Annotated in this window: 49 protein-coding genes and 2 tRNA genes (2 of these 51 only partly in view); 15 read left to right on the forward strand and 36 right to left on the reverse strand. The window is 63.6% G+C overall.

Going from position 1 to position 57,474, the window contains the following annotated elements; genetic code table 11:
* Window positions 1-707, forward strand: partial view of a PepSY-associated TM helix domain-containing protein gene (locus LK12_RS03215; protein WP_039279233.1) — the 3' portion only. Its footprint begins 628 nt before the window's first position; only the last 707 of its 1,335 coding nucleotides appear in the window; its start codon lies beyond the left edge, outside the window; the stop codon is at window positions 705-707.
* Window positions 708-712: 5 nt separating this feature from the next.
* Here the strand turns inward: LK12_RS03215 and LK12_RS03220 are convergent, their stop codons facing one another.
* The 3 genes from LK12_RS03220 to LK12_RS03230 form a co-directional block, all read right to left on the reverse strand.
* The gene (locus LK12_RS03220) at window positions 713-2,698 is read right to left on the reverse strand and encodes a tetratricopeptide repeat-containing sulfotransferase family protein (RefSeq protein WP_039279235.1); all 1,986 of its coding nucleotides are present in this window, start codon (window positions 2,696-2,698) and stop codon (window positions 713-715) included.
* A gap of 92 nt (window positions 2,699-2,790) precedes the next feature.
* A complete protein-coding gene (locus LK12_RS03225; protein WP_039279237.1) occupies window positions 2,791-5,415 on the reverse strand; it encodes a TonB-dependent receptor in 2,625 nt (874 codons plus the stop codon).
* Between the two features lie 467 nt (window positions 5,416-5,882).
* Entirely contained in the window at window positions 5,883-8,795 is a 2,913-nt protein-coding gene (locus LK12_RS03230; protein WP_197063445.1) for a CHAT domain-containing tetratricopeptide repeat protein, read from the reverse strand.
* A gap of 119 nt (window positions 8,796-8,914) precedes the next feature.
* On the opposite strand from LK12_RS03230, the gene LK12_RS03235 reads away from it, so the two are divergent.
* Window positions 8,915-11,476 carry a cation-translocating P-type ATPase gene (locus LK12_RS03235; protein WP_039279243.1) on the forward strand — a complete coding sequence of 854 codons (2,562 nt, stop codon included), beginning with the start codon at window positions 8,915-8,917 and terminating at the stop codon, window positions 11,474-11,476.
* A gap of 3 nt (window positions 11,477-11,479) precedes the next feature.
* Here LK12_RS03235 and LK12_RS03240 read toward each other — a convergent pair whose 3' ends face one another.
* From LK12_RS03240 to LK12_RS03290, 11 genes are all read right to left on the reverse strand, one after another.
* Complete coding sequence (locus LK12_RS03240) at window positions 11,480-12,550, reverse strand: sodium:calcium antiporter (protein WP_231568219.1); 1,071 nt, start codon at window positions 12,548-12,550, stop codon at window positions 11,480-11,482.
* A gap of 87 nt (window positions 12,551-12,637) precedes the next feature.
* Window positions 12,638-13,477, reverse strand: coding sequence for a TorF family putative porin (locus LK12_RS03245; protein ID WP_039279245.1), 840 nt, complete (start codon window positions 13,475-13,477; stop codon window positions 12,638-12,640).
* Between the two features lie 269 nt (window positions 13,478-13,746).
* Window positions 13,747-15,288, reverse strand: coding sequence for a SulP family inorganic anion transporter (locus LK12_RS03250; RefSeq protein WP_039279248.1), 1,542 nt, complete (start codon window positions 15,286-15,288; stop codon window positions 13,747-13,749).
* Window positions 15,285-15,974, reverse strand: coding sequence for a carbonic anhydrase (locus tag LK12_RS03255; protein ID WP_039280212.1), 690 nt, complete (start codon window positions 15,972-15,974; stop codon window positions 15,285-15,287). The genes LK12_RS03250 and LK12_RS03255 overlap by 4 nt, the downstream gene beginning before the upstream one ends.
* A 127-nt stretch (window positions 15,975-16,101) precedes the next feature.
* Window positions 16,102-17,427 (reverse strand): ATP-binding protein, encoded by a 1,326-nt coding sequence (locus tag LK12_RS03260; protein ID WP_039279250.1) that lies wholly within the window; start codon window positions 17,425-17,427, stop codon window positions 16,102-16,104.
* Complete coding sequence (locus LK12_RS03265; protein WP_039280214.1) at window positions 17,427-18,152, reverse strand: response regulator transcription factor; 726 nt, start codon at window positions 18,150-18,152, stop codon at window positions 17,427-17,429. Before LK12_RS03265 ends, LK12_RS03260 begins: the two co-directional genes overlap by 1 nt.
* A gap of 430 nt (window positions 18,153-18,582) precedes the next feature.
* Complete coding sequence (locus LK12_RS03270; RefSeq protein WP_039279252.1) at window positions 18,583-18,870, reverse strand: hypothetical protein; 288 nt, start codon at window positions 18,868-18,870, stop codon at window positions 18,583-18,585.
* A 396-nt stretch (window positions 18,871-19,266) separates the two neighbouring features.
* Window positions 19,267-20,028: a helix-turn-helix transcriptional regulator gene (locus tag LK12_RS03275; RefSeq protein ID WP_082010320.1), complete on the reverse strand. Its 762-nt coding sequence runs from the start codon at window positions 20,026-20,028 to the stop codon at window positions 19,267-19,269.
* A gap of 244 nt (window positions 20,029-20,272) precedes the next feature.
* Window positions 20,273-21,016 (reverse strand): hypothetical protein, encoded by a 744-nt coding sequence (locus tag LK12_RS03280; RefSeq protein ID WP_039279257.1) that lies wholly within the window; start codon window positions 21,014-21,016, stop codon window positions 20,273-20,275.
* Entirely contained in the window at window positions 21,013-21,756 is a 744-nt protein-coding gene (locus LK12_RS03285) for a hypothetical protein (protein ID WP_039279259.1), read from the reverse strand. Before LK12_RS03285 ends, LK12_RS03280 begins: the two co-directional genes overlap by 4 nt.
* On the reverse strand, window positions 21,753-22,076 hold the full coding sequence (locus LK12_RS03290; protein ID WP_052223117.1) for a hypothetical protein: 324 nt from the start codon (window positions 22,074-22,076) through the stop codon (window positions 21,753-21,755). Before LK12_RS03290 ends, LK12_RS03285 begins: the two co-directional genes overlap by 4 nt.
* On the opposite strand from LK12_RS03290, the gene LK12_RS25270 reads away from it, so the two are divergent.
* On the forward strand, window positions 22,075-22,197 hold the full coding sequence (locus LK12_RS25270; RefSeq protein WP_269430632.1) for a hypothetical protein: 123 nt from the start codon (window positions 22,075-22,077) through the stop codon (window positions 22,195-22,197). The two genes, LK12_RS03290 and LK12_RS25270, sit on opposite strands and share 2 nt — an antisense overlap.
* 54 nt (window positions 22,198-22,251) lie before the next feature.
* On the opposite strand, the gene LK12_RS03295 is transcribed toward LK12_RS25270, so the two are convergent.
* From LK12_RS03295 to LK12_RS03320, 6 genes are all read right to left on the reverse strand, one after another.
* Window positions 22,252-23,355 (reverse strand): hypothetical protein, encoded by a 1,104-nt coding sequence (locus tag LK12_RS03295; RefSeq protein WP_039279263.1) that lies wholly within the window; start codon window positions 23,353-23,355, stop codon window positions 22,252-22,254.
* Window positions 23,356-23,426: 71 nt separating this feature from the next.
* Window positions 23,427-24,821 (reverse strand): beta strand repeat-containing protein, encoded by a 1,395-nt coding sequence (locus LK12_RS03300; RefSeq protein WP_039279265.1) that lies wholly within the window; start codon window positions 24,819-24,821, stop codon window positions 23,427-23,429.
* Between the two features lie 461 nt (window positions 24,822-25,282).
* The gene (locus LK12_RS03305) at window positions 25,283-26,287 is read right to left on the reverse strand and encodes a CsgG/HfaB family protein (protein ID WP_231568220.1); all 1,005 of its coding nucleotides are present in this window, start codon (window positions 26,285-26,287) and stop codon (window positions 25,283-25,285) included.
* A gap of 17 nt (window positions 26,288-26,304) precedes the next feature.
* Window positions 26,305-26,718: a curli assembly protein CsgF gene (locus LK12_RS03310; protein WP_231568221.1), complete on the reverse strand. Its 414-nt coding sequence runs from the start codon at window positions 26,716-26,718 to the stop codon at window positions 26,305-26,307.
* A 496-nt stretch (window positions 26,719-27,214) separates the two neighbouring features.
* Window positions 27,215-27,301 (reverse strand) — tRNA-Leu (locus LK12_RS03315).
* A 156-nt stretch (window positions 27,302-27,457) separates the two neighbouring features.
* Window positions 27,458-28,345: an MJ0042-type zinc finger domain-containing protein gene (locus LK12_RS03320; protein WP_039280224.1), complete on the reverse strand. Its 888-nt coding sequence runs from the start codon at window positions 28,343-28,345 to the stop codon at window positions 27,458-27,460.
* Window positions 28,346-28,495: 150 nt separating this feature from the next.
* Between LK12_RS03320 and ftsE the strand changes: the two genes are divergently transcribed.
* The 4 genes from ftsE to LK12_RS03340 are packed head-to-tail and all read left to right on the forward strand — an operon-like array spanning window position 28,496 to window position 31,368.
* Complete coding sequence (gene ftsE, locus LK12_RS03325) at window positions 28,496-29,209, forward strand: cell division ATP-binding protein FtsE (protein ID WP_039279268.1); 714 nt, start codon at window positions 28,496-28,498, stop codon at window positions 29,207-29,209.
* Entirely contained in the window at window positions 29,209-30,111 is a 903-nt protein-coding gene (locus LK12_RS03330; protein ID WP_039279270.1) for a cell division protein FtsX, read from the forward strand. The genes ftsE and LK12_RS03330 overlap by 1 nt, the downstream gene beginning before the upstream one ends.
* Window positions 30,112-30,139: 28 nt before the next feature.
* On the forward strand, window positions 30,140-30,673 hold the full coding sequence (locus tag LK12_RS03335) for a YdcF family protein (RefSeq protein WP_039279273.1): 534 nt from the start codon (window positions 30,140-30,142) through the stop codon (window positions 30,671-30,673).
* Complete coding sequence (locus LK12_RS03340; protein ID WP_039279275.1) at window positions 30,673-31,368, forward strand: lysophospholipid acyltransferase family protein; 696 nt, start codon at window positions 30,673-30,675, stop codon at window positions 31,366-31,368. Before LK12_RS03335 ends, LK12_RS03340 begins: the two co-directional genes overlap by 1 nt.
* Window positions 31,369-31,388: 20 nt before the next feature.
* On the opposite strand, the gene LK12_RS03345 is transcribed toward LK12_RS03340, so the two are convergent.
* From LK12_RS03345 to hisC, 3 genes are all read right to left on the reverse strand, one after another.
* Window positions 31,389-32,165, reverse strand: coding sequence for a transglutaminase-like domain-containing protein (locus LK12_RS03345; RefSeq protein ID WP_039280227.1), 777 nt, complete (start codon window positions 32,163-32,165; stop codon window positions 31,389-31,391).
* Window positions 32,166-32,244: 79 nt separating this feature from the next.
* Window positions 32,245-33,174, reverse strand: coding sequence for a prephenate/arogenate dehydrogenase family protein (locus LK12_RS03350; RefSeq protein ID WP_039279278.1), 930 nt, complete (start codon window positions 33,172-33,174; stop codon window positions 32,245-32,247).
* Window positions 33,171-34,283, reverse strand: a complete 1,113-nt coding sequence (gene hisC, locus LK12_RS03355) for a histidinol-phosphate transaminase (RefSeq protein WP_039279280.1) — start codon at window positions 34,281-34,283, stop codon at window positions 33,171-33,173. The genes LK12_RS03350 and hisC overlap by 4 nt, the downstream gene beginning before the upstream one ends.
* Before the next feature lie 100 nt (window positions 34,284-34,383).
* On the opposite strand from hisC, the gene metX reads away from it, so the two are divergent.
* Both metX and metW read left to right on the forward strand, forming a co-directional pair.
* Complete coding sequence (gene metX / locus LK12_RS03360) at window positions 34,384-35,493, forward strand: homoserine O-acetyltransferase MetX (RefSeq protein WP_039279283.1); 1,110 nt, start codon at window positions 34,384-34,386, stop codon at window positions 35,491-35,493.
* Window positions 35,494-35,501: 8 nt separating this feature from the next.
* Complete coding sequence (gene metW, locus LK12_RS03365; RefSeq protein ID WP_039279285.1) at window positions 35,502-36,098, forward strand: methionine biosynthesis protein MetW; 597 nt, start codon at window positions 35,502-35,504, stop codon at window positions 36,096-36,098.
* A gap of 21 nt (window positions 36,099-36,119) precedes the next feature.
* Here metW and LK12_RS03370 read toward each other — a convergent pair whose 3' ends face one another.
* The 3 genes from LK12_RS03370 to LK12_RS03380 all read right to left on the reverse strand — a co-directional run bounded on the left by LK12_RS03370 (window position 36,120) and on the right by LK12_RS03380 (window position 38,662).
* Window positions 36,120-37,769 (reverse strand): FAD-dependent oxidoreductase, encoded by a 1,650-nt coding sequence (locus LK12_RS03370; RefSeq protein WP_039280229.1) that lies wholly within the window; start codon window positions 37,767-37,769, stop codon window positions 36,120-36,122.
* A 94-nt stretch (window positions 37,770-37,863) separates the two neighbouring features.
* Window positions 37,864-38,250 carry a VOC family protein gene (locus LK12_RS03375; protein ID WP_039279288.1) on the reverse strand — a complete coding sequence of 129 codons (387 nt, stop codon included), beginning with the start codon at window positions 38,248-38,250 and terminating at the stop codon, window positions 37,864-37,866.
* A 25-nt stretch (window positions 38,251-38,275) separates the two neighbouring features.
* A complete protein-coding gene (locus LK12_RS03380; RefSeq protein WP_039279289.1) occupies window positions 38,276-38,662 on the reverse strand; it encodes a VOC family protein in 387 nt (128 codons plus the stop codon).
* Between the two features lie 208 nt (window positions 38,663-38,870).
* On the opposite strand from LK12_RS03380, the gene LK12_RS03385 reads away from it, so the two are divergent.
* Entirely contained in the window at window positions 38,871-39,542 is a 672-nt protein-coding gene (locus tag LK12_RS03385; RefSeq protein ID WP_039279292.1) for a glutathione S-transferase family protein, read from the forward strand.
* A 26-nt stretch (window positions 39,543-39,568) separates the two neighbouring features.
* On the opposite strand, the gene LK12_RS03390 is transcribed toward LK12_RS03385, so the two are convergent.
* Window positions 39,569-40,537, reverse strand: a complete 969-nt coding sequence (locus tag LK12_RS03390) for a complex I NDUFA9 subunit family protein (RefSeq protein ID WP_197063446.1) — start codon at window positions 40,535-40,537, stop codon at window positions 39,569-39,571.
* Between the two features lie 250 nt (window positions 40,538-40,787).
* Here LK12_RS03390 and LK12_RS03395 point away from each other — a divergent pair.
* Both LK12_RS03395 and LK12_RS03400 read left to right on the forward strand, forming a co-directional pair.
* Window positions 40,788-40,874: transfer RNA gene (locus LK12_RS03395), tRNA-Leu, on the forward strand.
* Between the two features lie 165 nt (window positions 40,875-41,039).
* The gene (locus LK12_RS03400) at window positions 41,040-42,263 is read left to right on the forward strand and encodes a tyrosine-type recombinase/integrase (RefSeq protein WP_039279297.1); all 1,224 of its coding nucleotides are present in this window, start codon (window positions 41,040-41,042) and stop codon (window positions 42,261-42,263) included.
* Between the two features lie 136 nt (window positions 42,264-42,399).
* Here the strand turns inward: LK12_RS03400 and LK12_RS03405 are convergent, their stop codons facing one another.
* From LK12_RS03405 to LK12_RS03415, 3 genes are all read right to left on the reverse strand, one after another.
* On the reverse strand, window positions 42,400-42,594 hold the full coding sequence (locus tag LK12_RS03405) for a DUF6961 family protein (RefSeq protein WP_052223119.1): 195 nt from the start codon (window positions 42,592-42,594) through the stop codon (window positions 42,400-42,402).
* Window positions 42,585-43,136: a thermonuclease family protein gene (locus tag LK12_RS24860; RefSeq protein ID WP_197063447.1), complete on the reverse strand. Its 552-nt coding sequence runs from the start codon at window positions 43,134-43,136 to the stop codon at window positions 42,585-42,587. Before LK12_RS24860 ends, LK12_RS03405 begins: the two co-directional genes overlap by 10 nt.
* 64 nt (window positions 43,137-43,200) lie before the next feature.
* The gene (locus tag LK12_RS03415; protein WP_039279299.1) at window positions 43,201-43,785 is read right to left on the reverse strand and encodes a lytic transglycosylase domain-containing protein; all 585 of its coding nucleotides are present in this window, start codon (window positions 43,783-43,785) and stop codon (window positions 43,201-43,203) included.
* 138 nt (window positions 43,786-43,923) lie between these two features.
* Between LK12_RS03415 and LK12_RS03420 the strand changes: the two genes are divergently transcribed.
* The 3 genes from LK12_RS03420 (at window position 43,924) to LK12_RS03430 (ending at window position 51,239) form a co-directional block, all read left to right on the forward strand.
* Window positions 43,924-44,838: a DUF7146 domain-containing protein gene (locus tag LK12_RS03420; RefSeq protein WP_156135369.1), complete on the forward strand. Its 915-nt coding sequence runs from the start codon at window positions 43,924-43,926 to the stop codon at window positions 44,836-44,838.
* A gap of 75 nt (window positions 44,839-44,913) precedes the next feature.
* Window positions 44,914-49,161: a strawberry notch family protein gene (locus LK12_RS24865; protein WP_039279301.1), complete on the forward strand. Its 4,248-nt coding sequence runs from the start codon at window positions 44,914-44,916 to the stop codon at window positions 49,159-49,161.
* Between the two features lie 104 nt (window positions 49,162-49,265).
* On the forward strand, window positions 49,266-51,239 hold the full coding sequence (locus tag LK12_RS03430; RefSeq protein WP_039279304.1) for a ParB/RepB/Spo0J family partition protein: 1,974 nt from the start codon (window positions 49,266-49,268) through the stop codon (window positions 51,237-51,239).
* 244 nt (window positions 51,240-51,483) lie between these two features.
* Here the strand turns inward: LK12_RS03430 and LK12_RS03435 are convergent, their stop codons facing one another.
* From LK12_RS03435 to LK12_RS03460, 6 genes are all read right to left on the reverse strand, one after another.
* Entirely contained in the window at window positions 51,484-53,247 is a 1,764-nt protein-coding gene (locus LK12_RS03435) for a UvrD-helicase domain-containing protein (protein ID WP_039279306.1), read from the reverse strand.
* Window positions 53,244-55,052 carry an ATP-dependent nuclease gene (locus LK12_RS03440; protein WP_331454119.1) on the reverse strand — a complete coding sequence of 603 codons (1,809 nt, stop codon included), beginning with the start codon at window positions 55,050-55,052 and terminating at the stop codon, window positions 53,244-53,246. The genes LK12_RS03435 and LK12_RS03440 overlap by 4 nt, the downstream gene beginning before the upstream one ends.
* A 117-nt stretch (window positions 55,053-55,169) precedes the next feature.
* The gene (locus tag LK12_RS03445; RefSeq protein ID WP_039279311.1) at window positions 55,170-55,982 is read right to left on the reverse strand and encodes a hypothetical protein; all 813 of its coding nucleotides are present in this window, start codon (window positions 55,980-55,982) and stop codon (window positions 55,170-55,172) included.
* Window positions 55,972-57,066, reverse strand: coding sequence for a hypothetical protein (locus LK12_RS03450; RefSeq protein WP_039279314.1), 1,095 nt, complete (start codon window positions 57,064-57,066; stop codon window positions 55,972-55,974). Before LK12_RS03450 ends, LK12_RS03445 begins: the two co-directional genes overlap by 11 nt.
* Before the next feature lie 12 nt (window positions 57,067-57,078).
* On the reverse strand, window positions 57,079-57,426 hold the full coding sequence (locus LK12_RS03455) for a hypothetical protein (protein ID WP_039279316.1): 348 nt from the start codon (window positions 57,424-57,426) through the stop codon (window positions 57,079-57,081).
* Window positions 57,416-57,474 carry the end of a hypothetical protein gene (locus tag LK12_RS03460; protein WP_052223120.1) on the reverse strand. The gene runs 514 nt beyond the window's last position, so the window shows 59 of its 573 coding nt (coding positions 515-573); its start codon lies off the right edge, out of view; the stop codon is at window positions 57,416-57,418. Before LK12_RS03460 ends, LK12_RS03455 begins: the two co-directional genes overlap by 11 nt.

Here is a 57,474-nt window from a genome sequence, read left to right on the forward strand (position 1 = left end):
CCTACGGAATCGCGAGCTTTTATCACGACGGCGACCTCGAGGCCGTCTACGCCCCCCTCTTCGGCGAGGAAGGGCCAAAAGACGAATCGCCCGCGCCCGCTCCCAACGTAGCGCGCGCTTTGGCGTACATGCAGACGCACTATCCGTCGGTCACGCCGATCTATGCCTTCGTGCACGAGCCGTTGACGCGCGGGCAGACGATCCAGATCTGGGCCAAGCACCCTCGGCGGCTGATCTTCGCCGAGTACTACCACTTCGATGCCGACGGCGCCTTTCGGCATACGACGGGACTGGCCGACGGCAAGCTCGGCCAGCAGCTGGCGGCATCCGCCTATGACCTGCACTTCGGCAACTACGGAGGCCTGCCGGTCAAGCTCGCCTATGTGCTCTTCGGTACGGCGCTGACCGCGATCTGTGCGACCGGGATCTATATATGGCTGGGCAAACGGCGCCGGAGGGGCCTTAACGAACCGCGCCTGCGCAAGACCTGGGACGCGGTGGTGTGGGGATCGCCCCTGCTGGTCGCGCTGACGCTGGCAGTTCGCCTCGCCTTCGGCAATGCCGCCCCGTTCGTGGCGCTGTTCTGGAGCGGTTTTGCCGTGATCCTGGCCGCTGCCCTGCTGCCCTTGCCACCCGAACGGTTCCGGCGTTGGCTGTTCGGCCTTCTGGCCATGGCCTGCGGCGGCGTGGTCATCCTGTCGATCTGACGGCGTCAGGCCGCCAGATCACCCAGCGCCTCGCGCAGCGGCTGAAGCCAGGCCTCGTAGGGCTTCCACGCATCGACCCCGGCGCGCGAGATCGGCCGGCGCACCTGTTCCGAACTGGCCGTTCGTACCGCCCGATCGGTCTTGTGGAAGTCCAGGCAGGCGGGATCGAACGGCACGCCGATGTGATCGAGCATGCGCCGGACCTGCCCTTCCAGATCGTCCAGCACATCCTCGTGCTGAACCCGCAGCACCTTGCCCGGCAGCACGGAATCCCAATGCTCCATCAGCTTCACGTAGTCGGCATAGTAGCGGCCGACCTGTTCCAGACCGTAGGTAAACTCCTGCCCTTCGGCGAAGAGCTGCTTGAAGCCCGAGAAGCAGCAGTCCAACGGCGCGCGGCGGGCATCGATGATCTTGGCGTTGGGCAGGATCAGGTGGATCAGGCCGATATGCCGGAAATTGTTGGGCATCTTGTCGATGAACAGCGGCGCCCCCTGACGGTGGACGCTGGTGCTCTCGATATAGCTCTTGCCCATTCCGGCAAGCTGTTCGCCGGTCAGCTCGTGCAGGATCTGCGGATAGCGCGACTCCCCGGCCCGGCGCCCGCGCAACCGGTGCGCCAGCGCAAGAATGTCGGGCAGTTCCAGCGTGCCGTCGATCATCGGATGCGAGGCAAGGATCTGCTCGAGCAGCGTCGAACCGGCGCGCGGCAGGCCGACGATGAAGATCGGATCGGGCGCGGGACAACCATTCCCCGCGTTCTTAGCGAAGAGATCGGCCGTGCAGTGCTGAGCCTGCGCTGCCAGTTCCGCGCTCATGCGGTCGGCGTCGTAGCGGGTCTGCCGGCGCTTGAGTGCATTGCCCTCATCATAATAGCGGAAGGCCTGCGCGTAGTCGCCGGCATCCTCGCAGGCCTTGGCCATCGCGAAAGTCAGGTGGACGCGATCCATGAAGGCCAGATCGCTGCGACCTAGCTGCGTGCGCATGGCTTCGAGGTCGGCGGGATCGAAGCGCCAGGTCTTGAGATTGGCGAGCGCATACCAGGCATCGCCGTGATCGGGCTTGGCGGCAATCGCGGCGCGATAGGCGGCGACGGCCTCGTCTCCGCCCCGCGCGGTCTTGAGCGCGTGCCCCTTGCTGGTGAGCGTGGCCGGATCGCCCGGCACCTTGTCCAGCACCTGGTCGAACAGCGCAAAGGCGCGCTCGTAATCCCCGGTCTGCATGGCTTCGATGGCAAGGTGTGAAGCGAAGAGCAGATTGTCCGGATCGCGCACATATAGCGCTTCGGCCTGTTCCAGCGCGCGGGCGAACTTCTGCCGCTTGCGCAGCGTCTGGATGTAGTCGAGCCGCAGCTGCACATTGTCGGGCGCAAAGGTAACGGCGCTTTCGAGCAGGAACTCGGCATCGTCGAGCACGCCCAGTCGGCTGCCGATCTCGGCCAGCAGGCGCATGCCCTCCACATCGCGCGGGTGCTGGCGCAGATAATGGCGGCAGATTTCCTCGGCCCGCAGCAGCCGGCCTTCGTGCAGATGGTTGGAAACCGCGAGCAACTCGCGCGGCAGGGCCGAGACCCGCTCCGCTTGCGCCCGGGCCGTAGCCGCTTCGGCCGGACGGCCAGTCTGGGCATAGAGATCGACCTGCGCGCGCCAGCTCGCTTCGAGAACCGGGTTGTAGCGAACCGCGCGGGCATAGGCCGCCAGGGCGCGCTCGACCTGCCCCTGGGCCCGCGCCAGATGGCCGCGTTCCTGCCAGCAACGCCCGTACTCAGGCATTACCGCGCTCAGCCGATCGAGCAGTGCCGACGCTTCCTTGAACTTTTCCAGATAGCGGCAGGCGACCGCAGCCAGATAGAGCGCCTCGGCGTTCTCCGGCTCCTGCGTCAGGATCGTCTCTGCCCCGGCGTGGGCATCTTCGAACCTGCCCGCGCGCAGGGCATCCTGCGCCGCGGCTAATGCCTCGCCCCCGGGGCGCGTCTGATCTGGATCGGCCATCGTTCTTCCTTGCCGCAAACGGGAAGCGGCAGGCAAGGCCCCCTTGGCCCTGCCTGCCGCCCGACTTTCGTCAGCGTGACGAATGTACTGGCTTAGTAGTGCCAGCCCACACGCATACCGACCGTGAGGGGCCGGTTGGTGGTGATGCGCGGACGGTCGAAGTTGAACGAGCCCGCGATCTCGGCGCGCGTGTCGGTCAGGTTCTCACCATAGACTTCGAAGCTCCACTGGTCCTTCTTCACACCGGCCGACAGACTGAAGGTGGTGTAGCTGTCCAGCTTCAGACGGTTGATGTCGATGATATCGGTGTACTTCGAACCGGAGTGCACGACCTGCGGCATCACATGGGCCACCATGCCGGTGTCGCCCAGATCCCATTCGTACCGCACGCGCAGATTGCCCTGGAAGCTCGGCGCGTAGGCGAGGTCAAAGCCCTCACGCACGTCGTTGGTCGGGACGAGCACCTTGGTGACCTTGGTGTTCAGGAACGAGAACGCGCCGGCGAGGGTCAGCCCCGGTACCGCATAGGGTGCGAAGGTGAAGTCGCCCTCGACACCGTAGATACGTGCATCGGCCGCGTTGTCCGAGAAGAACAGGTTGGTGATGCTGGGATCGAAGATGGTCGTCTGCAGCCTCGAGATGTCGACGTAGTAGGCGCTGCCGTTGAAGCGTACCTGACGGTCGAATCCCTGCATTTTCCAGCCGAATTCGTAGTTCTTCACTTCGTCGGTATCGAGCGCGTAGGGCACGACGTAGTCACCCGGGCCATTCGCGCCGCCAGGGCGGTTCAACAGGCCGGGACGGAAGCCTTCGGAATACGTGGCGTAGAACATCACGTCGTCCATGGGCTTGTAGGTCAGAGTGCCCTTGAAGATCGTACCGTTCGTCTTGGCCGAACCCGGAACACCCGGCGCACGGTCGGGACCGTATTTCAGATCAAGGTTGGTACCGCCGCAGCCGGGGATGTTGACCTGATCTGCCGGGTCCACACCCGCATTCGCACCGAAGATGGGCGAATTGAGCTTGCAGAAGGCAGACGTTGCAGCACCTTCGAGATCGACCTTGACGTCGTAGTACCGCGCACCGCCGGTGATGGTCAGCACGTCAGGAATGATGTCGAAGGAAGCTTCGCCGAAAATGCCCCACTGCTTGTCGGTACGCTTCACGTCGTTGCGGAAGCCCACGCCTTCGGGAAGCGGGCCGGGATCGCTGAAGTAGCCCGGATAGGCATTGCCGACAGTGCCGGTAACCTCGGTATTGGTGAAGGGATAGACCGGCGCAAACCCGGTCGTGACGCCATCCGAACCACGTACCATTTCCGATGCGTAATAGTAGTCGTTGCGCTCCTTCAGCACGAGATTCTGATAGAAACCGCCCGCGGTGGCGCGAATGCGGTTTTCCTCGGGCGTGCTGAAACGCAGTTCCTGCGTGAACACGCTCGTCTCGCTGTGCGACTTCACGGCAAGGTTGGGCGCATAGCACGTCGGGTCCGCCGGTGCGGAGGCGACATAACCGGGGTACGAAACCGCCGTATCGCACATGTAGTACGGGATGTACTGGCCGACGAAGAGATAGTCGGAATAGCCGACGTTCTGATCGGTTTCACGGTCGGTGTAAGCACCGGTGTAGACGATGTCGAGCGCGGCAAGGCGGCCTTCGACCGTCCAGGAGGTGTTCGAGAAATCGTCTTCGAGACGATCATCCGAGAAGCGCTGGATGTCCAGATTGTCGAGGCCCAGCTCCGGATCGGCGAAGAACACGCCGTCCGATTCCACGCTCTGGCGCATGTGCGCCACGGTCAGCTTCCAGTCGTTGTTGAACTCGTAGAGGCCGCTGACACGGAAGCCGGAGTACAGCGTGTCGTTGAAGTTGTCTTCGACCAGCCGGGCGTTGTCCGCCTCGATGAACGTCACGTTCGAAAGGTCGGCGTTCTGCTGGAAGCCGGCGCGCCGCGCGCTGACCGGCACGCCGTTGTAACGCACCGTGCCTTCGGGACGGAAACGGGCGCTGTCGGCCATCGAGCGGGTGCCGTAGACATTGTCGATGTAGCCGCCCTGATCGTCGAGGAAGACGACGCCACGCAGCGCGAACCGGTCGGTGACCGGCACGTTGAGCATGACTTCGCCCTTGTAGCTGCTCTCTCCGCCCTTGGTGAAGGACACGCCGGCCTTGGCCGAAGCGTCGAAGCCGGCAAGATCGGGCTTGTTGGTGATCAGGCGCACCACGCCGGCCTGCGAGCTGGCGCCGAACAGCGTGCCCTGCGGACCGGCCAGAACCTCGATGCGCTCGAGGTCGGCGGCATAGACGTCGAGGTTGCGGCCCGGCTGCGAAAGCGGCTGCTCGTCGAGATACATGGCGACGTTGGGCGCGAGGCCGGCGACACCGGCCGTCGTCAGGTTCGGCGTCGTCGAGGCGAGGCCGCGAATGTAGATCGTGCTCTGCCCCGGGCCCGATCCGCCGGCCGTCAGGCTCGGCAGCTGCTCGAGGTAGTCGTCGAAGGTATCGACGCCCAGGTTATCCAGTTCCTCGCCGCCGAGCGCGTTGACCGACAACGGGACGTCCTGGAGGTTCTCTGTACGCTTCGTCGCGGTAACGACGATTTCGGTGATGCCACCCTGACGCTGGGCCGGCGCGGCTTCCTGAGCGTGGGCGGTGCCCGACGCGGCGATAGCGATTGCCAGCGCGCCGATGGACGCGCCGCTGCAATGCTTCAACATAATGGTTCCCCTGTGCTGACTACGGGCTTGGTATGACGCAGGCACCACAAGGGCGCCCCGGCGTTGCCGAAACGTCATAGATGCAGGATTTGGAAACGAGTCCAACTCTGCCCCGGCGGGGCCGTTATACAAACAACACCGGCATTTCCAGACCGTCCGTGACGATCATGTGTCATGAGATTTGAGTTGTTGCATAATGACAACACCGGATTTGTACGCAAAACCAGTGAGCCGACCGCTGAGATAGATTCAAATGAAAAATTTACTTACTTATACCTTACTTATTATCTGTACTTAGGAGAACATTCGAATAAGGTATAAAAGGAAGTAAATATTACATGGTTTTCTTCTCGTCTCAGCAGGGAAGAAAGTCGAATTTCCAAAGCGGCAAGTCGTCAAGCAATCAGCTTCGGCTCATCGGCCTCGGAAACACGCCGCAAGCTGGTAGGACTCGCACCTTTTTCCGGCTATCGGCTCACCAGGATGAACGGGGCCCAGACGGCGGGATGATCGCTTCCCGGCACGCGCGCGTCGTCCATCAGGCCGAGCATCGCCGCGCGCAGGGCCTCTGCAGGGGGTTTTCCCCGTGCACTGCCGCGCACCGTCGCAACCGACAGCCGGGCCGCGGCATCGTCGCGCACCTGCCAGTGGGAAAGCAGCAACGATTTCGCCCCCGCATAGAGAAAGGCGTGGGCCAGCCCGGTATAAGCAGGCGCCGCCTGCGTGATGCCGGTTGCGGTGTTGCAGGCAGAGAGCACCACGAAGCGAGCGGAAATGTCGAGGTCCGCAATCTCCGAAGCCGTGAGCAACCCGTCGTCGTCGCGCGATGCCTTCTCCGGCGGGGTGAGCACGAGCGCCGGTTCGGCAAGACCGTAGAGTTCGCCGGCGATCAAACCATGGGTTGCAAACGCGAGCACCGAGTAACCGGCCAGATCCATCTGCCTGACCAGACCCTCGCGCGCATCGTCGCCAGTCAGCAACCTGGCCCGTGCCCCCGGAAACGCGGCGTGCATCCGCGCAAGCTCCTCGGCCGCGCCGGGAAGGGGAGGCAGATCGCGCAACGCATCAAGATCGACCTTGCCATTGCGAGACGGCCCTTCCGCAGCGCCCCTTTCGGCGGGGGCGCGCGCCAGGTGCGGCGCGCCGATACCCGCGAAGGTGGGGTACCTGTCGATGGCTGCGGAAGGCTTTCCCACAGCCGCCAGCGAAGCGGGCACCTCAACGCTCATCTCACGGATAAGCCAATGTACACGGCGCAAGTCCTGGGTGGCGCCAGAATCCGGCTTGCGCGTGACCAGTATCGAGAAGGGCACTTGTGCCAGCGCATCGGCGGCATCGACATAGAGGTGTTTCACATGCGCTTCCAGATCGCGGAACCGCTTCGGGAACAGGGCCTCGTACAAAGCATGGGACGCCGCCAGATCGAATGGAGGAAGATGATCCTGATCGGATAGCAGGGCATCGTCGATCGAATGGCGGATGGCAGCGACATGGGCACGCATTGCCGCCCGCCCACTCGGGCTGGTGGCCGACTGTGCCTCGTCCGGCGTGATCAGCATAAGCGTCGTGCGCAAGCGCGATGGCAGCGCGAGGAACACGGCATCGCCCCTGCCGAGTTGCGCCTGTACCTCTGCCAGCGCGAGCGGCCGCTGGGCGTTGAGCTGCTCGAAACCGGGCGCCACGCGCTGCAACTGATCGCGAGTGCGCCGTATTGCCGCACTGGCATCGGACATCGCGCGGCGCACTTCGGCAGCCGCATCCGATTTGCCCGCGGCCAGCAGCGACGTCAGTTGTACGTTGAGCGCCCTCAGATCTCGCTGACGGTCCTGCAATGCGCGCACGAGGTCTGCCGCTTCGCTGCCCTGCCCCGCCGCATTGCGCAACGCGACCTGCCCGCTTGCACGCGCGACGCTGTTGTAGGAGGCGAGCTGGAAGTAGCGAAAGGCGTCCGCCGTGCGCCCCGCATCCACGGCGGCCTGCGCGGCCCTGGCAAAGACATCGTAGAAGCTGTTGTCCATCGCCCCGAGGTCGGGCGCTTCGGCCGCTGCGTACATCTGCGGGACCAGTGCCTCTGCCGCGCGCGCGACGCGGGCAAAGCCCGCCTCCACCTGACCTGCGCGAATTTCCGCACCACCCAGGTAGACATCCGCGTGCATCAGGAGACGCGGGTCCGGTTCTGCCTGCTCTGCAAGGACCCGCCGGGCTTCGCGGTAAAGCGGCAAGGCGTCTCGATCGTGGCCGAGCCTTTCGCTGGCCATCGCCGAGACCATGGCCATCTGCGCCAGCACCTGGTGGTCCGCGGGCAGGCGCTCGCGGGCCATGGCAAGCCCGTCCCGCGCAATCGCCAAAGCCTCTTCATCCTCGCCCGCTTCCGCCGCGTAGTTCGCAGCGGCGAAATAATCGCGTACCTGTTCGGGCAGAGTGCTGCCATCATTCTGGCCCAGCGAGGCCAGCGTCAGCGCCTTGGCCTCCTCGAAATGGCCGAGTTTCGCCTGAGCCTTGGCAAGCGCCGAGCGCGCCTCGGCTGTCAGACGGCTGGTCCGACCCATCGACTGCGCGAGTTCGTCGATGGCTTGCCGGGTCACTGGCACGGCTTCCGATGCCCGGCCGCCGTTGACCAACGCCTTTCCCAGCACTCCTCGCACGAACCCCGTATAGGGATGGCCGGGGTGATAGCGGTTGACGAGATCGACTGCCTGCTGCGCAAAGTCGATTGCCTTCTCCGGCCGGCCTGCAGCCGAGACAATGCCCGCCGCCGAGGCCAGTGTTATGAACAGATCGGGATCTTCGGGCGCCGTGGTGGCAAGCCGCATGGCGGCACCGCGTTCGATATTGTCCGCCGCCCTTTCCAGCCGCCCGCGTTCGTACAGCGCGTTGCCGAGATTGAAATAATTGGCCGCCAGCCGGTTGTCGTCGGCTCCATAGAGCCTGGCGCGAATGGCCAGCGCCCGTTGCTGCATCGCCACGTCCCGGTCGGCATGTCCCTGGGCACTGAGAAAGACGCCGAGGTTGGTCAGGGTCTCGGACATCATGTCCGTCTCCCCCAGACCTGCCCGCTCCAGCACGGCCACGGCGCGCTCCATTTCCACCTGACCGAGTTCGGGATGGCCGCGATAGTACATGGCGTCGGCAATCCGGCTGTAGGCCCTGGCGCGGACCACAGGATCGGAAGTGCCGTGCCGGTCTTCGAGCGACAGCACCGTGCGCCACGCCGCTTCCGCTTCGAGGGGGTGGCCGCTCGCGTCGACGGCTTCGGCCCGGTCCATCGCGGCCTGCAGGGCCGGGTTTTCGCCCTGGCCCGCCAGGGCAGGACAACCCGCAAGGGCAAGCAGCGGCACCGTTGCCCCGAAAACCGCCCGCCTGATCACCCTGCCCCGCACTGAAGGTCCCCTCTTCCCGCGCAGCCGAATCATAGACAATGCCGTTGCCCGGGCAACCGAATGCCCGGCAAGTGCCATCTTGATCCCGTCGCAAATAGCCAACACACTGCGCGCCTGCGATGACCGATAGCAACGCCCGTCCGACCTGCCAGGGACTTTCCCACGACGAAGCGGAGGCGCGCCTCGCGGCGGACGGGCCGAATGAACTTTCGGGAGCCAAGAAGCGCTCGATCATAGCGGTCGCAGCAGGAGTCCTGCGCGAACCCATGCTTCTGTTCCTGCTCGCAGCCGGCGCGATCTATCTGGTGCTGGGCGAACTGCACGATGCCCTGATCCTGATGGTGTTCGCCGGGCTCACCATCGTGATCGCCGTGGTGCAGGAGGCCCGGACCGAAAAGGCCATCGATGCCTTGCGCGATCTCTCGATGCCCCAGGCGACGGTCATCCGCGACGGTCGCCGGCAATCGATCCGTTCGCGCGACGTGGTGCGCGGCGATTTGCTGGTCCTGAGCGAGGGAGGACGGGTGGCGGCAGACGGATGGATCGTCGAGGCCGATACGCTCCAGGCCGACGAAGCGATCCTGACCGGCGAATCCGTGGCAGTGAGCAAGGCCGCACTGACCGGCGAGGAACCATCCGAAGTGCCCGTTCCCGGCGGGGACGGCATTCCCTATGCCTACTCCGGCACGCTCGTCGTGCGCGGTGCGGGGCTGATGCGCGTCCACGCCACCGGGCCGCGAACCCGCATCGGCGCCATCGGTCAGTCGCTGACGACGCTGGGCGACGAAACCCCGCGCCTCACGCTGCAGACCCGCAAGCTGGTGCGCTGGTTCGCTGCGGGCGGCATCGGCGTCAGTGTCCTGGCCATTCTGCTCTATGGATTCCTCCGGGGCGGCTGGGTCGACGCCCTGCTATCAGGCATCGCACTGGCCATGTCGCTGCTGCCGGAGGAACTGCCGGTAGTGCTCACGCTGTTCATGACGATGGGCGCCTTGCGCATGTCGCGCTCGCGCGTGCTGGCGCGAAAGGGAACCGCGATCGAGACGCTCGGCGCGGCGACCGTGCTGTGCACCGACAAGACCGGTACGCTCACGCAGAACCGCATGGAAGTGGAGGAACTGCGTCTGCCGGATGGCGCGGCCTTTCGCCCGGACGAAGATGGCGTCACCTTTCCGGAGCCGTTTCGCGGCCTCGCGCGGGCCGGCATTCTGGCCTGCCCCGAAGAACCTTTCGACCCGATGGAAAAGGCCTTTCATCAACTCGACAGCGCCTTTCCCGAAGTCGACCTGAAGGACCGGCAGGACAGCGGCTGGACGCTGCATCACCATTATCCGCTGGCGCCCGAACTGCTGGCCATGTCGCACGTCTGGACGAGCGAGGAGCAGGACGGCAAGTTCATTGCGGCCAAGGGCGCGCCCGAAGCGATTGCCGAGCTGTGCGGGCTGGCGGGTGAAGATCTGCGCGCCGTCGAAGCTTCGGTGGCGGATATGGCCGGGCGCGGCCTGCGCGTGCTCGGTGTCGCCGAAGCCTGCTGGGAAGAAGGCGCCCTGCCCGACAGCCAGCGCCAGTTCGATTTCTCGTTCGCCGGACTGGTGGGCCTTGCCGATCCGCTGCGCGAAAGCGTGCCCGATGCCGTGCGCACCCTGCAAAGCGCCGGCATCCGGGTGGTAATGATAACCGGCGACTATCCCGCGACCGCCGGGGCCATTGCCGACAAGGCCGGCATCACCAAGGGCGGGATCCTGGCCGGCGAAGACATCGCCGCACTCGACGACGAGGAACTGGCCGAAAGGATCGGCTCCATCGCCGTCTTCGCCCGCGTCATGCCCGAGCAGAAGCTGCGCATCGTTCGCGCCCTCAAGGCGGCGGGCGAAGTGGTCGCCATGACCGGCGACGGCGTCAACGACGCACCCTCCCTCAAGGCCGCCCATATCGGCGTCGCCATGGGCCAGCGCGGCACCGACGTGGCGCGAGAGGCCTCGTCGCTGGTCCTGCTCGACGACGATTTCAAGTCGATCCCCGTCGCGGTGCGGCTGGGCCGGAGGATCTACGACAACATTCGCAAGGCGACGGAATTCATCTTCGCCGTCCATCTGCCCATCGGCGGGCTCGCCCTCACGCCGCTGCTGACCGGATGGCCGATCATCCTCGGCCCCGTCCACATCGCCCTGCTGGAAATGATCATCGATCCCGTCTGCTCGCTGTCGTTCGAGGCCGAGCCCGAAGAAGTCGACATCATGCAGCGCAGGCCCCGCGATCCGGACAGCCCGCTGGTCACGCGCGCGCTGCTCAGGTGGTCGGTGATGCAAGGCTGCCTGGCCCTGGTTTTCCTCGTCACGCTGGCCGCATGGGCGAACTTCTCGGGCATGGCGCATGAACAGTTCCGGGCGACGTGTTTTGCCGGGCTGATCTGCGCGGTCCTGACGCTCGTCTTCATCAACCGTTCCTTCCGCACCGCAGGCGGTGACCACCGCGCGGGCCACAACGTGACGTTCGTGGTGATCCTGGGCGTCACGGGGCTGATCTATGCATCCCTGTTCCTTATCCAGCCGGTGGCCGACCTGTTCCACTTCGCGGTACTGGATCCCCGCAGCGTGGCCGCCGTCGCCGTCATGGTCGCGGTGCTAGCCACCGTGCTGGTACTGGCGAAGCGGCGCTTTGGTAGGCGTATCGTGCGGTGAGGCTCAGTGCCCGTGCAGGTAGATGGTGTAGGAACTGAGCAGATAGACGGCCAGAAGCGCCAGCCCGATCCAGCTTATCACGCCGAAAAAGCGGTTTCCGGGGCGGTAGAGCAGCGCCACGATCAGGATGCCGGCCATGATCGAACCGGCAAAGGCCGTCACGGCGTGGGCTGGCGACGCGGCAGCGAAAATCGATCCCTGACCGTAGGCGATGTCGTCGATGCCGATCACCAGAATGGCGAACAGGTTGCTGCCGAGCAGGTTGCCGATCGCCATGTCCGCCGAGCCCAGCCGCAACGCCATTACCGTGACCACGAGTTCGGGAATCGAAGTGGCGGCGGCGACCAAGAGCGTGCCGACGAAGGATGTTTTCCATCCCATCGCATCCGCCAACGCCAGGCCCGCGAACGGCAGCCATGCACCTGCGGCGGCAACCACCAGCGCGGCCAGCACATATTGCTGCACGGCCCGCCCCAGCGTCTCGCCCTCGACGGCCTCGTACGTCTCTTGCGCAAGGGCCTTCGGGCGCTGCTCGTAGTGGAACGCGGCCCGCATCGCGATCACATAGAGCAGCAGGAGAAGCGGCGAATAGAGGCTGACGTGACCGATGCGGAAATCGAAGCCTTCGCGAACGACCAGAAGCAACGCTCCCACGAATCCGATCAGGATGACACCGAATCCCGCAGTGAGGATGTGCCCCTGATCGACCCGCCTCCACACCGCCTCATCGCGGGAAAGCGCATCCAGCACGACCACCATGACCAGATTGAACAGGCAACTTCCCAGGGCATCGCCCATGGCTATGTTCGGGGCATTCGCTAGGGCGACTGAACTGATGCCGGTGTAGAGCTCGGGCAGCGAGGTGGCCGTGGCCAGCATGATGAGGCCCACCCAGCCCTGGGACATGCCCGAAAGACGGGCGATGGCATGGCCGCTGCGGGTCAGCTGCGGACCCGCGACCGCAATCACCGCCATGCATGCGAAGAATTGGAGCCACGCCACCACCATGCCGGCATCATAGCCGAGGGAAACTTTCGCGACAGCGTCAAAGGCGACAAAATCTCCCTTCGGCATGGCTGCAACGAAGAACGCCCGGCCTCCCCAGGGAGCCGGGCGTCCAGAGCGCGGCGAAGACGCCGCTGGTACTGACCTGTGGGCCGGTCAGAATCCTGCGGATAGCGAGAAGACGACCGTCGAACCGGCAATCGACGAGCCGTTCTTGCTCGACGAGAAGTTCGGCTGCAGGTACGCCGTTTCGGACTTCGACAGATCGGTGTCGATGTAGGCCACGCCCAGCGTGAGCGGTCCGAGCGCGTAATCGGCACCCAGCATCCAGTCGACGTACTTGCCGGTCGGCGCCGGGCTGGTGCCCCAGGGGCCGAGGCCCGGGTTGCCGTCGGAGAAACCGATGTGGCCCTTAACGGTCAGCCCGGTGTTGGGCACGCCGACACTGGCGTCGGTCCAGATGTAGAGGTTGTCGCCCTTGTCGCCCGGGTTGTCATAAGCGACCGAAGCGGCGCTGTTGTACCAGGTTCCGAGCGCTTCCTGCTTGGGAGCATAGGCCACGCCGACCAGGATGTTGGCCGGGCCGATGTCGCTGGAGACCTTCACGTAGGGCTCGGCAAAGTCGGTGGTGTCGAGGCCGCCCGGGAACATGTACCAGGTCAGACCGACATCGAGGTTGAGGCCACTGGCGATTTCGGTGGCAAAACCGCCGTAGATGTCGAGTTCCATGTTGGAACCGCCGAACGTGCCCCAGCCCGAGAGGTTCGAGGCCCAGGTGCCGATGTAAAAGCCGCTCTCGTGCGAGACGTCGATACCGCCCTGCACCGCCATTTCCTTGTCGGTCATGGAAACGCCGCGGAACCGGTAATCGGTCACCAGGGTGGCGCTGCCCGAAATCGTGATCGAATCGGGTATTTCCTGCGCGGAAGCGGGAGAAGCAACAGCAAGACAAGCCGCAGCGAGACCTGCGGCACCTGCAAGCAGACGAGTTTTCATATTCGGAACGCCCTCATGTTGGTGTGATTATTCACGTTCCTTCCTGCGACCGGAGCGCCGAAGTCTGCTCGCCGGCGACTTCGTATCACTCCGGCCCATCCCGCCTACGCAAACGGTTTTTCGTCTTCCTTGCTGCCCTGTGACGAAGTGTTTCCAGCCCACCCCGCGATCAGTGCCCGAAAAGAAAGCCGGGCGGACACGCACCGCGTATCCGCCCGCAAGGTTGGGGGGCCGGACGTGAGGGTGACCGGCCTCCAGGTGAAAGGTTGTCAGGTAGCGACCGGCAGCGGACGCAGAATGGATGCATCCCCGGTGACGCGATCGCTATGACCGCTCTGACGGCGACGATGGATCCATTCGCTCAGGGTTTCCGCCGTGGTGTGATCCATCGCCTTGACCTTGCCGAGATCGAGGTGGACCGGTCGGCCCGCGGGCTGGCGTTCGAGAGCGGCGTTGAGCCGCGTCAACCCGAGGAACGTCGCGGCGCCTTCGAGTTCCAGACGATTTTCCTCTTCGCCGTCATGCTCGTCGACCTTGAGGCGCAGGTGCCTGACGTGCGGCAGCAGTTCGACCACCGTGAGCGCGAGGCCCACAAGCACGCCGGTCAGAAGATCGGTCGTCACCACAAGGATGAACGTCACGGCCCAGACGGCTGCGGGAAGTATCCCGTGCGCGTTGAACAAGTGGCGCACATGCTTGAGGCTCACGAGCTTCCAGCCTGTTACCACCAGGACACCGCCCAGCGCCGCCATCGGCACTTCGGCAAGCAGCCAGGGCAGGAGCGCCACGAAGCCCAGTATCCATGTGCCGTGCATGATCGTCGAGAGCCTGGTCCTGGCGCCAGCCTGCACATTGGCGGAACTGCGGACGATGACGCCGGTCATCGGCAGCGCGCCGACGAGGCCGCACAGCAGATTACCCACGCCCTGCGCACTCAGTTCCTTGTCGTACTTCGTGCGCACGCCATCATGCATGCGATCTACAGCGGCCGCCGAAAGCAGCGTCTCTGCACTGGCGATGAAGGCGATGGCAAGCGCCGCCACGATCAGCGCCGGGCTCGCCAGCGGGGCGAACCATTCCATCGACGTCGGCAACGCAAAGGCGGCTCCGATCGACTGAGGCACCTGGATGCGCGCAACGTCGAGATTCATGCCCCACGCGATCGCCGTGGCAGCGACCACGCCGAGCAGGGCACCGGGAACCAGCGACATCGACTTCGGACGCATCTTTTCCCAGCCGATCATGATGCCGATGGTCAGCAGTCCGAGCGCAAGCGCCAGTTCGGTCGCGGCGACGTCGCTGAAGTCCAGGCCCAGCACGCGTGCCGGCATCATCGCCATGTTCTCGATGCCGCTGGAAAGCGGTTTGGCGTCGAACAGGATGTGGAACTGGCCGATCACGATCAGGGCGCCGATACCCGCCAGCATGCCGTGCACTACTGCCGGGCTGATTGCACGAAACAGACCGCCCAGCTTGAGCGCGCCCGCGACAAGTTGCAGCACGCCGGCAAGAAGCAGCACCGGCCCGAGCGCTTCCAGACCGTTCTCGCGAACGAATTCGAAAACGATGACGGCAAGGCCGGCCGCCGGTCCGCTGACCTGAAGCGGCGAACCGGCAAACGCACCCACGACGATGCCGCCGATTATGCCGGTCACCAGCCCCTTTTCGGGCGGTACGCCGGAGGCGATGGCGATGCCCATGCACAGCGGCATCGCCACCAGGAACACGACGATCGACGCGGTGAAGTCACGGCTGAAATGGGCGAAGAGACCGCTGCGCTCCTCACCCGATGCAGCGAGCGTAGCGCTCATTCGGCAGCCTCCGCGAATTCAGTGGCGATACGCGCGCGCGCGGCCAGAGCAACCGGCAGGTCGCGGTCCTCGCGCAGCGGCACGAACTCGCCGGTATCACCGTCGAGCCCCAACACCTGGCCTGCGTGGATATCGACGAACCAGCCGTGCAGCGTCATCTCGCCGCGGGCAATCGCCGCTGCCACCGACGGATGGGTGCGCAAGTGGGCGATCTGCGAAATGATGTTCTCGAGGCTGATCGCGCGCACGCGATCCTTGCCCGCAAGGTCGCCATGGCAGGTGCTGACGATATGCTCGGCCGCCGCGCCGTGGCGCAGCCATGCGGCGACATTGGGCATGGCCTCCAGTCCCGTCGGATCGCTCAACGCCTTCATCGCCCCGCAATCGGAATGGCCGCACACGATGATGTCGCGCACGCCGAGGGCAGCGACGGCATATTCTACGGTGGACGTGACCCCACCGTTCATGGTGGCATAGGGGGGGACGATATTGCCCGCATTGCGGCACACGAACAGGTCGCCCGGCTGGGCCTGCATGATCTGCTCGGGCACGATGCGCGAATCCGCGCACGAGATCATCAGCGCCTTGGGTTCCTGCCCATGCGCGGTTAACTTGCCGAACAGTTCGCCGTTGGCGGGAAATATCGATTTCTCGAAATGAAAAACGCGGCCGATCAATTCATTCACGTCGGTCACCCTTGTCTTGATCAAATCCGGCGGCCCTGTGCCGCCAGCGTTGACCGAGAATTAGATGCCGCGATTTTCCTTCATCGTTCGCGAACGTTACGAAGTTTTGCTGCAGCGCAGCGCCGGTTCAATTGGGCGCGAGCGGCAAGCGTATCGTCGCGCGCAGTCCGCCTTCGGGACGATTGCGCAAGTCCAGCGTGCCGTTCTCCATGCGCACGGCCTTGCGAACGATCGGCAGGCCGAGCCCCATTCCCGCGGTATCGCGGGCACGCGACGTATCCAGCCGCACGAACGGCTGAAGCGCATCGGAGATGCGGTCCTCCGGGATACCCGGCCCATCGTCATCGACGATGATCTCGGCTGCCCCGCCGTCCTGACGCACATGGACACGGGCATTGCCGCCATAATGGATCGCATTTTCGATGAGGTTGGACAGAGCCCGCCGGATGGCGACCGGCCGCACGCAGACGACGAGGCTGGAGGCACCGGAATACGTCGCATCGGCGCCGTGATCGGCCGCAGTATCGACCAGGGTTTCCGCCATGACCGCGATATCGGTGCGCTCGGGCCGAATGTTGCGCCCGTCGCTATCGACGTAGGCCTGCAGCGATTCCAGCAGCATCCGCATCTCGACGATGTCGTGATTGAGCCCTTCACGCACATCCGAATCGAGAGTGCTGTCGTCGAGCCGAAGCTGCATTCGGGACAACGGCGTCTTGAGATCGTGACCGATCGCCAGCATCGTCTGCGTGCGATCGAGCAGCGACTGGTGGATGCGTTCCTGCATCTCGTTGAGCGCGCGGATCAGGCTGCGCAATTCGTCCGGCCCGCGTTCGGGCACCGGGCTCGGGGGCCCGGAGCCCAGTTGACGTGTCGCTCCTATCAGGTTGCGCAGCGGCTTGAGCGTCGCCCGCAAGAGGACCCAAGCCAGCACGATCAGCAGCAGGGTCGGCAGCAGCATGCTGACAATGCGTCCGGCCGTAAGCGTCCAGGCGGCGTGGGCATGGGTATGAAAACGAAGGAGACTGCGATCCGAAAGTTGCAGCGAGCCGCCGATGTTGCCCTTGCCGGGCAGCTCTTCCAGGTGCAGTTCGAGATCCGCATAGGCGAGTTCGGGCTCGATCTCGACCACCTGCGCCCGCAAGTTGGCAAGGCCAAGCGACCCCCGCTGCCTTTGTCCCGGCGCCATCCACTCCAGAGAAAACCGGTCCGTGCTCAAGGCGTCGGCCAGGGCTTCGCGCCTGTCCGGTTCGGCCCGCTCGAGCATACGGGTGGACAGCACCAGATTTTCGGCGATCCGCTCGGCATCGTCGCGCCGCAGCTCGAAGGAATTGGCACGGTCGAAAAGCACCGAATTGGCGACGAAATCGACGATGATGACCAACAGCAGGATTCCGAGCAGCCGCTCGGGCAGGCCCAGCCGCCGGAACATCGCAACGAAGCGTCCGGCCATCAGCCGCGGGTCACTTCCGCCCTGAACATGTAGCCTACGCCGCGGACCGTGACGATCGGCGGTTCGCTGCCTTCCGCCTGCAACTTGCGGCGCAAGCGGCTGACCAGCACGTCGATGCTCCGGTCGGAACTGTCTCCGATGCGCGAACGGGAAAGCTCCATCAGGCGCTCGCGTCCCAGGACACGCTGGGGATAGCCCAGAAACGTGGAGAGCAGATCGAACTCCGCCCCGGTCAGATCGACGATCGCACCATTCGGCGAGCGCAGCTCGCGCCGGGCCAGGGAAACCTGCCATCCGTCGAAGCGGACGAGATCGGATGCTCGCCCATCGGCCGCACCCTCCTGCCCCGTTTCGCTTCCACCGCCCCGGCGCAGGACGGCACTGACGCGGGCGGCCAGTTCGCGCGTGCTGAAGGGCTTGGCCAGATAGTCGTCCGCACCCAGTTCGAGACCCAGAACCCGGTCCTCCTCGCTTCCACGGGCGCTGACAAAGATGATCGGAACGTCGCTTTCTCGTCGCAATCGCCGGAACAGGTCGAATCCGCTCGTACCCGGCAGCATGATGTCCAGGACGATGAGTTGCACCGTGGCTTCCCGAAGCGTGACCCACATTTCAGCGCCGGTCGCCGCGGTCAGCACATTGAAGCCGCTCTGGCGCAAGGCGCGCGCCGTCAACGTCCTCAATGCACCATCGTCCTCGACCAAAAGAATGGTTGGCGGGGTCATCATGGGGTCGTGCGGAGATTTGAGTGTAGGAGCGAGCGTCATCGTCTCTTTACTGGTTTGGCCTCATATAGGTGCGAGGGCGCGGTCAGGCAAACCGCACCCATCGCATCGGATTGCTTTTTTTCATGCCGCAAGGTGGCTCGAGCACCACGTTCGCTGCGTGTTCGATCCACCACGCGAAAAAGGCCCGCCACTTCGGCCGGAGCCAGCGTGCCGGTGATGGAACCGCCATGTTCGTCCTTGAAGCGGAGCCGCCATGGCTCGCGACTTCGCGGGCGACACGCCTCCGCGACTTACTCCACCACCTCGTAGGGAATTTCGAAAACGAAGCGGGCGCACCGACGTGGAGGATGCAGGCACATCCTGCACGCCCGGACAATCGCCCTGCCAGTGCTCGGCAATCAGAATGTCCGCCTGCTCCAGACGCCCGTCACTCCGACACCCCCGCCGCCTTGGCATCATTGGCATCGGCAAACGTGCGCATCGCGCGCTGTTCTTCCTTGGCCTGCACCAGAAGATGACGACAAATGCGGCTCTTCGTCGGATCAGGATGGCAAGCGGCAGGCAGATTGGCGGTCTTGCGCTCTGTGCCGCGCTCCGGAAGCGCCGGGTGGCCCTTGAGACTGCGCAGCGTATCGGCGCCATAGGCGGCCGTCGGTGCCGATGCAGGTGCGGGGGCAGAAAGACCTGCAACAGCGAGAAGAATGGCCGAAATCATGACGGTCTCCATTTGCGAACGTGTTGTCGCTAATTAGGAGCCGCTGCGTTTCGCGCCTTGTTCGAAACCGTAACGAAGTGTTTCCCACGGTTGGAAGTTCGGCAGTTTGCTGCGGGTACGGCGCTCGAAGCAGAGCGCCAGGCGCATTCCGGTCTCACCGCAAGAGCGAGACGCAGGGCCGTCTTGCGCCATGCGACACAGTTGTAAACCGGCCACCCCCACGGCATAAGTGCAGTTGTCCGGGACCCATGGTTCCGGGCAGACGAAGTTGTCACACAGCAACTCAGTCTTTTCGGGGCGCGTCGAAGCTGCAACTTCGGCGCGCCTTAGCTTTATCCTGGTCGACTCTCTTCCGGCTGCGCGGCGTTCGTCGATCGTCGGCTGCCGACGGTTTTGTCATCCCGCGCTGAATGCGGTGGCAATGCGTATCAATTGTACCTGCGTGTTCACGCCCAACTTTCCGTAGAGCCGTCTGATGTGTGTTCGCACGGTGTTGATCGATACACCCAGGCGATCCGCGATCTTGGTCGGTGTCTCAAGTCGAACCAAGGCGTCGATCACGTCGCATTCGGCCGGGGTAAGACCAAACTGTTTCGACATGCCGCTTGTGCTGGACCTGTACGGCGGGTGGGACAGGATGAATTCCGCGTAAATCGCCGTGTCGGCATGCAGGCGTCCGCGCCAGGCGTTCATGACGACCCACCAGTCCTCCTGCGCTCCGCTGACCAGGAACCGGGATGGTTTCCGGCCTACGCTATGAAGCCATTCCTGGCAGGCAACCGGATCGTTGGCCCGTTCGAAACAGAGCGCCCCATCTGCGATCACAACAGGAAATTGAGGCTCCAAAAGCGCCAATGCCACTTCGCTGGCCCAGAGCACCTGGCGCTCGTCGTTCACGACGAGTCGAGCGCGTAGTCCTGATCCCAGAAAGCCGTGCGCAATCTGCGGAAAAATGCCTTCGCCCCATTCCAGCATTTCCGTCCGAATCGCTTTTTCGCGGTCAGCCTGGCTGGATTTCCTCCAGTTCGACCCCGTATTATTCGTACCCTTCCACCGTGGCCGGCCGCCCGATGTCGCGCTGCCGGGCGAGTTGGACGCACTGTCGCCTAACGCGGCATCCGTACAATAATCATCGCCGGTGTCTGCAACCACCGTCATGTTTGCCCCTCCAAACTTTCGGCTCTCGCTGCTGCCACAAAACTGCAACGAACCCCTTTTTCTGCCTTCTCGGTGATTACCGTACCTGGGTCAATAGTTCTTATGTTTCCTATGTTTACGTGTAGACCGGAACAGACCTTGCGATAGCAAGGCGCCAACGCCGATGCCCCGTGCGGACGCTGGTGGCGGCTGTAAATCCTGATCGGGGCGTGCTTGCCCTCGAGAAGCGCCAGGTCGTCATATTTCATGGCCCCGAAGGAGGCGGCACGTCCACGATCAGCGATTGCAGGACTTCCTGAAGACTCTGCGGAACCGGACTGGCAGGTTCGGCCGGATCGGTGCGCGTGTCGCTGGAGCCGACGTGTTGTAGCGCGGTCGCAGCCAGCTGCTGGGCCGTCGGATCATCCGGATCGATCGTCAGCAAGTCGGACTGCTTGGCACTGGCGGAAACTTTCCTCTCCCGCAGTTCCTGCTGCGCCAGCAGTTTCTGCTCGGCTGAAAGACGCGGCGCTTCGGTTGCGTGGAATTCGTCACTGCGAAGTTCCAGAATCCTTTGGCATTGAGCATCGCTTTGCGCTGTCCGTGCCTGGGGATCGCACGCGTCGTGGCCGGCTACAGGCGATACCGGCTCTGGCTTGCTGTCCTTCCGTCCGGAAATCGGAGCGATCGCCTTGCCCCGCTCGTCTTTTGCGCGCACGACCTGGTCGGTCGAGCCGGTTTCGCCAGGGGATGCCAGTTGCGTCAGGTCGGTGCCGCCTTCATCACGATGCGGCGCTTCTGCGACCGTTATCTTGCGATCCTGCTCCGCTACCGACGTGTGATCGAGGGGCGGCGCCTCGCTTATCTGCGTCATTACGGTGCGGTCCTCCCGCTCCTTACTGACCGCGAAGTCGTCCAGCCGAACCTTGTCCCCTTGGTTCGGCGCCGTGTACGGAGCGGCGGCAAGCGCCAGACCGGCACCGACAGACAAGGCGAGCAGGGAAATCATCGCGACTGGGTTATGGCAATTGCCGCTCCGCCTGTTTGACTGATCGCAAGATCCGACAGGTTATCGCCAGTCTGCGTCCAGTTCAGTTGATTGTTACCTCCGGTCTGGCTCGCAGTCATGGCGTTGCCGGAGCCTTCCTGAACCAGCAATGCCTGGTTGTTGTCACCCGACTGCGCCAGCGCCATCGAATTGCCGTTGCCGAGCTGCGTTGCAACAATGCCGCTACCAAGATCGCCGCCCTGCTGGTTGAACAGCATCGAGTTGCCGTTGCCGGTCTGCCGAAGCAGCGCCACTTGTGTGGACCTGCCCGACTGCGCGAGTTCGGCTGCGTTGTCATCCCCGCCCTGCACGATCTGCGCATAGTGCGCGCCCTCGTCCGATTGGCTGGCACTGGCGCGGTTGCGAGCACCATCCTGGTCGATGCGGGCATATTGGGTGCTGGTCGTTTGCGATATGCTGGCGTTCCCGCTTTCACCGACCTGAATGATGAAGGCGCCACTGTCATTGCCCGGGCGACCGATGGCGAATGCATCGGGTTGCCGGTCGTAGCTTACCTGCTCGTGGTACGCATTGCCTTGCTGGCCCGTATTGCCTTCGTTGCCATTGCAGGGATTGCCCGTCCCGACACCGGGACCGGTTGCGCACGGGTCTCCGGACGCCGGATTATCGGTGTCCGCCAGTAGCGGTGAGGCCGCGAGCGCCAGGGAAGCGAGAAGTGTGCTGGTCAAAATCGCTTTCATGTTCCGTCCTTCCGCTGCGGTCCCTGGCGGACCACCACGCGATTGCCGCGACCGCTTTGACGAACCGTCGCGGAGTTATCCGAACCGCCCTGGGTCAATTCGGTATCGTTGCAGGCGCCGTCCTGCGCAATCTTCGCATCCGCGGCAGCGCCGGACTGGGAAATGGCAAGCCTCTCGCCTGATCCAGATTGCACCGCGAGCGCCGCGTTGTCTCTCCCGTGCTGCTCGACACGGATCGTCCCGTCCGGGTCATTGCGCACGATGGTCGCAGTGTTTCCGGTGCCACTGCGAATGACGGTGGTCTTTCCGCTGTCGGTCATGGCGCTGTCCTGCCTGCAAGCCGAGGAACCGGGAGCCGATGTCGCCGGTGCCGCTGACAATGCCGCGGAGACGGCGATCGATATGGCGGTCGCATGCATCGGCTTCTTCCTCACTTCCTGAAACGTAATCAAGGGAAGGGGGAACGGTCCGCTCCCCCTTCCCGAGTAGGGCTGCTTACGGTGCGACGCCCTGCGTTACCGTCGCGAGGTTGCCCGTGCCGTTCTGCGTGACGGTCGAGCTGTTGCCGTCCGAGTACTGCGAGACGGTCGCCGTGTTGCTGGTGCCGCTCTGGGTGATGTAGCTCGCGTTGAGATCGCCGCCCTGGACGAGCGAGGCGTCGTTGCTGTGCCCGTCCTGCGAGATCGACGAGTAACCGTTCGTACCCGACTGCCTTACGTCTGCGACGTTTTCCGACGCCGCGGGAGCGCCAAGGGTGTTGGTCTGATAGATGTCGCTTTCGTTGGAGGCACCGGACTGGCTGACGTAGGCCGTCATCTGGCGCGCCGGACCGACCGGAGGAGCATCCGCAGTCTGCGTCACGACGCTGCGCTGGTTGTCGCCCGCCTGATCGACGTAGGCTGCGGCATTGTTCGCGCGGCCGGTCTGATTGATCTCGCTGTAGCTGTCGTTGGCGATCTGGTTGACCTGCACCAGCCCGAAGTTGGCGCTCTGCGTCACATAGCTGTCGTTGCTGTTGCCGCTCTGCGAGATGCCCACGTTGCCCACGTCGGAGGCATCACCGGCCGTGTTGGCAGCACCGGTCTGGCTGACCGAGCTGTAGTTGAGATCGCCCGACTGCAGCAGGTTCAGGTTGCTTTCGCTGCCCCGCTGATCGGCATCGGAGATGTTGCCGTTACCGGACTGGACGACCAGCGCCTGCTGGCTGGTGGTCTGCGTGGAGGCGGTCTCCGGACGACCCTGCGAAAGCGTGGAGCTGTTGCTCGAACCGCTCTGGACGACGTCGGCCACTGCTGCGCCCGAAGTCTGTTCGACCGAGGAGATGTTCTCGTTGCCGGTCTGCGCAACATTCGCAGTGCCGCCCGCGTCCACATGCTGCAGGACGGTGGACTCGTTGTCGTCGCCCGACTGGTCGATGTTCGCGATGGCATTGTCCGCAAGCTGGTCGATGTCAGAGCTGTTGCCGCTGCCGCTCTGCAAAACACTGGCCTGGTTCGACGAGCCCTGCTGGTTGACGTCGGAGCCATTGCTCTGGGCCATGGCCGGTGCCGCGGCAAGGAGGGCCGCAACCGAAGCGGTCGCTAGAAAGAGATTCTTCATGTTTCAATATCCGTCATTTCGAGATTGATCGGCGGACGGCGATGAACGCCGCCCGCCACGGGGTGTCTCGTTTAGAGGCCCTGGGTAACGCTGGCGGTGTTACCGCTGCCGGCCTGCGTCACGTACGAGTTGTTGCCGTCGGAGTTCTGGGTGACGTAGGCATGGTTGTTGCTGCCACCCTGCAGAACATCGGACAGGTTGCCGTTGCCGGCCTCGACGATGCGGGTTTCGTTGTCGGTACCGCTCTGAGCCACGGTCGAGTCGTTGTTGTTGCCCGACTGGTCGATGTCGACGGTGTTCTGGAACGAATTCAGAACCGTGGCATTGCCGCTCTGGGTTACCCTGGATGTGTTACCGTCACCCGACTGGGCGATGCCGACGTCCAGGTTGAGGTTGGTGGCGGAACCCGACTGGTCCACGGACGAGGTGTTGCCGGTGCCCGACTGGTCGACATTTGCATAAGTGCCGTTGCCGGTCTGGGTGATGGTCGACGTGTTGCTGTCGGCCTGGTGCAACACTGCCCAGTTGGCACCGCCCGACTGGGAGATGGTCGACTGGTTGGCATCGCCGATCTGCTCGACATAGGCATAGCCGGTGTCGCTCGGGAACGTGCCGCCACTGCCGTAACCGCCCGAGGTGGACGACTGGGTGACGGACGAGCTGTTGCCAACGCCGTTCTGGGTCACGTCGGCATAGTTCGACGGGCCGCTCTGGGTGACGCCCGAAACGTTGCTTTCACCGCTCTGGGCGACATTGGCGTATTCATTGGCGCCCGACTGGTCCACGGAGGAGTCCTGGTTGTAGCCCGTCTGCGTGACGAGGGCCGTATCAGCGGAACCCGTCTGCTGGACGTTGCTGTCGCCGGACCGCCCGCCCTGAAGCACCGTCGCGGAATGGTCGCCGCTACCGGCCTGGTTGACGGTGGACGAGTTGCCCCACGACTGGTCCGAAGCAACCAGAGCCGCGTCGCCCTGGCTGACCTCGGCGATGTTGTTGTCGCTGTCCTGGATCACGGTGGACGACTGCGAGTCATCGACCTGGCCGACGGTAGCGGTGTTGCTGTTGCCGCCCTGCGTCACGGTGGAATCGGACACCAGCATGAGCGTACCCGTGTCCTGGGTGACGGTGGCGGTGTTGTCGTCGCCGTCCTGCGTTACCGTCGAGACATTGATCGGCGCCGAGTTGAGGGCATCCCCGTCGTCCGACTGGGTCACGGTCGCATCGTTGTTGCTGCCGTTCTGCGTGATGGTCGATTCGGCACCGATGATCGAGCCGTCCTGGTCGACCGTGGCGTTGTTGCCGTCGGCATACTGGTTGACGGTGCTGGTCGAATTGGAGCCGCCCTGGCTTACGGTTGCCGTGGCGTTGGTGCCCTGCTGGTCGACATTCGAAGTGTTGTCACCCGCGAAAGCCGGCGTGGCAAAAAGAGCCGCGGCCGAGGCCGAGGCGAGAAGCATCTTCTTCATTAAAAAACTCCCTTGGATCGAAGTTGAGTGCGGCCCGTGGTCGCAGCGCAAAATTTGCGAAGGACGTGGTGCTGCCGGCTCGTTTTCGAGCTCCGGCCATTGAGAAGCGCCGACGTGGCCCAGTGGCCCGTCGTGCCCCCGCGTCCGAAAGGGAGCTTTGTTGCATCGACATTGAAGATGGAAAGTACGCCGCAGCGCAACTTCGATCGACGGTCCTGGAACATGGTACTCCAACTCCTTTCGGAATTTTCGTAACCATGCCTGCCCATGCCCGAAGACAGGGCAGACGTGGTTGTCACACAGCATTTCAGTCTTCTCGGAGCGTCAGGGCCGAAACCCTGCTGCGCCGTCACTTCACGTGCCCGGAAAGCTGCAACTTTCCTGGCAAATGACCGGCAACTTCAAATTCGCGGGCGGCGCCGGTAACTGCCCTATTCATTCTCGCCGCGAACGGGCGACGATCAATTCACACGCGGCCCCGCGCGCCTCTTGTCGAGGCGTTTCGGCTCAAGATCGGCCTCAGCCGTCTTTCGGATCCTTTGCGGGGTCATCGGCGGAGCGTTGCGCAACGCCTCTTGCATATCCTGCGGGTCGACGGCGCCGTCCCGCTCCTTCATGTATCTCCACAACAGCGGCCAGCCGGCATCGCGGTCCTCGAAATCCCAGAGCTTGAGCTCGACGCCCTCGAGGACGAGACCGTAAACGGCCTTTTCGATCGCCTGCTGCAGCGCCACCTGGTCCGGCTCGTTCGTGGTGTAACCGGCTTCGGCCTGCAGCAATTCCTTGAACGCGACATAGCGGAATGCACTGGCGCCGATTGCCTGGCTGGCTATCGTCTTGGACGCCGTCACCGATGTCAGAACCTCGCCCGTACGAACCGATACGGCACGCAGATAGACGGTAACGGTGTCCTGACGATATTCGGTGTGGCCACCGATGCCGAGAAAGGCAGCTCCGGCGCCGCCTGTGACGGTGTTGGTATCATAGCCGACGATCCCGCCTTCCAGCAGCACACCCGCGAACAGCAGTGCCGGAAGCGCCCGCGGATTGACGTCCTTCTCCCCGAGATAGCGCGATCGCATCTCGCGAATGATCTGACGTTCGTTGAGCAGGTTCTTGAGCGATTCACGCTCCACGATGGTGAACCACTTGCGCTGTCCCGCGTCCTGCAACGCCTTGACCAGAATTGCCGCACCGCCCTGGCTTACGGCACGGGACAGGGTCTGCCCGGCGTCGCTCGGCTTGAACTGACCGGTCTGGTCGGCAAATCCATAGACCGCCACGGCAATGGGCCGCGTCGGCGGCGGCAGCCCCTCGAGGAGGTGCTGCGTCTGCGTCTTGTCGGGAATGAAGGCACGTGAACGCGTTTCGGGAAAGGCTGTCCGGCCATCCTCACCAACGGTGGCACAGCCGCACATGACAAGCGTGGCCGCCAGGGCTGCAGCGATTTTCAGTTTGCTGTACACGTTGCTCGTTCCGACTGTCAGTTCACGTCCACGAAGGTCGGAACGACGATGGTCGTTACTTCCCCGGTATCGTCATTGGTGATGTTCAGCGTGACATCGGTTAGGCCGCGATCGAACGTGATCGTCTGCCCGCCGAAACTGATAGTGCCGCTCTGCTGCGGATTTTCGCCGAAAATGGCGTCGACGATTTGCGAAGACAGCGCCGAAAGCAGCCGCGATTGAAGCTGGCGGGCGAAGATGTCCGCCTGCGAACTGCTGGAACTGGAATTGGGATCCTTGTATGTGTTCTGGGCATTGGCAATACCCAACAGATGCGCGGAATTGAACGGATTACCGCCGAACGTCGGATCAGTCGGCTGATATACGATGTCCTGCGCCAGCGCACCGGTCGCCGATACAAATGCCGCAGATACCAGGAATAGTCGCGACAAAAGTCGCGTGCCTTTGGCTGTCATCAATCGCCCCCGCGAGAAAATCTTATACGCTCTGCCGGATAACTTCTCCGGCCGGCTGGTTAGACTGTTATCTAACTAAGGTTATAATGCTTCGCGTCCCCAACTTTGATTACGGAAACCGGAAGAACGCCAGCATTGCAGGAGCTGTAGCATTATGGGACAGTTTGACCGGGCGGCGTGGACGGCCGTCGGTCTTGCTCAAAGCTGTTGGCAAACGGCACGCGCCGAGCAAGCATCAAAGGTGCTAGCCAGCCGCGTCAGCCGACGAAAAGAGCCATGGACGGGGGACACAACCGCAGACGCGGGCCCGCAGGCCAAAGGCCTACGAAACCGGCAAACCCGTTTTTTCCCGTCCAGGTCCGCTTGATTGCCGCACGTCTCCGGCTTTGCGCTCCGCAAGACGCGGCAGAACCGCCCGCTTGCTCAACGTCGGGTGCCCGAAGGCGAAAATCAGTGCTTTCCTGAAACTGCCTGGTGCGGTCGAGAAGACTCGAACTTCCACGGGCTTTCGCCCACAACGACCTCAACGTTGCGCGTCTACCAATTCCGCCACGACCGCTAAATCAACGGGGCCGGTTCACATCCGCCCCGTGGCAGGAGCGCGCCATTAGCAAAGGGTTTCGGGGGCCGCAAGCGAGTCGCGAAAGATATTTTCCAGAATCTTTCGACGTCTGCCCGAAAGACACGATTTCGCGACCAGGCCGCAGGCAAGGCGTCAGTCGGGTTTCCAGCCGATCTCCGCGGATGCAGCCGCCTTGGGGATATCGGTGAGCGCCTCGTTGATGGTGACCGTTTCGCCCGGCGCCAGCTTGCGCTTGGGCGGTACGATTTCCTTTTCGTAGACGATGCGGTCGCGCTGGTCGCGCAGGACGACGAGAAGCGAAGGCACGTAGCGAGCCTGACTGCCGATATTGCTGATCGTGCCGCTTACGCTGAAGAATTCGGTGCCGTCGGGAAGCGGCTTGCGATCCTGGCGGTTGCGCGGAAAATCGAGTTGCAGGTCCGGCTGTGCTTGCTGGAACGTGGCCCGTGGAATCGGCACCCAATCGGGCAGCCCACCCCATGCGATCGCACCGGCAAGGCCGAGCGTGACGACGGCAAAGATGCCCGCCGCATAGGTGCCGATCTTCGTCCAGTTGCGGCGCGGACGGAACGGCGGCGCGAAGTCGAAGCTGGAAGGGGCTTCGTCTGCATAGTGCGCGGTTGTCGTATCGTCGTAATAAGAGGTGACCGCGCTCTGCACCCGGCGCGGACGGGGCGGCGGCGGCGGAGGGGGCGGCAACGGATCGACTTCCTGCTCCGTCTCCCACCCGGATTCATTGGCAGCCGGGGCCGGTGTATGTGTGGCTGGCGGCGAGGGCGGAGGCGGAGGCGGAGGCGGAGGCGCCGGATTGCGAGGCGTGGAGACCCGCGGCTCGGCCGCGCCGCCCGATGCCGCCTGCTGTGCCGCGGCGGCTGGCGCGGCGGCCTCAAACGAAAGTTCAGGCCCTTCCTGAAACCAGCTATGGCGACACTTGGCACACCGCACAGTGCGGCCTTCTACCCCGATGGCGCTATCCGGAACGGCATAGCGCGTCGAGCAGGCAGGGCAGGCGATGATCATGGCCGTAACCATAAGCACGGTTGGTTCGCGCGCGACAAGGTACCGAGCTGTGGGTTCGTGCTCTATTCCCCTTTTTTCCACATTCATTGATCGTTATAGGCCGTCGCGGCGCCCGTTCGGACCAAGACGGACACAGTAAAACGTACGAAGATGACTGCGGACGGGGAAATCATACACTTCGACAATGTCGGCTTGCGCTATGGCACCGATCGCGAGGTGCTGAGCGATCTGACGTTCACCCTGTTCTCCAGCCGCTTCTATTTTCTCACCGGAGCCAGCGGCGCAGGGAAGACCTCGCTCCTGCGCCTGCTTTACCTCGCGCAGCGGCCGTCGCGCGGGGCGGTCCGCATGTTCGGGACAGACGCGATCACCATGCCCCGCAGCCGCCTGCCTCAGCTCAGGCGCCGGATCGGCGTGGTGTTCCAGGACTTCCGCCTGATCCCGCATCTCTCCGCGTTCGACAACGTCGCCCTGCCCCTGCGCGTCGCCGGCCACCGCGAAGAGGACCTTGCCGCACCGGTCCGCGATATTCTCGACTGGGTGGGACTGGCAGACCGCATGGGCGCCAGGCCGGCCACGCTTTCGGGCGGTGAGCAGCAACGCGTGGCGATCGCCCGCGCGGTGATCGCGCGCCCGGCAATGCTGGTCGCCGACGAACCGACCGGGAACGTCGACCCGGACATGGCGCTCAAGCTCATGCGGTTGTTCGAAATGCTCAACCGGCAGGGCACGACAGTCGTGGTGGCGACGCACGACCTCGACCTGCTGCGCAAGGTGCCCGACAGCCTCATCATGCGGCTCGATCGCGGGCGTCTCTCGGACCCCACCGGCGCGCTGCGCTATCCGCCCCGCAGGCCATCCTGATGGTCCGGCGGCTATTTTCCGGCAGGGACACGGACCTGATCCCGCAGGCCCGCATGTCCGGGCCGATGCCCTGGGTCATCGCCATCATGGTAGCCATGACGGCCATTGCGCTGGCCGCCGGTCTGGCGCTCGGCAATGCGGTGTCGGCGGCCAAGGCCGAAATCGAAGGGGGCGTGACGATCCAGATCCTCGAACCGCGCGCGGACGTCCGTGCCAAGGAGGCCGAAAAGGCGGTGGCGGCCATCAAGGACATGCCGGGCGTGGCGGGCCTGAGACTGGTTCCGCAAGCAGAGCTCGATGCCCTGATCGAGCCGTGGCTCGGCACCGGCATCGCCGATGCGACCGGATCGGCAATTCCGATCCCGGCCCTGATCGATGTCCGGCTCAAGGGCCCGGCCACCCCCATGAAACTGGGCGCAATCGAAAAGGCGCTGAAGCCGGTAGCCCCGTCCGCGCGCATCGATGCGCAGTCAAACTGGCTGAAGCCGGTATTCAAGGCCATGCTTTCCCTGCAAGTGCTTGCCATTGCCATCGTCGCGCTGCTGGCGCTCGCGCTGACGGCCGCGGTGCTGCTGGCCGCCCGCACCGCGCTGGGCACGAATCGCGACACCATCGAGATCGTCCATCTGCTGGGCGGCACCGACGCCCAGGTCGCCCGCGTTTTCCAGCGCTCCATCGGCTACGATGCGGCCGGCGGCGGCGCCGTCGGGCTGGCCTTGGCGTTGGTGGTCATTCTCGTGCTGGCGCGCCGCTTTTCGGGCCTCGGTGCGGGCCTCGTGAACAATGGTGCCTTGACCTGGAGCGACTGGATGTTGCTGGCACTGGTGCCGGTACTCTCGACGCTGCTTGCGATGGTTACCGCGCGCCTCACGGTTCTCCACGCATTGCGCAAGATGCTATAATACACACAAGCGCTATATAGTCCTTTCCATGTTCCGTCGCACCGCCGCCTTTATCGTGCTGATCTGGCTCTTCGGGTTCCTCTGGTTCGCCGTTGCGCTGCCGGGCCCCTTGCCCAGCGACGTGCGTACCGATGCGATCATTGTCTTGACCGGCAGCAAGGGCCGCATCGAACATGCGCTCGACATGCTCAAGGCGAACAGCGCCCCGCGGCTGCTGGTTTCAGGTGTCGACCGTGAAGTGAAGCCGCGCGAATTCGCGGCCGAATTCGATGTCTCCTCGCGCCTGATGAAATGCTGCGTCACGCTCGGCTATCATGCCTACGACACGCGCTCGAACGCCGTCGAGGCAGCGCAATGGGTAGCTGCGCACCGGGCGCGGTCGATTCGGCTGGTCACGGCAGACTGGCACATGCGCCGTGCCACGCTCGAGCTTCGCCGTGAACTACCGCCGGGGGTGCAGGTGGAGCACGATGCCGTTCCCTCGCAGCCCAGTCTCGGCGCCCTGCTGCTGGAATACCACAAGCTGATCGCGCGCGCGGCGCTGAACCTGGCCGGACAGTGATGCGAACCACGCCCGCCGACGTACTGCGCAGCCTGACCTTCTACGCCGCGTTCTATCCGGGCACGGTCGTGTTCGTGCTTCTGGCCCTGATCTCCACGCCGATCAGCGAAAGGATCATGCGGTGGAGTGTTCATGGCTGGTCGCGCTACCATCGTCTGTGCGCGCGGTGGCTGCTGGGGATCAAGGTCGTGATCGAAGGCGAAATGCCCAATGAAGGCGTGCTCGTTGCGGTAAAGCACGAAAGTTTCTTCGAGGCGATCGACCTGCCGAACCTGATGGAATGGCCGGTACCCTTTCCCAAGATCGAGCTGGCGCGCATCCCGGGATGGGGCCGCGCGGCCCGGCAATACGGCATCGTCGCGGTTGAACGCGATCAGGGGGCCAAAGCGCTGCGCAAGATGGTCGCCAGCGCGCGTGTTTTCGCCGCGCAGAACCGTCCGCTGGTCATCTTTCCCGAGGGAACGCGTGTCCCAACCGGCGAGCGCAAGCCGCTGCAATCCGGTTTTGCCGGCCTCTACAAGTTGTTGGGGCTGCCCGTCGTGCCGGTCGCCGTGAACAGCGGACGGCTCTACCATCGCCGCTGGAAGAAGCCCGGTATCATCACCGTCCGCGTGGGCCAGCGCATCGAACCGGGATTGCCGCGCGCCGAAGTCGAAGCGAAGGTGGAAGCAGCCATCAACGCCCTGAACGGCTGAACCGCCCCCTCCCCGGTCGACTAGATCTCGCGCACTTCTACCGATTGACTTTGCAGTTCCACCGGGCCGAAGCTGGTCAGGAACGACACGTCCGCCGCGTCGCGCCCGACGCCGATCTTGGCGATGCTTTCTGGCCGGGCCATGCGCGTGGCATCGACCATGTGCCACGCGCCGTCGAGGAACACTTCGGCAACCGCATGGAAGTCCTGCGGCTCCACGCCGAGCCCGTAGACACTCGCGAACCGGGCGGGAATGGCGCTGGCGCGGGTGAGCGCGATCATCAGGTGCGCATAGTCGCGGCATACGCCCTTGTGGCTCTGAAAGGTATCGGTCGCGGTCGTCATGGCATCGCTCGATCCCGGCTCGTAACTGAGCGTATCGGCTATCCAGTCGCGCATGACCGCCACGCGGTCCCCGCCTTCGGTGCCGGCGAACTCGCTGTTCACGAAATCCTGGAACTTGTCGGCCGGGCAGTACCGGGACGCCATGAGGTAATCGACGGTCTCGCCCGGTAGCAGGTGCGGCGGCGTTCGCGGCAAGTCCCCGACATCCGCGAGCAGTCTGTTGATCTCGACTTCGGCCTCATAGCGCACGTTCAGCGGTTCGGACAGCCGCAGCCAGATGCGATCGCCGATATCGGACTGGCCCGGAACACGCGCGAAGTGCTCGGCCTGAGGCAGGTCGATATGAGCATGCAGCACGGTCTGTTCGGGGATCATCGCCGCCTCGATCTGCAGCAGGACGTCCACGGGGCCGGGCACTGCATATTCCAGCCGGGTCTCGATCGCTATCTTCATGGGCAGCCTCATGGGGAAACCGGATTTTGTCGGCTCAATTCCCGAAATCGCTGCAGGCTCCCGCACCGGATCACAAAATCTACTCGGAGAGCCCCTTGGTGCCATCGTGATCGCCGCGGCCGAAGTCAGGCCGGGAATCGTCCTGCCCTTCCTCGATGATCGAGCGGCGGATGGCGCGGGTGCGGGCGAAGTGTTCGAACAGCGCGTCGCCGTCACCGACCCGGATCGCGCGCTGCAGGGCGGTCAGATCCTCGGTGAAGCGCTGCAGCATGGTCAGCACTGCGTCCTTGTTCGAAAGGAACACGTCACGCCACATCGTCGGGTCAGAAGCTGCGATGCGGGTGAAGTCGCGGAAACCGCCGGCCGAGTACTTGATGACTTCGCTCTGCGTGACGTCTTCCAGGTCGGAAGCCGTGCCGACGATGGTATAGGCGATGAGGTGCGGCAGATGGCTCGTCACGGCAAGCACCAGGTCATGGTGCTCGGCAGTCATGATCTCGACATTCGCGCCGAGCGTTTCCCAGAATTCCACCAGCGCGCTGAGCTTGAGCAGATCGGTATGCTCGGGCGGGGTGACGATGCACCAGCGGTTGCGGAACAGGTGCGCAAAGCCGGCATCGGGGCCCGAGTTCTCGGTGCCGGCAACCGGGTGGGCGGGGATCACCAGATGATCGGGCAAGGCCTCGCCCAGCGCCTTGGCCACTGCCTGCTTGCTCGACCCGACATCGCTGACGAGCGCATTTGCCGGGATCGCGTCGCGCACGGCGGCCGCGGCATCTCCCATCACGCCAGGCGGTACGCAAAAGATCACGAGGTCGGCATCGCGCACGGCCTCCACTGCCGTATCGCAAACCGTGTGCACCAGCCCCCTCTCGGCGGCGCGGGCGCGGAAATCGGGGGAGATATCGTATCCGGTAGTGGCGATCTTCGGCAGAAATTCCTGCACGGCAAGACCGATCGATCCACCCTGCAAGCCGAGGCCGATAATCGCGAGCCGCTGAAAACTCACCGTGCAGCCTCCGCCATCTCGCGCAGAGCGGCGGCAATGGCATCCATGTCGTGCGGGTGCCCGATGGTGATGCGCAGGCCATGCGGGAGGCCCTGATTGGGCAGCCAGCGCACGATGTAGCCACGTTCGGCCAGACCTTCGAAGGCCGTCTCGGCACGGAGCGCGCCCTCGAACAGGATCAGCACGAAATTCGCCTGGCTCGGCAAGGCGCGCAGGCCGTGGTTGCCCATGGCCTCGATCTGCTCGACAAAGCGGGTCCGCTCGTCGCGATTGTGCACGCGCGCGCGTTCGACGAAGGCCATGTCGTCCAGAGCTGCTTTCGCCATCGCCTGCCCGGTGCTGGAGACATTGAAAGGCCCGCGAATGCGGTTGAGCGTGGCGATGATGCCCGGCGCACCCGTCCCCCAGCCGATCCGCTCGCCGGCAAGCCCGAATATCTTCGAGAACGTGCGCGTCACCAGCACGTTCTCGTGCGTCTCCGCAAGCGCCATTCCCCCGTCATCGTCTTCCGCAGCGACATATTCGCCATAGGCCTGATCGATGACGAGCAGAACATCCGCAGGAAGCGCCGCGTGCAGGCGGGCAATGTCGCCCCTGGGCAGGAAGGAGCCGGTCGGATTGTTGGGATTGGCGATGAAGACGACGCGGGTCTTTTCCGTCACCAGCGCCAGCAGCGCATCGACGTCGGTGCCGTAGTCGGCATCGGGGGCCACCACCGGCGTGGCGCCGCAGCGGCGCGCCGCGATATCATAGACCGAGAAGCCGTAACGGACGTAGATCACCTCATCGCCCGGCCCGGCATAGCCCTGCGCAGCCAGGTTGAGCAGTTCGTCCGAGCCGGTGCCCATGACGATACGGGCGGGATCGATCCCGTGCAGTTCGCCGAGCCGGGCACGCAGCGCCTTGCTGTCGGGATCGGGATAGAGCGCGGGGGCCTGTGCCCGCGCCGCCAGCGCCAGCTCGCTGGTGCCGAGCGGGTTCTCGTTTGCCGAAAGCTTGATCAGCGGTCGGCCGTCCTTGCCGGCAGACTTGCCCGGCACATAGGCATGAATCGCCTCGATCCAGGGCTTGGGCTGCGGCGAACGGTTGCGGATCTCGGTTTCGGTCATGACGGGCGCGCCTTTAACCCACCAGGGCCGCGAATGACAGAGGGCGATTGATAGGCGGAGATTGACTCGGGAGGGGCGGTCCCCCACTTGCGAAATCATCATGGCAACTGCCCGGATCCTCGACGAGAGCAAAGTGCTCGAACTGGCCGAACCGCTGCCGCTCGATGGCGGGCAGAGCCTGCCGGGCGTGCGCATCGCCTTCGAGGCGCACGGCACGCTGAACGCGGCGAAGGACAACGCGATCCTGATCTGCCACGCGCTGACCGGCGACCAGCACGTTGTCTCCAACCACCCCAAGACCGGAAAGCCGGGCTGGTGGGTGCGCATGGTGGGCCCCGGCAAGCCGATCGACACCGACAAGTTCCACGTGATCTGCGCCAACGTGATCGGCTCGTGCATGGGCTCGACCGGCCCGGCCAGCCCGTCCCCGGACGGGGACCCCTGGGGCATGCGCTTTCCCGTCATCACCATCCGCGACATGGTGCGCGCCCACATCGCCCTGCTCGATGCCCTCGGGATCGAGCAGCTTCACGCGGTCGTCGGCGGGTCGATGGGCGGCATGCAGGCCCTCTCGCTCGCGGCGAACTTCCCCGACCGCGCCCGGGCCTTTCTGGTTCTCGCCTCGACGGCCCGGCACTCGGCGCAGAACATCGCCTTTCACGAGGTCGGGCGCCAGGCGATCATGGCCGACCCCGAATGGCGCGAAGGCGATTACTACGCGCACGGCCGCGGCCCGGAAAAAGGCCTCTCGGTCGCCCGCATGGCCGCGCACATCACCTATCTCTCGGAGGAAGGCCTGACCGCCAAGTTCGGCCGGCGCCTGCAGGACCGCGACGAGAAGACCTTCGGATTCGATGCCGATTTCCAGGTCGAATCGTACCTGCGCTATCAGGGGCTGTCCTTCACCGGCCGCTTCGATGCCAATTCCTACCTCTATATCACCCGTGCCATGGACTATTTCGATCTGGCCGAAGAGCATGGCGGGCGTCTCGCCAATGCCTTCACCCGCTCGAAAGCGCGTTTCTGCCTCGTCAGTTTCGATACCGACTGGCTCTATCCCACCTCGGAATCGCGCAATGTCGTTCATGCGCTCAACGCCTCCGGGGTCCCGGTCAGCTTCGTCGAGTTGTCGGCGCCGTTCGGGCACGATTCGTTCCTGCTCGACGTTCCCGCTCTCGACCGCGTGGTGGAAGGGTTCCTGAACCAGTGAGCCCGGAAATGAGCGCCCTGCGCCCCGACCTTGCCGTGATCGCCGCCAACGTCGCGCCGAGCTCCAGCCTGCTCGACGTCGGTTGCGGCGACGGGACGCTGATGGCCGCGCTGCGCGATGAAAAGGGCTGCGATGCGCGCGGCATGGAACTGGACCCGGCCAATGTCGGCGCATGCGTCGCCAAGGGGTTATCCGTCATCCAGGGCGACGCCGACAAGGACCTGGCTTTCTATCCCGACAAGTCCGTCGACTATGCCATCCTGTCGCAAACGCTGCAGACCACCATGCGTCCCGACGTCGTGCTGGAAGAGCTGCTGCGGATCGGCCGCAAGGCCTTCGTCAGCTTCCCCAATTTCGCCCACTGGCGGGTCCGGCTCTCGCTGCTGTGGAACGGCCGCATGCCGGTGACCCGGCTGCTGCCGGTCGGCTGGTACGAGACGCCCAACATCCACCACCTGAGCGTCAACGACTTTCGCGCGCTGCTGAAGGAGCGTGCCATCGACGTCGAGGGGTGCTGGTTTCTCTCGGGCGACGCGAAGTGCAGCCCCGCCGCCGCGAACTTCCGCGCCGAGCATGCCGTCTTCCTGCTTTCGCGGAAGACCTGAACCGCGACGCAGCTCGGCTCCCTAGACCGGCCGGTTGTTCTGCCGGTTTGCCGCGAACTGCGCCGACAGGAAACCGAACGTGGCCGCCGCCGCAATCGTCGCCCCTGCGCCCGGATAGGCATTGCGGAACGGCGAGCCGCTGCCATTGCCTGCCGCATAGAGGCCGGCGACCGGCTGCTGGTTCTGATCAAGCACACGCCCGCTCGCGTCTGTCATCAGCCCGCCGTTCGTGCCGAGATCGCCGGGCCGGATCACGGCCGCCCAGAAGGGCGGCTTGCGGATCTCGCCCAGGCTGGCATTCGGCTTGTGATTGGGATCAGCCCAATAGCGGTCGTAGTCGGTCTCGCCGCGGTGGAAGTCGAGGTCCCTGCCGGTCCGGGCGAAGCCGTTGAAGCGCGCCACCGTCTCTTCAAGCACCTGCGGATCGAGCCCGCATTCACCTGCCAGATCGGCAATCGTATCGGCCCGCTTGAGAAAGCCGTTGGCCATCATCGTTTCGCGGATCGCCTTCTGCGAAAGCTCGGCGAAGATGTAGCGCTTGAGGAAGCGGCCATCCATGGTCAGCCAGTGGCGCTCCCTGGCGGCGCCATTCTCGTACATGGCCTTGCCGGTGGTCATGTAGGACCGGGCCTCGTTGAGATACCGGCGCCCCTGCGCATTGACGATGATGCTGCCCGGCAGGGCGCGCAGCCCCAGGGCAAGACCGTTCTGCTCCTCGCTCACCTGTATCGAGGGCATCCACCAGCAATCGTCGGTCAGTTCGCTGGCAGCACCGATCTGCGTGGCGGCGAGGAAAGCGTCGCCCTCGTCTTCGGGAATGGCATTGCTCCACGTCTCGTCGCGCCCTTGCAGCGTCTTGCGTAGCGAGGCATTGCGCGCGAAACCGCCGGCCGCCAGCAGCACGCCCGCAGGCGCGTCGATCCGCTCCCGCTTTCCGTCGCGTTCGACGATGACGCCGACGACCGAGCCGTTTTCCACCACGAGATCGACGAGACGGGTCGACAGCCGCACGGGAATGCCGCGCTGCATGGCGATCTGCATCAGCGAGGCGGCAAGGGCCCTGCCGTTGCCGAGCGGTTTCTGGCCCAGCAGCGTGCGCACCTTGTGTTCGATCGCCGTCCTGGCACCCTCCAGAAACAGCCCCGGGCTCGTCCAGGTCCGAGTCAGCGTCCCGAACTGGCCGCTGTGGATGGCCGGCAGGTCGAGCTCGGCAAGCCGCATCGTCTCGAAACGAGACCCGAGACGGCGGCCGTTCAGCGATGCCGATTCCAGCGTTCTGCCGACGCCGTGGCCGGGAACGCCGGGATAATAGTCGGGATGGTCCGGGCTCCTGATCCAGCGCATGCCCTCTTCGGCCAGCATTCGCGCCATTTGCGGGGCGCTCTCGAGAAACGCCTCCGCCTTTGCGACCTGCCGCTCGCTGGCGTCTTCGCCAATCAGCGCGCGAACGTATGTGCGGGCATTCTCGGCAGAATCGCTCTCGCCCTGCTGCGCCATCACGTCGTTGCCGGGCACCCACAGGACACCGCCGGACGTGGCCGTCGTGCCACCCCAGCGGCCGGCCTTCTCGATGACCAGCGGCCGCAGGCCCTGCCGGCTAGCGGTAATGGCGCCGACCAGTCCGGCCGCGCCGCTGCCGATCACGATGAAATCAAATGCATCCTCGCCCAAGGCCCGGTCCTGTCCTTCCGCCTCCAAGAGGCGGAAGCGATACGGGCCTGATCGCAGGACCTGCGACCCTCACTTGTGACAGGTTCGGACGCGATCAGCCCATTTGCAGACCGAAATAGGCCCCCAGCTTGTTGCCGTCGGGATCGCGCAGGTAGGCGCCAAAGGCACCACGCGCCTGTGGCTTGGCCTCGGGCTCGCCCTCGCTGGTCCCGCCGTTGGCAAGCCCGGCCGCATGCCAGGCCTTCACGGCGTCCTCGCTGTCGGCTTCGAAAATGATCGTGCCGCCATTGGCAAACGTGCAGGGCTGACCGTCGCGCGCCGGACCGAGCAGGAACTTCACGCCCCCCAGATCCCACATGACGATGGGATACTGTTCCGGTGTCGAGCACTCCGCAACGCCCAGCGCGCCGAAAGTGGCATCATAGAAAGCACGCGTCTTGCCAAGGTCGTTCGACCCCAGGCGAATGGACTTGAGCAGCATGTGTATTCTCTCCTTGGTCGAGGTTTTATTGGCCCATCGCGTGCATCGCGCAGAGCTTGTTGCCGTCGGGATCGCGCAGATAGGCGAGATAGAGCTTGCCGAAAGGGAATTCACGCACGCCCGGGGGATCCTCGCAGCTTGTCCCGCCTGCCTCGCAACCGGCCTTGTGCCAGGCATCGACGACATCCGGGCTGTCGCACGAAAAGCCGATCGTGCCGCCGTTGGCATAGGTCGCCGGCTCGCCATTGATCGGGGTGCAGACCATGAAATTGGCCCCCTTGTTGGCATAGGCGATCCGTCCGCCCTCGATATCGGCCATGATCGGCGCTGCGCCCAGAGCCTCGAACACGGCGTCGTAGAAGGTCTTGGCCTTGGCGAGATCGTCGCTGCCGACGCAAACGTGGCTATACATGGATTCCTTCACTTTCAAAGTTCGGCTGTCACGGCAGATTGTCGTTCGCCCCGACGGCGGTCAACCGACCTGCCCCGCGTCGGCGCGATATCTGCCGTTGACCGTCGGTCGGCCACCAACACATGTCATCGGACTTATCCACGCGTTCATCCCGGCACCAAAACCGCTGTGGGTGGACGCCCCGTCGCGGCTTTGGCATCGAACGGGTATGTGGCACATCTTCCAGTTCCCGCTCTGCCCGTTCAGCCGCAAGGTGCGGTTGCTGATGGCCGAGAAAGGCATCGCCTACGAATTGCAGAGCACGCGCCCCTGGGAAGGCGAGGACCGCCTCTTCGCCATGAACCCGGCGGGGCAGACCCCGGTGGTGCGGGAAACCGACAAGGGCACCGTCATCTCCGACAGCCGGGCCATCTGCGAATATTTCGAGGAAACCGTCGACCGCAATCCGCTGATCAGCGGCACGGCCCAGCAACGCGCGGAGATCCGCAGGCTGATCGCGATGTTCGACGAGAATTTCTACAACGGCGTTTCCGGCCCGCTCCTGCTCGAGCGGATGAAGAAGCGCCTGGTCCTGCGCCAGTCTCCCGACGCCAAGGCGCTGCGCAACGCCATGAAGCTGGCGCATGACTACCTCGACTACGTCGACTACCTCATCGATACGCGGCCCTGGCTGGCCGGGCCGACGATGACGCTGGCCGATCTCGCCGCCGCCGCGCAGATTTCCGTGGCGGACTATCTCGGCGGAATCGACTGGGCGGGACACGAACAGGCGCGCGGCTGGTACCTGGTGATGAAATCGCGCCCCTCGTTCCGGCCGCTGTTGTCCGAGCGCATGGAAGTTATCCAGCCGCCCAGCCACTATGCCGAAGTCGACGCGTAATTTTCCCGCCCATTGACGGGACAGGATCAGGCCGCCCTGGCGCCCTTGGCTCCAAACCGACCGTGCTTGCGAAACTGCGTCATCCAGCGGTCGAGGAACAGGCCGAGCGGACGCGGCGTCACGCCGAGGTCGGTAATTCCCGGAACCGTGCCGCTCGCAACGCTTCCGGCGCGCAGCAGCTCGAACTGATCGCTTGTAATCGGCGCACCGGGAAGCCAACCGGTCGCTGTCGCGATAACCCCCGAAACCGTGTCCGGTAGTGCGGCGAAATGGCGCGAGCGACCTTCCGCCGCCGCAATCCGCTGGTTGAGCTCCAGCATGGAGAGCACTTCGGGACCGGCCAGTTCGTAGGTCTTTCCGCCATGGGCAACCGGGTCCGCAAGGGCATTGCCGATGGCCTCGGCCACGTCGTCGACGAAGACCGGCTGCAGCTTCGCGTCGGGCGCGAAGACCGGCATTACCGGCATGCGGGCGATCAGTTGGCCGAACATCATGACGAACTTGTCGTCCGGGCCGAACATCAGCGACGGGCGAACGATCGTCGCTGCCGGAAACGCTGCGCGAACGGCCTGTTCGCCTTCCGCCTTCGTCCGCGAATAGTCCACGCCCGATTCCGTGCTTGTCCCGAGCGCGGAGATGTGCACGAAAGCAGCGGCCCCGGCAGCCTTGGCCGCCGCCGCGATGCGGCCGGCGCCCTTGCCCTGCAGCGCATCGAGATTGCCTGCGAACGCGCCCACCAGGTTCACCACGGCATCCGATCCGGCAAGCACCGCTGCCAGCGAATCGGGCCTGGTCACGTCGACCCGCGCCAGCTGGACCTGGCCCAGGTTGCCCAGCGGCTTGATCGAGAAGGCCTTTTGCGGATTGCGGCTGGCGACGCGCAGACGCGCGCCGCGCGCGAGCAGTTCCTGCGCCAGATGCCTGCCGACAAAGCCACTGCCGCCCAGGACGGTGACGATCTTGCCTGCAAGGGAATCGGTGGGACGTTTGCTCATGGTCAGTTACGATCCTTCGGTCGGCAGCGCAGATGCACGCGCATCCCGCACCGCAGCACATGATTTTCGCCCCTGCCACAAGGCCGCACGAGGGGCAACCGGACAGTTGGCCGAGCCGCCCGATCCTCGCCCGAATGCCGTCCCGGACAGCGAGCGAGAATCTTGGCATTCCCCCGGTTGACAACCCCGCCCCGCCTGCGTAGAGGCGCGCTCCTACCTTGCAGGGATAGCAGTATGGCGCCCTGCCCGTGCCCAGATGGCGGAATTGGTAGACGCACCGTCTTCAGGTGGCGGCGCTCGAAAGGGCGTGGAGGTTCGAGTCCTCTTCTGGGCACCATTTGTTCTTCTCACGTTCTCCCAAATAATCTATAAAACCCGCAGAAATCCTAGGGATTTGGCCCTTGGATCGTTCCGGATCGTCCCGCCTGTTCTCGGGGGTTCCAGACACTTTTGTGGGCCTTTTGAGGCCGTTTCGCAAAGGCCCAGATGAAAAGGCCCCCACATGCCGCTGACAGATACTCGCCTCCGCGCACTCAAGCCCAAGGATAAGCCGTACAAGGTAACCGATGAGCGCGGCCTATATGTTGAGGTCACGCCGACCGGCGGCAAACTTTGGCGATTCCGATACCGGATCGGCGGTGCGCAAAAGAAGCTCTGCATCGGCAGCTATCCTGACATCAGCCTCAAGCAAGCCCGAGACGCAGCCTACGAGGCACGACGAGCTGTTGCTTCTGGGGGCGACCCGGCCTTTGAGAAGCGGAAGCGGAAAATCCGCGCCGAGTTCCTTTCTGCACAGACGTTCGAGGCAGTCGCACGTGAGTATATTGAACAGATGATGGTCCAGAATGGCCGTGCCGATGGCACGATCGTCAAGGCCAATTATTTCCTCGACAAGCTTGCGCCTGCCATCGGGAACCGACCCATCCACGAGATCGAGCCGTTCGAAGTGCTGGCTCCTCTGAAACGGCTGGAAGCCACTGGTAAGCACGAGACTGCGAAGAAATGCCGCTCGTTCGCAGGCCGCGTGTTTCGCTACGGTGTTGCTACCACCCGCTGCAAATCCGATCCGACCAGTATGCTGAAGGGCGCTCTCGTAACGCCGAGAGCCACGCATTATGCAGCAATCCTCGAGCCCACCGAGCTAGGCGGGCTGCTGCGCGCAATCGACGACTTCACTGGCTACATGGTGACAAAGTTAGCTTTGCAGATAGCGCCGCATGTGTTCGTACGCCCCGGCGAACTCCGGCACGCCGAATGGCATGAGATCGACCTCGTCGATGGGGTCTGGAAGATCCCTGCCGGTAAAATGAAAGCGCGCCGAGCGCATGCCGTCCCGCTTTCCAAGCAGGTTAGAGGCTATCTCACTGATCTGGCCGAGATGCTCGGCCGCGAAGGATATGTTTTCCCATCTGCGCGCAGCTCCAAGCGTCCCATGAGTGAAAACACGCTCAATGCCGCATTCCGTCGCATGGGATACTCGAAAGAAGAAGTCACCGCGCACGGACTCCGTGCGACAGCATCGACATTCCTGAACGAGTCGGGCCTTTGGAATCCCGATGCGATCGAGCGTGCCCTGGCACATGGCGACAGCAATGTTGTGCGTGGCATCTACCATCGCGGCAAGCATTGGGACGAGCGCGTGCGAATGGCTCAATGGTGGAGCGACTACCTCGATGAGCTGCGGACAGGAGGAAAGGTCATCATGGGGAAGTTTGCGAAGGGTTGATCGGGAGATCGAATTTCTTCTCAGCCAATGCAGGATTGAAGGCCCAGGATCAGCCCTATCAGGGACACTGACGCCAGCACGGCGAACTCAATTCTGATGCCCCAGATTCGAAGCCAATTCCGCATCGTGCCGAGCCTCAGTTCGTAGAGCTTTGGCAGCTAAGTTGATCGAAGCGCTCAGCAACAGTCTTCCACGTTGCTATGCCTGCCTCGTCCCCTTCGTTGGATAGCCGCTGGATTTTCTGCGCGATATAAGCGGTTCCCTCTTCGCCATGGTTCTTTTCGACCCAGAGTGCGACGGCCCACAATTCCTGATCGCGGTTCAGCACCATGGTTCACGTCTCCCGGTCCAGGTTCGCGCCAGACCTTCGCTGACCAGTTGATCGCCAAGCGAGCGGCCACCGCGCGTAACAACCCGCAATTTGCGACCGTACTGATCCTCATCTCTGCTCCCGATGGTCCTCAGTTCAAAGGGCCCGCCATTCAGCAATTCGACAAGGCGGTGCGTCGCACGCATGCCGAGTTGGTACTCATAGTCGCAACGAGGCTCGCTGATCTCGGGAGTGTCGATATCGGCAATGCGGATCTTCACGCCATCAAGCCAGAAAGTATCTCCATCCACGACGCATGTGCGCCGGATCGATCCGCAGATGTCGAATTGTGGGGAGCTCGCTTGCTGGAATAGAGTCTGAGGCTGCTGATCGTCGTTAGCAAGGCTGGCATCAGGGACTGGCCAGTTGAGTGCCAGCATCCCTCCAGCAAATATGATCGCGAATGCTCCCAACCCCAACGCGATCTCCTTTCTCAGCTTCCGGCGCTTTTGTGCCTTCAACGCCTTGCGAAAGTCGAACGGCTCACCGGGGGTTTCACTCACTAGCGTTGTCCGTCTTCATTCCGGCACATGATTTCAGACAATAGCCGGAAATCAGGTAGTTTCGTCAATTGTACGTACCAATTGCTTGCCAACGTCCCAACACAGACCGGACATATTGCGGCGTTTCACCATTGTTGGGAATGCCGTGTGATCGGGAGACGGCACCTGGGCCAGCATTGTAAGCAGCCAAGGCCAGGTGGACCGCTTCGAACCGGTCCAACATGTGGCGAAGGTACCTGGCGCCACCGTCGATCGATGCAAGAGGGTCATGACGGTTCCGGACGCCCAGTTCTCGCGCCGTGGCTGGCATAAGCTGAGCCAGCCCGGCAGCACCAGCTGGACTCACAGCCATCGGATTGAAGCGGGACTCAGCCCAGATGAGAGCACGAAGCAGATTGGTCGGAAGCCCGTAACGGCGCTCGGCCTCGGCTATTGCCGCCATATACAAGCCTTCCCGGTAGGATACGTTTGCTGGCTCGGCCTGGTAGATTGCAGGAAGATATTCCCTTGCCGGCTGCTGGTCCGTCTTCGGCGGAACGATCGCGTGCTCGAACAAGGTGAAATCCTGGGCGCGAACTTGCTGTGAGGAGGTCGCGATCATCCCCAGACAGGCGACCGCTAGCGCGGTCAGACAATTGAGGCAGTTCATCTCGACTTGTGCTCCATTGATTCGAATCGAAAGAGAACATAAAAAGAACATATGCCTGTAGGAAAGCCGCGAATGGCTGCCTTTGGGAGAGGAGAGGAGCGCTGATGAGGGGGCCACTTTGCATGCTGAGGAGCTCGCATGTCCCTGTCTGTCCAAACTCATCCCAACCGGTCGCTTGCCGAGACCGCCCGTCGCATTTGCGAATCGCGAGGGGGCAAATGGTCCGGCACAAAGGGCATGGCCTGTTGCCCCGCGCATGATGACCGCACGCCGTCACTCGGTGTGTCGCTCGGCCGACAGGCCATCCTCTTCCACTGTTTCGCGGGATGCGATCAGCAGAGCGTGCTGGCTGCTCTGGCGCGTGAAGGTTTCGAGGCACCGGCGCTTTTTTCAGGTTCTGCGATCACCAACGAACCCGAATCGACCAGCACCCGTAAACCCTCGGCGGTAGCGCTGAGGATCTGGCGCGATGCACAGCCACTGCGTGCCAGTCCGGCAAAAGCATATCTTGAAAGCCGCGGCATCCTCGCCGCATCTCCGGCGCTCCGCTTCCATCCACGAACGCCGCTTGGCCCGAAAGGACGGGCCCGCTTTCTGCCCGCCATGATCGCGGCAGTCAGCCTCGACGAGGGCCCGATCGCCATCCACCGCACGTTCCTGTCTACCGAGGCTTCAGGCAAGGCCGCTTTCGAAAAGCCGAAACGCGCGCTCGGCGCGCTCGGTGAAGCTGCTGTTCGTCTCTTCGCTCCAGTTTCCGGCAAGCTTGGCCTTGCCGAGGGGGTCGAGAGCGCGATGTCGGCCTATGCTCTCACCGGCATTCCCGTCTGGGCGACCCTGGGCAATGAGCGCTTCGGTCTCGTCAGCGTACCCGAGAGCGTGACCGAGCTTCACCTCTTCGTCGATCACGATGCTGGCGGCGAGCTGGCCGCGTCGCGTGGCCTGGCCGCTTATGCCCGCGAAGGGCGGACGATCCACGTTCGCAAACCATCCTCACGCGACAGCGACTGGAACGATGTACTTACAGCATGGCTGCGCCGCAAAGCGGCGCGGTAGAGGAGAGAGAGCTTCTCGAATTCCTGATCCGGCAGAGGGCGTGTCCCGATGCCCCCATCAGGAGGACGAATTGCCATGTTTCAATCAGACCTGTTTCCCGCCGGCGAGCAGTTGCCGTCAATGCCCCTGGCCTATGCCATCGGCACCCGAGTTGCCGCGCTTCTTGCTTCGGGACGTCATCTTACCCGTACCGACATTTCCGGGCTGTTCGCCGAAGAGACCGGTGTTCGGGACTGGGGAGGTGCCTGGACGATCGACGACTACAACAGCGCGGTCGAGATCGGCGCACTACTCTGGCTTCGAGAGTCCTCACGGATCGATCTGGCGACGAATGTACACGAAGCCGAAGCGCGGTTCGACTGGCTCGAAGCAGCCTTGCCGCCGCGGCACGTTCGCAGCGAAGCACAGGTCGAGCTCCAGCAGTTCTCGACCCCGCCAATGCTGGCCTGGCTGATGGCGAAGGCCGCAGCTGTCTGCGCGCAAGACACGCTCCTCGAACCGTCCGCAGGCAATGGTGCCCTTGCTCTCTGGGGTTGCCTCCAGAACGCTTCGCTGCTCCTCAACGAGCTCGATCCCGCAAGACGAGACGGTCTGGCCCACGTCTTCCCCACGGCCACCATCGCTGCGCATGACGGGGAACTGATCGCCGACTTGCTTCGTGGCCCTGTTCCGTCTGCCGTGCTGATGAACCCGCCGTTCGCTCACAGCCTGGAACGCGGCAAGGACGGTGAGACCGCTATGCGTCACCTACGCGGTGCAATCCGGGCCGCTGCTAATCGGGCGAGGATCGTCGCCATTATGCCTGAAGGCTTCGACGCCTCCACCTTCGCCAAGGAACAGGGCGAAGCATCGCTGCTCCTCGATGTTCGCCTGCAGCAGATGTTTCGCCGGACAGGGACGGGGATCGCTGTTCGCCTGGTTGTGTTCGACAAGACGCCGACTGCGTCCTCGCCTGCGATCACCGGAGATACTGCCGACCTGATCGCGCTCCACGAGCTTATCACTGCGCTTCCGCCCCGTGCGCCGACAACCGCCAGGATCCATCGCCTGCCAGTCGGCAAGCCAGTGCGCCTCGTGGGCAAGACGTCGACCCCTCGCGCGCCGGTCCGGCCGGTGGCGCCGTTCGCTGTGACACCAGCAGCCACGGCGAATGCGATCGACCTTGCCTATTCGGTCCTCGCCGACCCCGCGCCTGTGCCCGAACAGGCAGGCATCTACCTGCCTTACCGGCCCAGCCGCATCGCCTTCGAAGATGCTCCGGTCCATCCCACCCCGCTCGTGGAATCGGTCGCCATGGGTTCGGTCGCGGCACCGCAGCCCGATGTTTGCCCGCGCCTTCCCGCATGTTGGCAAGCCGATGGCCTGCTGTCCGAAGCGCAATGCGAGACACTGGTCTACGCTGCCCAGGCATTTGCGCGCGATCTTCCGGGTCAGTTCAAGGTGAGCCAGGAAGGCACCTCGCAGGAACTCTTCGAGGACGGACACTCCTACCGCCAAGGCTTCTTCCTCGGCGACGGAACCGGAGCGGGCAAGGGACGGCAGATCGCCGCGGTCATCATGGATCGCTGGCTCGCAGGCGAGCGCCGACATGTCTGGATCACCAAGAACGAGGCGCTGCTCGAAGATGCACGCCGCGACTGGGAAGCGCTTGGCGGGCTGCCGCTCGATCTCCAGCCGCTCTCGCGCTGGAAACTTGGCCACTCCGTAACGATGTCCGAAGGCATTCTCTTCGTCACCTATCCGACGCTGCGCTCGGGCCGCGCCGAGGATACGCGGCTCGACCAGATCCTTGCCTGGGCGGGCGAGGATTTCGACGGCGTGATCGCTTTCGACGAAGCCCATGCGATGGCTAATGCGCTCGGGGGCTCTTCAATCCGCGGCAAGGTCAAGGGCTCCGAACAAGGGATGGCGGGCCTCAGGCTGCAGAACCATCTCCCGCGCGCCCGCGTGCTCTACGCGTCTGCCACCGGCGCTTCGGATATCGCCAACCTCGGTTACACTTCCCGCCTCGGCCTTTGGGGACCCGAGACCGCTTTTCCGACCCACGAGGCATTCATGACCGAGATCCGCGCTGGCGGCGTCGCGGCGATGGAGCTCGTCGCCCGTGATCTCAAGGCCCAGGGCCTCTATCTTGCCCGTGCGCTGTCCTTCGCCGGGGTCGAGTACGAGATCCTCGAACACAGCCTGACCGAAGCGCAGATAAAAATCTATGATGCCTATGCTGATGCCTGGGCGATCATTCACCGCAATCTTGAAGCAGCGCTCGAAGCAACCCGGGTAGTCGACGAGGACAGCGGCGACACGCTCAACCGCAACGCCAAGGCTGCGGCGCTGTCGATCTTCGAAGGCACTAAGCAGCGCTTCTTTGCCCAGCTCCTGCTTTCGATGAAACTGCCGAGCCTGATCCCCGCGATGGTCGCGGCGCTTGGTGAAGACTATTCGGTTGTCGTGCAGCTGGTCTCGACCGCGGAGGCCATGCTCGACCGGCGCCTTGCCGACCTCTCAGACGAAGAGCGCGAAGCGCTCGATATCGATCTGTCCCCGCGTGAATACGTCATCGACTACCTTACAAAGAGCTTCCCGGTACGATTGATGCAGGTCTTCGCCGACGAGGACGGCAATCTTCGCTCCGAGGCGATGAGCGACGGAGAGGGCAATCCCGCTTTCTGCCCGCGCGCCATTGCTGCGCGCGATGCGCTGATCGAACAGCTTTGCGCACTGCCGCCCATCGCCACTGCGCTCGATGCGATTATCGAACATTTCGGAACCGACGCCGTGGCCGAAGTCACGGGCCGGACCCGCAGGCTTGTCCTGGGCCGCGATGGTGAGCAGCGCCTCGAACGGCGTAGCCCCAGCGCCAATGTCGCCGAAGCCCAAAGCTTCATGGAAGGGACCAAGCGCATCCTGGTCTTCTCGGATGCGGGCGGCACGGGGCGTTCCTATCATGCCGACTTGGGCGCCAGGAACCAGCAGCGCCGGGTTCACTTCCTGCTTGAACCGGGATGGCGCGCCGACAACGCCATCCAGGGTCTTGGTCGCACGAACCGCACCAATCAGGCCTCGGCCCCGCTGTTCCGCCCGGTCACCACAGATGTAAAGGGCGAGCGCCGGTTCATCTCGACTATTGCGCGAAGGCTCGACGCTTTGGGCGCACTCACCCGCGGCCAGCGCCAGACGGGCGGACAGAACCTGTTCGACCCGGCAGACAATCTTGAAAGCGACTATGCGCGCGACGCGCTCAGCCGCTGGTTCCAGCTGCTCTATGACGGCAAGCTTGAAGCCACGACCTTTGGCAACTTCGTCGAGCGCACCGGCCTCCGGCTCGAAAACCCCGATGGCGGGCTGACCGACAATCTCCCCACGATCCAGCGCTGGCTCAATCGCATCCTCGCGCTGCCGATTGCGCTCCAGAACTCCATATTCGATGAATATCTCGGCCTCGTCGAAGCGCGGATTGAAGCCGCGCGCGAGGCTGGAACGCTCGACCAGGGACTGGAAACCATTAGGGTCGATCGTTTCACGGTCCTCGCCGATGAACTCCTGCGTACCGACCCCGTAAGCGGAGCAGAAACACGTCTCGTCTCGCTCGAAGTGACCCGGCACCTTCGGCCTCTGCGCTTGCAGCGCCTGGTGCGGATGCACGAGATTGGCAGCCCGCACGCGGTCCCGATGCGCAATGCGCGCTCGGGCAAGGTCGCGCTGTCGGTTCCGGTCCGGCGCCTCATTGCTGACGACGGGGCCGTGATTGAACGTCGGCGCCTGCTCCGACCGCTCAAGTCCGCGAACTGGACGCTTGACGCACTCGCTGAGAGCCACTGGGAAGAAATTGGCGTCACTGCGTTCACCAGCGCATGGCGGATCGAGGAAGAAGAGGCGGCCAAGTCACCGGTCACCGAGCGCGTCCATCTCGCCACCGGGCTGCTGCTCCCGGTCTGGAAGCGCCTGCCCGGCGATCACGTGCGCGTCACCCGGCTCGTTGCCGAAGATGGCCAGTCGATCATCGGCCGCGAAGTGCTCGATATCGATCTCGCTGCAATCGCCGAGACCTTTGGCCTTTCCGGAGTTACCGGGCCAGCTGCAGAGCAGATCGGCGACCTCGTTCTCGCCAGCGGCAAACCGCTAAGCCTTGCCAGCCACGATCCACTCACGGTGAAGCGCTCGCTGGTCGGCGGCGAACAGCGCCTTGAATTGACCGGATTCTCTCCGGATCGCCTCGACTGGTACAAGGGCAAGGGGTGCTTCACCGAGATCATCCGTTACCGCACGCGGCTGTTCGTGCCAGTCTCCGAAGCCTCGTCGGTCCTCCCCGCGCTTGCCGCCTGATCCCTCGGGCAGACCCCAATCTCAGAATGAGAGTGGAGGGAGCCCTTTGGGCTTGTGGGCCTCGTGATCCTCACCTGCGCCTCCATTCCATCAGGAGAACACCCATGATCCAGTCGATTCCCTTGAAGAAGCTCGTCCCGAGCCCGCGCAACGTTCGCAAGTCGAGCGACGTGCTGGCTGACCTTCAGCTGCGGGCAGACATTGCTGCGCGCGGCCTGCTGCAGAACCTCGTCGTGCGCAAAGGAAAGCGCGGCAAGTTCGAAGTCGAGGCCGGCGGTCGCCGTCTCGCCGCGCTGCAGGCGCTGGCCGAAGAGGGCACCTTGCCTGACACGCACGAAGTCACCTGCCTCGTGATCGAAGGCGAGGAAAGCGAAGCGCGCGAAGCCAGCCTCGCCGAGAACTTCCAGCGACTCGCGATGAACCCGGCCGACGAGGCACAGGCCTTCGCCTCCATCATGGAAGCAGGAGCTACGACGGAAGACGTGGCTCGCCGCTTCGGCCTCACTGTCCGTTTCGTCGAAGGGCGCCTGCGTTTGGCAAGTCTGGCACCCTGCGTCTTCGAAGCACTCGCCGAAGGCACGATCACGCTCGACATGGCCAAGGCCTATGGCGCGATTTCCGACGTGGAGCGCCAGGCGCAAGTCTATGCCGAGCTGCAGGACGCCTGGTACCAGATCACTCCTGACACGATCCGCCGCATGGTGCTCGATGCCACGGTGCGTGGTTCCGATCCGCGGGCCGTGCTTGTCGGACGCGATGCCTATCTCGCCGCAGGCGGCCGGATTGAGCGCGAACTGTTCGACGATGATGCCAGCGAGAGCTGGATCGATGTCGCGCTGCTCGAAGACCTCGCGCACAAGGTCATGGAAGAGGCGGCGGAAAAGACCGCGCTCGAATATGGCCTTGCCTGGGTGCGCCCGACCCTTGGCACCTATGTCAGCCATGACCTTGTTGAAGGTCTCAGTCGCTTGCCCTGCGAGCCTGCGCCAATGACCGAGCAGGAAGCGCAGGAGCTCGGCGAGCTCGAGGCCGACTACGACCGCGTCGCCGCCGTGCTCGAAGACGAAGACAGCGACGAGGACGAGGTCGCCAAGGCCGAACAGGAACTCGTCGTCATCGACCGCGCCATGCGCGCGCTCAATGACCGGCCGCCGCTACTCGCCGATGAACTGAAATCCGAGGCCGGTGCCTTCCTAGTCCTCTCTCGCAATGGCGAGCCAACATTGGTCCCGCAGTACTACACCAAGACCGAGGTCATCACCGACGAAGGTGTGGTCGAGGCAGTCGAGGAATCCGGAACGGCGAAGCCAAAGGGGAGTTCATTGTCGCAGCGCCTGCTCGATGAACTCGCAATGCAGCGCCGCGACATCCTGGCAATCCATCTCGCCAACGACCCGGCACTGGCGCTCGACTTCATGGTCTTCACGCTCGCCGATGCCGATGGGCATGACTGGCGCGCCAAGAAAGCGTCGACCCTCGTCGGCTCGGTCGCGTCCGGCCCGGTCACCGGGTTCGAGGCCAAGGATGCCCCGGCAAGTGCTGCTATGGCCGAGTTCGCAGGATCGCTCGATGAAAGCTGGCGTGCTGGCGAAAACGACGTCGAGCGGTTTGCTAGGTTCCGGGCACTGTCTGACGAGGCGCGCTCGGCCTGGCTCGGCCATGTCGTCTCTCGCACGCTGGTTGCCAGCCTTGCCTGTGACGGTGAGCGCTCGGTGCCACTGCACGAGGCGCTCGGCTCGCTCCTCGAAATCGAGACCGCGCATTGGTGGCGTCCCACGGCGGCGAATTACTTCGACAGGGTGGCCAAGGCCCGCACGCTCGAAGCGCTCGATGCCGCCGGTGGTCCCGATTTGGTCAGTCGCTACGCTGCCTCGAAGAAGACTGAGCTTGCGAGCGCTGCCGAACGCATCTTCTCGGGCAACTTCATTGGCGAGCCCGAGGTTAAGGAACGGGCGCAGGCATGGGTGCCTTCGATCATGCGTTTCGCCGGTTTCGAAGAAGTCGAATTGGCCGACCACGAAGGCGACGAGGCGGTCAACGCCGAAGAAATTGACGAAATTTCCGAGCAGGCTGCCTGACCCCTCCTGACAGGTCCAAGTCACTCGGCAGGCGGTCCGTCCCATTTGGGACGGGCCGCCTTTTCCGTGTTAAATTTTGGACCGTGAGTAGACAGTCGGGTTGCGGCGCCAAGAACCAGAGAAGCGGACGTTTGTGATTGGCACTTCCTCGGCGCATAAGTAAGCCGCTTATCAACCGAGGGCTCAATAACCGAATTCAGGAAGGCAGAGCTAGCGCAAGCCGTGCTTTAAGCGGGCCTAGCGTTCATCCAAGACCAGCCTCTGCTATAAACGGGGTCGGCGTGTTCTTCCAGTGAGACTGGTCAGACGCTACAACAAGAACTCGCTTGGCTCGCGTCAGGCCGACGTAGAATAGCCGCCGAGACTCATCATACGCCTCCTGCGTCGATGTCGAGAAATGCGGGATATTTCCATTGTTCATGCAGATCATTGCAACGCCCTCGAATTCGCGTCCTTTGGAGTTGTGCAGTGTGATCAGCTTGAGCGCATGCTGGGGGTTGGCGAATAGGCCCATCTCGGAAATCAGCAGGTTAGCGAGATCGACCTTGCTGGCCTGCATGTCAGACAGCATTTCTTCGGCGGAATCGATCAGCGGCTGTTTTGCGCTGTTCGGCAACCATTCCTCGTGCTCGAGATAGTCACCAGCCTCGCGGGCGATAGCGCGCAGCCATGCGACACCGCCGGGATGCCGGCCGGCAAGTTCGCGAGCGAGATAGATAAGGCCGAGTGCCGCGCGACGCCCCTGATAACTAAACATATCATAGCGCGAGTTCCCGGTAAGATCACTGATGAGCCGAAACAGTGCTCGCTCGACACCCGGGAGTCCGAGGTAATTGCCGGCCTCGGCGCAGGCCCCAAGTTGCTCCGCAAGTCCGGCAAGCAGACGGCGACGCTTATAGGGGCGCGCGCCCGGACCGAAGACCGGGACGTCGAATTCGCGGAGGGCGCGAGCAACGGGGATGAGATGCGTCCACCATGGTGCCAGGATCGCGGCCTTGCCAAGCGGGATGCCAGCATCCTGCAGGGCGGGCAAGAAATGGTCGGTGATGGCGTCGATCGGCCGGCCGACATGGACGTAGTTCACTTGCGCCGCGAGCTGGGCTGCATCGCCCGCCGACTGCATCCCCGGCAGGGTCGGGATGAGTGTTGATGCAGTGCTGACTATTGCCGGCCCGCATCGGAAGTTGCCGGTCAGGGCCGTGTCGCGGTGCGCGTCGATCTGATCGCCGAACTGCTCGGCGAGTTCGGGGCGAGCGCCGGCGAAGCGCATGATCGACTGGTTCTGGTCACCGACGAGGAAGAAGCGGGTGTGGAGGAAATGCCGGAGCGCGCCGAAGATGGCGATCTGGATATCCGTGGTGTCCTGGAATTCGTCGATCAGCAGCCATGCAAAGCGGCTCGCGATGCCCCTTCCGACGAACGGGTGCTGTTGGAGAATCTTCCAAGAAAAATAGAGGATCATCGCGAAATCTAGATATCCATGGGCGCGGACCCGTTCCCAATAGAGCGCGGCGGATTCGTCCGTGACGATGCCGGTCTCGATACCCTGGCCGCAGGGTTCGCCGTTCACGTCAATGCGAAGCGCTTCATAGTTCTCGAACACCTGCCCGGCGGGCATGCGACCGAAGGCATCCTCGACCGCCGTCACGATCTGCTCGAACAGGCTGTTCTCGCGGGAGAGCACCTGAAACGACGCTGGCACCTCGGGAATCAGCCAGCTGTAGGGACGCAGGATGAATTGCAGGCAGAAAGCGTGGATCGTGGTGATTTCACAGTGGTCCGCGATTGCGTTGTTGCCGTAGGTGCGCAACCGGGCCTCGATCTCGTCGACCGCGGCGTTGGTATAGGTGATGCAGCCGATGAACTGGGGCGTTCCGACGACCTGATCGGCCAGCGTCAGTAGCTTGGCGAGAATGACCCGCGTCTTGCCACTGCCTGGGCAAGCCGTCAGCAGAAGATTGCCGTCATGTTCGACCGCCTCACGCTGTTCTGGTGTCAGCCGGATCATTCGGTGAGCCACTCATAGGCCTGCTCGATATAGGGCGGCAGATCGGACGCGAGATTAGCGTAGCGCGCTGCTATCTGCGCGAAGCGCGCTTTGCCAAAGCGCTTGGCGGTATTGAGGGTGATACGGCCAAGTTCGACGCGCAGCGCCGTCTCTTCGGCGAGGCCCAGTCCCCCGAGCGTGAGCGTTGCGTGCCCATTCTCCATCTGCGCAAGGATCTGCGGCGCGCCGAGAGCTCGAACGGTCTCGATCAACATCGGCAGGCGTCCGACCGATACCAGTTCGCGTTCAAAAGTAGTGGCGCCCGCGAATGTGGACACAAAGTCGCTTTCCAGTGCCACCAGATCGGGGGCGTCGGTTTCCGGATCGAAGTCCTCGGCGTCGGACGGCTTCATGTCAGCGTCGGCCACGATGGCGCATTTCTTCTCTAGCGAGCCGGCGCGGAACAGCTTGGCATAGACGTCGAAATGGACGCCATGAATCGCGATAACCGAGATGCCGAGCCGCTCAAGCTTCACGCCGTAAACCTGCTCGATCAGCGCCGGGATCAGGAACATCTCGGCTGGCCCTTCGACCAGCATGACTTTGCGGGCGTAGAGCAATGCGCTCTTGGTTGCATCGAGATAGCGTTCGAGATCGGCAATATCTGGCGTGGTCAGAGCCGCATTGAGCGCGAGATTGCCCGCAGCAATGGTCGCGTCCTCACGCTTGGTGAGTGATACAATGCTGCTTAGCGGAACCTGTGAAGTTACCTGGGTACTGTGACTGGTCAGGATGGCCTGCACGCCGATCGCACGCAGGGCCGCGATCAGTGAGAATTGCAACTGGGGATGGAGATGCGCTTCAGGCTCCTCGATCAGGATCAACTGGCCGGCCGAGCGGTTTAACGCGATCCGCCGCTGGAGATATTCCATCAGGATTGCGATGTAGAGGATGTTGTTCATGCCAAGACCGTTACGGCCGGGTTCGAACGAGGTGAGCGACAGGTCCGACAAAATGACCTTGAGGTTGCGAATGATCGCGCGGAAGGTTGCGGCGGATAGGCCGAGCGTGGCGTCCATCTCGAACGCGGGACCGGAGACCTCCTTGAACCGCGCATCGATTGCCCCTGCTATCTCGGCGATAGTCGCCGAGTTCGTGATTGCCTGATTGGCATGGTCGAGGATGGCAATCAGGGCATCCTGCTCGGCCGCATCGATCTCGAACGCCTCGATGAGCCGGATAAGCGGCGACTGGCGGGGATTGCGAAGGTCGTTCTCGACGTCGCGGAGTGCGGGCAGATGAACAAGAAGGTAGGATTGCAGGTCGGCGAAGCGCACGGACTCGCCGATGCCCTCGTCATTCCATGTAATGTCTGTGAGGTCGATCGCAGGATCACCGCCACCGCGGATTTCCCAATAATAATCCTCGAGGGTCAGCGTCCCGGGTGCGATGTCGCCACTCGCAAGCTGCTCCCGTACAGCCGGGCGCGGGCGGAAGCGGTAGAATATGCGCGCACGATCCGCGGCGACCTTCCAGGTGCTGACCAGCGCCTCTTCGTTTACCCTGCCCTCGAACCCGGTCAGCTCGATGCCGATCAGAACCTGGCTTGGCTCGGCAATATCGATCGCGGAGTGAATGTCCTCGCGCTGAAGTGACCGGAAACTCGACGGCAACATATTGTCAAGACAGATCTGGATCGCGCGCAGGATCGCGGTCTTGCCGGTGTTGTTCTCACCGATAACGCAGCACAGATCATCAGCGACATTCACGTCAAGTGACGCGAAGGTACGAAAGTTCCGAATTACGATCCGCGCTAACCGCATCATCTTCCCCAAACTATTCGGCGGCTAAGTGACATAGAATCTATGCGGTTGAATCACGAGCGACGCCAGAAACAAGGACGTACTTCGCTTTGCATCGACTCCGACTTCTTCATCGAACAATCAAATCCAACCTCGGTTCGGCGCTGAACAGGAAACTGCCGCCAAAAGACCGTTTAGCCGAGGCTTCTGCGAAACTTGGCGCGCGATGTGATCACCGAAACGGCCATCAAGGGTAAGCGCGTAGTCGCCTGACCGAAACCGCAACTCCCCGGTCATATCTGCAAGTTTCTCGAAGATCGGACGAAACCCATTTCCATGACCGGTATCGCTGCCAAAACGTGAAACGCCTGCCTCAATCATCGCTTCAAGCGCCGCGCCTTCGTCGCCAAGCCCAGCGTGATCCGGATTCCGGGTGAGGCTGCGCAAGGCACCGATGCCGGCATCTGCAATGACGAATTCGAACCGCCCCGCCTCGGCGGAGAACAACGCGATCCCACTCCCGACCGCCTCCGAATGGTCAATGACATTCCCGATTAGCTCGCCCATAGCTGCTACCAGCAGTGCGGCCTTCTCGAAGCCCGCGGTCAAGGCCGCCTTGTGCGCGTCGATCTTGAAGCTATTGAGGGTTTCTTCCTGCTCCAGACCCTCACCCGTAATCGAGCCGCGCCGACCATCCGGCGCGAGCCATTGGCGCGGCTTGGCAGCAAGCGCGGAGAGCAGCGGCTGGAGCGAACCTCGATCTAGCCAAGTGCGCTCCCCGAGCCTCTGGAGGTCAATGCCGACCTCGAGGTTGGCCAGCTCGACGGCAGGGCCGGCGGCTCGCGCTCTGAAGACTTTGTCATCGAGCCGCGGAACAATGCCCCGCTGAAAAGCGCGGCCCAAGCCGTCGACCACACTGTAGTCGAATGACGGAGCGAGCAGATCAGGCTGCAAGCTTAAGCTTTGGCAGCAAGGACCCGAACCATCGTTCGGAAATCCGGATATTCTCATCGAGCAGCGCATCGACCGATTCGCCCGGCGCCGTCAGCCGCTTCTTCCAGCGCCGCTGCCCTTCTTGGTCGATCCAGGCTACTTCCCGGTGCTGGGCCTTCTCAAAAGGCGAGCTGTCGATGAGGCTGATATCGTAGAATTGCGAGAGCAGCCCGACCACCTGCGGCCCACCGCGCAACACCAGCCCGAGTCGACGTCCGGCGGCTTGCGCAAGCTCGATCAGCCAGAGCGCATGCTGGCGCATGCGCTCTGGGTTCTTGGCGCCGGTCGTGAACTCATATGCGATGTGGGTGACTTCCGGATGCGCAGCGACATACTCCGACCACCGCGCGAAATCATTCCAGGTGCGGCCGTTCACGTGGAGCGCGGCAGCCTGCCCTTCCGAGACTAGCTCGTGATAGGCTAGCACGATGCGGCGCATGGAGTGCATGTCGTCCCAGCGGGGACGGTCGACCATGAGGCTGAAATTGGGAGTCGTCACCATGGCGATGCCAAGGCGACGAAAATTCGCGATCGCCTTGATCCGACCCGGAGCTGCCAGCCTCCACCAGCCTTCGACCTCATGATCCTGCGCGACGCCCGAGAGGATGATGTCGGCGCTCGGGTCGATTTTGTAGCTTTGGACGACACTGTCGCGTGTATCGAACCGGCAGTCGGCACCCCGATCGAAGAACCGATAGAGGGGGATAGCGACCGCCGGAGCCGCGATCGTGCTCGCCAGCGCGCTGCCATGAAACAGCAGCGGCAAGTAGGACGGGAGAGTGCAAGGCTCAAGCAAATCGGCATGCGGTGTTGGGAGATCGAGCCCGCCGACTTCACGGACGCGGTCGGCAAAGCGATGCGCCTTCGGGCAGACGGCTTGGCAGCTGTCCGGATTACCGCAGCAATGATCGAGGCAGTTGAAGCCAGCCCCGTCGATCGTTTGGCCGCCACAGATGCCGAGATCAGGACAGTCAATGCACCCCATGGACATCGAGGCGTCCGGCCGGCTCCAGAAACTGTTGAACGCTCGTTTTTGACGGGACATCGAATTTCGCCTCTAGCTGATGGTCACCTCGAACACGCCGCTGATCGGGTCGGCCGCGACGATGTCGGCACGTGCGATATTGCAGCCTTGCTCGACCGATTGGATCAGTGTCGGGCTGGGGCTAGCGATCACCAGGACCGGCGAAATACCGCGCCGTCCGATCAGTCTGTCGCCTTCCATGCGCACCGCGACGGACTCTCCGATCTCGACCTGCGCATTGCCAAGCGCCTCAGCTTCGAAGCGGTTGGGAGCGCGATCCGGCGTCTTGGAGAACAAATCCGGCGTATTGGCATCCAGCGCTGCGTTATCCCAGCACTTCTCGAACGACTTCTTCGACTTCTCTTTGAAGTCAGTTCCCATCTTCGCCTCCCGCGAACATCGGTTTATAGATCTTGGCACGCCCATGCG

The sequence above is a fragment of the Novosphingobium malaysiense genome (assembly GCF_000802225.1).
GTDB lineage: Bacteria > Pseudomonadota > Alphaproteobacteria > Sphingomonadales > Sphingomonadaceae > Novosphingobium > Novosphingobium malaysiense.

Coding starts and splice junctions, on each gene's coding strand:
- LK12_RS03240 (WP_231568219.1), bottom strand. CDS start 12,550: ATGCCGAAGGGAGATTTTGTCGCCTTTGACGCTGTCGCGAAAGTTTCC.
- LK12_RS03270 (WP_039279252.1), bottom strand. CDS start 18,870: ATGATTTCGGCCATTCTTCTCGCTGTTGCAGGTCTTTCTGCCCCCGCA.
- LK12_RS03380 (WP_039279289.1), bottom strand. CDS start 38,662: ATGTATAGCCACGTTTGCGTCGGCAGCGACGATCTCGCCAAGGCCAAG.
- LK12_RS03375 (WP_039279288.1), bottom strand. CDS start 38,250: ATGCTGCTCAAGTCCATTCGCCTGGGGTCGAACGACCTTGGCAAGACG.
- LK12_RS25270 (WP_269430632.1), top strand. CDS start 22,075: ATGGCGCTGTCCTGCCTGCAAGCCGAGGAACCGGGAGCCGATGTCGCC.
- ftsE (WP_039279268.1), top strand. CDS start 28,496: ATGACTGCGGACGGGGAAATCATACACTTCGACAATGTCGGCTTGCGC.
- LK12_RS03260 (WP_039279250.1), bottom strand. CDS start 17,427: ATGGCCGGACGCTTCGTTGCGATGTTCCGGCGGCTGGGCCTGCCCGAG.
- LK12_RS03435 (WP_039279306.1), bottom strand. CDS start 53,247: ATGATCCGGCTGACACCAGAACAGCGTGAGGCGGTCGAACATGACGGC.
- metX (WP_039279283.1), top strand. CDS start 34,384: ATGGCAACTGCCCGGATCCTCGACGAGAGCAAAGTGCTCGAACTGGCC.
- LK12_RS03265 (WP_039280214.1), bottom strand. CDS start 18,152: ATGACCCCGCCAACCATTCTTTTGGTCGAGGACGATGGTGCATTGAGG.
- hisC (WP_039279280.1), bottom strand. CDS start 34,283: ATGACCGAAACCGAGATCCGCAACCGTTCGCCGCAGCCCAAGCCCTGG.
- LK12_RS03335 (WP_039279273.1), top strand. CDS start 30,140: ATGTTCCGTCGCACCGCCGCCTTTATCGTGCTGATCTGGCTCTTCGGG.
- metW (WP_039279285.1), top strand. CDS start 35,502: ATGAGCGCCCTGCGCCCCGACCTTGCCGTGATCGCCGCCAACGTCGCG.
- LK12_RS03275 (WP_082010320.1), bottom strand. CDS start 20,028: ATGACGGTGGTTGCAGACACCGGCGATGATTATTGTACGGATGCCGCG.
- LK12_RS03290 (WP_052223117.1), bottom strand. CDS start 22,076: ATGACCGACAGCGGAAAGACCACCGTCATTCGCAGTGGCACCGGAAAC.
- LK12_RS03295 (WP_039279263.1), bottom strand. CDS start 23,355: ATGAAGAATCTCTTTCTAGCGACCGCTTCGGTTGCGGCCCTCCTTGCC.
- LK12_RS03320 (WP_039280224.1), bottom strand. CDS start 28,345: ATGATCATCGCCTGCCCTGCCTGCTCGACGCGCTATGCCGTTCCGGAT.
- LK12_RS03280 (WP_039279257.1), bottom strand. CDS start 21,016: ATGATTTCCCTGCTCGCCTTGTCTGTCGGTGCCGGTCTGGCGCTTGCC.
- LK12_RS03390 (WP_197063446.1), bottom strand. CDS start 40,537: ATGAGCAAACGTCCCACCGATTCCCTTGCAGGCAAGATCGTCACCGTC.
- LK12_RS03440 (WP_331454119.1), bottom strand. CDS start 55,052: ATGATGCGGTTAGCGCGGATCGTAATTCGGAACTTTCGTACCTTCGCG.
- LK12_RS03340 (WP_039279275.1), top strand. CDS start 30,673: ATGCGAACCACGCCCGCCGACGTACTGCGCAGCCTGACCTTCTACGCC.
- LK12_RS03345 (WP_039280227.1), bottom strand. CDS start 32,165: ATGAAGATAGCGATCGAGACCCGGCTGGAATATGCAGTGCCCGGCCCC.
- LK12_RS03220 (WP_039279235.1), bottom strand. CDS start 2,698: ATGGCCGATCCAGATCAGACGCGCCCCGGGGGCGAGGCATTAGCCGCG.
- LK12_RS03450 (WP_039279314.1), bottom strand. CDS start 57,066: ATGTCCCGTCAAAAACGAGCGTTCAACAGTTTCTGGAGCCGGCCGGAC.
- LK12_RS03400 (WP_039279297.1), top strand. CDS start 41,040: ATGCCGCTGACAGATACTCGCCTCCGCGCACTCAAGCCCAAGGATAAG.
- LK12_RS03225 (WP_039279237.1), bottom strand. CDS start 5,415: ATGTTGAAGCATTGCAGCGGCGCGTCCATCGGCGCGCTGGCAATCGCT.
- LK12_RS03430 (WP_039279304.1), top strand. CDS start 49,266: ATGATCCAGTCGATTCCCTTGAAGAAGCTCGTCCCGAGCCCGCGCAAC.
- LK12_RS03405 (WP_052223119.1), bottom strand. CDS start 42,594: ATGGTGCTGAACCGCGATCAGGAATTGTGGGCCGTCGCACTCTGGGTC.
- LK12_RS03385 (WP_039279292.1), top strand. CDS start 38,871: ATGTGGCACATCTTCCAGTTCCCGCTCTGCCCGTTCAGCCGCAAGGTG.
- LK12_RS03250 (WP_039279248.1), bottom strand. CDS start 15,288: ATGAGCGCTACGCTCGCTGCATCGGGTGAGGAGCGCAGCGGTCTCTTC.
- LK12_RS24865 (WP_039279301.1), top strand. CDS start 44,914: ATGTTTCAATCAGACCTGTTTCCCGCCGGCGAGCAGTTGCCGTCAATG.
- LK12_RS03300 (WP_039279265.1), bottom strand. CDS start 24,821: ATGAAGAAGATGCTTCTCGCCTCGGCCTCGGCCGCGGCTCTTTTTGCC.
- LK12_RS03245 (WP_039279245.1), bottom strand. CDS start 13,477: ATGAAAACTCGTCTGCTTGCAGGTGCCGCAGGTCTCGCTGCGGCTTGT.
- LK12_RS03420 (WP_156135369.1), top strand. CDS start 43,924: ATGTCCCTGTCTGTCCAAACTCATCCCAACCGGTCGCTTGCCGAGACC.
- LK12_RS03415 (WP_039279299.1), bottom strand. CDS start 43,785: ATGAACTGCCTCAATTGTCTGACCGCGCTAGCGGTCGCCTGTCTGGGG.
- LK12_RS03235 (WP_039279243.1), top strand. CDS start 8,915: ATGACCGATAGCAACGCCCGTCCGACCTGCCAGGGACTTTCCCACGAC.
- LK12_RS03330 (WP_039279270.1), top strand. CDS start 29,209: ATGGTCCGGCGGCTATTTTCCGGCAGGGACACGGACCTGATCCCGCAG.
- LK12_RS03285 (WP_039279259.1), bottom strand. CDS start 21,756: ATGAAAGCGATTTTGACCAGCACACTTCTCGCTTCCCTGGCGCTCGCG.
- LK12_RS03455 (WP_039279316.1), bottom strand. CDS start 57,426: ATGGGAACTGACTTCAAAGAGAAGTCGAAGAAGTCGTTCGAGAAGTGC.